At 63.3% G+C, this 56781-nt stretch carries 52 protein-coding genes and 2 pseudogenes (2 of these 54 cut by a window edge); 28 read left to right on the plus strand and 26 right to left on the minus strand.

What is annotated here, in order from left to right; genetic code table 11:
* Together AC07VH_RS06040 and AC07VH_RS06045 are read left to right on the plus strand one after the other, a co-directional pair.
* Nucleotides 1–396, plus strand: partial view of a methyl-accepting chemotaxis protein gene (locus AC07VH_RS06040; RefSeq protein ID WP_494788305.1) — the 3' portion only. 1314 nt of this gene lie to the left of the window's left edge; only the last 396 of its 1710 coding nucleotides appear in the window; its start codon lies beyond the left edge, outside the window; its stop codon occupies nt 394–396.
* Between the two features lie 236 nt (nt 397–632).
* Nucleotides 633–1763, plus strand: a complete 1131-nt coding sequence (locus tag AC07VH_RS06045) for a cytochrome-c peroxidase (RefSeq protein ID WP_494788304.1) — start codon at nt 633–635, stop codon at nt 1761–1763.
* Between the two features lie 38 nt (nt 1764–1801).
* On the opposite strand, the gene AC07VH_RS06050 is transcribed toward AC07VH_RS06045, so the two are convergent.
* Both AC07VH_RS06050 and AC07VH_RS06055 read right to left on the minus strand, forming a co-directional pair.
* On the minus strand, nt 1802–3124 hold the full coding sequence (locus AC07VH_RS06050; RefSeq protein ID WP_494788303.1) for an aminotransferase class V-fold PLP-dependent enzyme: 1323 nt from the start codon (nt 3122–3124) through the stop codon (nt 1802–1804).
* A 15-nt stretch (nt 3125–3139) separates the two neighbouring features.
* Nucleotides 3140–5551: a TonB-dependent receptor plug domain-containing protein gene (locus AC07VH_RS06055; RefSeq protein WP_494788302.1), complete on the minus strand. Its 2412-nt coding sequence runs from the start codon at nt 5549–5551 to the stop codon at nt 3140–3142.
* A 438-nt stretch (nt 5552–5989) separates the two neighbouring features.
* Here AC07VH_RS06055 and AC07VH_RS06060 point away from each other — a divergent pair, with 438 nt between their 5' ends.
* The gene (locus AC07VH_RS06060) at nt 5990–6979 is read left to right on the plus strand and encodes a hypothetical protein (RefSeq protein ID WP_230517095.1); all 990 of its coding nucleotides are present in this window, start codon (nt 5990–5992) and stop codon (nt 6977–6979) included.
* A 68-nt stretch (nt 6980–7047) separates the two neighbouring features.
* Here AC07VH_RS06060 and pmbA read toward each other — a convergent pair whose 3' ends face one another.
* Entirely contained in the window at nt 7048–8400 is a 1353-nt protein-coding gene (gene pmbA / locus AC07VH_RS06065; protein WP_494788301.1) for a metalloprotease PmbA, read from the minus strand.
* Nucleotides 8401–8492: 92 nt separating this feature from the next.
* Here pmbA and yjgA point away from each other — a divergent pair, with 92 nt between their 5' ends.
* From yjgA to AC07VH_RS06080, 3 genes are all read left to right on the plus strand, one after another.
* A complete protein-coding gene (gene yjgA, locus AC07VH_RS06070) occupies nt 8493–9092 on the plus strand; it encodes a ribosome biogenesis factor YjgA (RefSeq protein WP_131373528.1) in 600 nt (199 codons plus the stop codon).
* 75 nt (nt 9093–9167) lie between these two features.
* Nucleotides 9168–9797: a molybdopterin adenylyltransferase gene (gene mog, locus AC07VH_RS06075; protein WP_475416564.1), complete on the plus strand. Its 630-nt coding sequence runs from the start codon at nt 9168–9170 to the stop codon at nt 9795–9797.
* The gene (locus AC07VH_RS06080) at nt 9794–10462 is read left to right on the plus strand and encodes an alpha/beta hydrolase (protein ID WP_494788300.1); all 669 of its coding nucleotides are present in this window, start codon (nt 9794–9796) and stop codon (nt 10460–10462) included. The genes mog and AC07VH_RS06080 overlap by 4 nt, the downstream gene beginning before the upstream one ends.
* 56 nt (nt 10463–10518) lie before the next feature.
* Here the strand turns inward: AC07VH_RS06080 and AC07VH_RS06085 are convergent, their stop codons facing one another.
* From AC07VH_RS06085 to AC07VH_RS06105, 5 genes are all read right to left on the minus strand, one after another.
* Nucleotides 10519–12078: a S1C family serine protease gene (locus tag AC07VH_RS06085; RefSeq protein ID WP_494788299.1), complete on the minus strand. Its 1560-nt coding sequence runs from the start codon at nt 12076–12078 to the stop codon at nt 10519–10521.
* A gap of 91 nt (nt 12079–12169) precedes the next feature.
* Complete coding sequence (locus AC07VH_RS06090; protein WP_494788298.1) at nt 12170–12736, minus strand: carboxymuconolactone decarboxylase family protein; 567 nt, start codon at nt 12734–12736, stop codon at nt 12170–12172.
* Nucleotides 12736–13584: a fumarylacetoacetate hydrolase family protein gene (locus AC07VH_RS06095; RefSeq protein ID WP_494788297.1), complete on the minus strand. Its 849-nt coding sequence runs from the start codon at nt 13582–13584 to the stop codon at nt 12736–12738. Before AC07VH_RS06095 ends, AC07VH_RS06090 begins: the two co-directional genes overlap by 1 nt.
* Nucleotides 13529–14878, minus strand: coding sequence for an MFS transporter (locus AC07VH_RS06100; RefSeq protein WP_494788296.1), 1350 nt, complete (start codon nt 14876–14878; stop codon nt 13529–13531). Before AC07VH_RS06100 ends, AC07VH_RS06095 begins: the two co-directional genes overlap by 56 nt.
* Nucleotides 14879–14880: 2 nt before the next feature.
* Nucleotides 14881–16245, minus strand: coding sequence for a KamA family radical SAM protein (locus tag AC07VH_RS06105; RefSeq protein ID WP_489629726.1), 1365 nt, complete (start codon nt 16243–16245; stop codon nt 14881–14883).
* A gap of 283 nt (nt 16246–16528) precedes the next feature.
* Here AC07VH_RS06105 and AC07VH_RS06110 point away from each other — a divergent pair, with 283 nt between their 5' ends.
* A complete protein-coding gene (locus AC07VH_RS06110) occupies nt 16529–16987 on the plus strand; it encodes a cache domain-containing protein (RefSeq protein WP_494788295.1) in 459 nt (152 codons plus the stop codon).
* 66 nt (nt 16988–17053) lie between these two features.
* Complete coding sequence (locus tag AC07VH_RS06115; RefSeq protein WP_475416570.1) at nt 17054–18763, plus strand: methyl-accepting chemotaxis protein; 1710 nt, start codon at nt 17054–17056, stop codon at nt 18761–18763.
* Here AC07VH_RS06115 and AC07VH_RS06120 read toward each other — a convergent pair.
* Complete coding sequence (locus AC07VH_RS06120) at nt 18760–19338, minus strand: DNA-3-methyladenine glycosylase (protein WP_475416571.1); 579 nt, start codon at nt 19336–19338, stop codon at nt 18760–18762. The genes AC07VH_RS06115 and AC07VH_RS06120 overlap by 4 nt on opposite strands.
* Nucleotides 19335–19697, minus strand: a complete 363-nt coding sequence (locus AC07VH_RS06125) for a hypothetical protein (protein ID WP_494788330.1) — start codon at nt 19695–19697, stop codon at nt 19335–19337. Before AC07VH_RS06125 ends, AC07VH_RS06120 begins: the two co-directional genes overlap by 4 nt.
* Between AC07VH_RS06125 and AC07VH_RS06130 the strand changes: the two genes are divergently transcribed.
* The gene (locus AC07VH_RS06130; protein WP_489629723.1) at nt 19630–20496 is read left to right on the plus strand and encodes an HDOD domain-containing protein; all 867 of its coding nucleotides are present in this window, start codon (nt 19630–19632) and stop codon (nt 20494–20496) included. The genes AC07VH_RS06125 and AC07VH_RS06130 overlap by 68 nt on opposite strands.
* 106 nt (nt 20497–20602) lie before the next feature.
* Nucleotides 20603–21811 carry a hypothetical protein gene (locus AC07VH_RS06135; RefSeq protein WP_494788294.1) on the plus strand — a complete coding sequence of 403 codons (1209 nt, stop codon included), beginning with the start codon at nt 20603–20605 and terminating at the stop codon, nt 21809–21811.
* 14 nt (nt 21812–21825) lie between these two features.
* Here AC07VH_RS06135 and AC07VH_RS06140 read toward each other — a convergent pair whose 3' ends face one another.
* Complete coding sequence (locus AC07VH_RS06140; RefSeq protein ID WP_494788293.1) at nt 21826–22368, minus strand: DNA-deoxyinosine glycosylase; 543 nt, start codon at nt 22366–22368, stop codon at nt 21826–21828.
* Between the two features lie 94 nt (nt 22369–22462).
* Here AC07VH_RS06140 and AC07VH_RS06145 point away from each other — a divergent pair, with 94 nt between their 5' ends.
* Complete coding sequence (locus tag AC07VH_RS06145) at nt 22463–22891, plus strand: Mpo1 family 2-hydroxy fatty acid dioxygenase (RefSeq protein WP_475416575.1); 429 nt, start codon at nt 22463–22465, stop codon at nt 22889–22891.
* Nucleotides 22892–23028: 137 nt separating this feature from the next.
* Nucleotides 23029–23478 (plus strand): outer membrane lipoprotein, encoded by a 450-nt coding sequence (locus tag AC07VH_RS06150; RefSeq protein WP_034780449.1) that lies wholly within the window; start codon nt 23029–23031, stop codon nt 23476–23478.
* A 22-nt stretch (nt 23479–23500) separates the two neighbouring features.
* Here AC07VH_RS06150 and AC07VH_RS06155 read toward each other — a convergent pair whose 3' ends face one another.
* Complete coding sequence (locus tag AC07VH_RS06155; protein ID WP_268993776.1) at nt 23501–23632, minus strand: hypothetical protein; 132 nt, start codon at nt 23630–23632, stop codon at nt 23501–23503.
* Between the two features lie 183 nt (nt 23633–23815).
* Here AC07VH_RS06155 and AC07VH_RS06160 point away from each other — a divergent pair, with 183 nt between their 5' ends.
* Together AC07VH_RS06160 and AC07VH_RS06165 are read left to right on the plus strand one after the other, a co-directional pair.
* On the plus strand, nt 23816–24760 hold the full coding sequence (locus tag AC07VH_RS06160) for a DMT family transporter (RefSeq protein ID WP_489629717.1): 945 nt from the start codon (nt 23816–23818) through the stop codon (nt 24758–24760).
* On the plus strand, nt 24757–25263 hold the full coding sequence (locus AC07VH_RS06165) for a GNAT family N-acetyltransferase (RefSeq protein ID WP_489629716.1): 507 nt from the start codon (nt 24757–24759) through the stop codon (nt 25261–25263). The genes AC07VH_RS06160 and AC07VH_RS06165 overlap by 4 nt, the downstream gene beginning before the upstream one ends.
* A gap of 230 nt (nt 25264–25493) precedes the next feature.
* Here the strand turns inward: AC07VH_RS06165 and AC07VH_RS06170 are convergent, their stop codons facing one another.
* On the minus strand, nt 25494–25787 hold the full coding sequence (locus tag AC07VH_RS06170) for a hypothetical protein (RefSeq protein ID WP_494788292.1): 294 nt from the start codon (nt 25785–25787) through the stop codon (nt 25494–25496).
* A 59-nt stretch (nt 25788–25846) separates the two neighbouring features.
* Between AC07VH_RS06170 and AC07VH_RS06175 the strand changes: the two genes are divergently transcribed.
* Nucleotides 25847–26026, plus strand: a complete 180-nt coding sequence (locus AC07VH_RS06175) for a hypothetical protein (protein WP_034746290.1) — start codon at nt 25847–25849, stop codon at nt 26024–26026.
* An 11-nt stretch (nt 26027–26037) separates the two neighbouring features.
* Here AC07VH_RS06175 and AC07VH_RS06180 read toward each other — a convergent pair whose 3' ends face one another.
* The 9 genes from AC07VH_RS06180 to AC07VH_RS06220 all read right to left on the minus strand — a co-directional run bounded on the left by AC07VH_RS06180 (nt 26038) and on the right by AC07VH_RS06220 (nt 37332).
* The gene (locus AC07VH_RS06180; RefSeq protein WP_494788327.1) at nt 26038–27483 is read right to left on the minus strand and encodes a glycine betaine ABC transporter substrate-binding protein; all 1446 of its coding nucleotides are present in this window, start codon (nt 27481–27483) and stop codon (nt 26038–26040) included.
* An 81-nt stretch (nt 27484–27564) separates the two neighbouring features.
* Complete coding sequence (gene hutI, locus AC07VH_RS06185) at nt 27565–28791, minus strand: imidazolonepropionase (protein WP_494788291.1); 1227 nt, start codon at nt 28789–28791, stop codon at nt 27565–27567.
* 12 nt (nt 28792–28803) lie between these two features.
* On the minus strand, nt 28804–29379 hold the full coding sequence (locus AC07VH_RS06190) for a HutD/Ves family protein (RefSeq protein ID WP_494788290.1): 576 nt from the start codon (nt 29377–29379) through the stop codon (nt 28804–28806).
* On the minus strand, nt 29379–30767 hold the full coding sequence (locus tag AC07VH_RS06195; protein ID WP_494788289.1) for a formimidoylglutamate deiminase: 1389 nt from the start codon (nt 30765–30767) through the stop codon (nt 29379–29381). The genes AC07VH_RS06190 and AC07VH_RS06195 overlap by 1 nt, the downstream gene beginning before the upstream one ends.
* Nucleotides 30752–31555: an N-formylglutamate deformylase gene (hutG, locus tag AC07VH_RS06200; RefSeq protein ID WP_494788288.1), complete on the minus strand. Its 804-nt coding sequence runs from the start codon at nt 31553–31555 to the stop codon at nt 30752–30754. The genes AC07VH_RS06195 and hutG overlap by 16 nt, the downstream gene beginning before the upstream one ends.
* A gap of 20 nt (nt 31556–31575) precedes the next feature.
* Nucleotides 31576–33135 (minus strand): histidine ammonia-lyase, encoded by a 1560-nt coding sequence (gene hutH, locus AC07VH_RS06205; RefSeq protein WP_494788287.1) that lies wholly within the window; start codon nt 33133–33135, stop codon nt 31576–31578.
* A 19-nt stretch (nt 33136–33154) separates the two neighbouring features.
* Nucleotides 33155–34858: a urocanate hydratase gene (gene hutU / locus AC07VH_RS06210; RefSeq protein WP_494788286.1), complete on the minus strand. Its 1704-nt coding sequence runs from the start codon at nt 34856–34858 to the stop codon at nt 33155–33157.
* Nucleotides 34859–34964: 106 nt separating this feature from the next.
* A complete protein-coding gene (locus AC07VH_RS06215; protein ID WP_494788285.1) occupies nt 34965–36638 on the minus strand; it encodes an amidohydrolase in 1674 nt (557 codons plus the stop codon).
* A gap of 67 nt (nt 36639–36705) precedes the next feature.
* Nucleotides 36706–37332, minus strand: a complete 627-nt coding sequence (locus AC07VH_RS06220) for a GNAT family N-acetyltransferase (RefSeq protein WP_494788284.1) — start codon at nt 37330–37332, stop codon at nt 36706–36708.
* Nucleotides 37333–37457: 125 nt separating this feature from the next.
* Here AC07VH_RS06220 and AC07VH_RS06225 point away from each other — a divergent pair, with 125 nt between their 5' ends.
* The 3 genes from AC07VH_RS06225 to AC07VH_RS06235 are packed head-to-tail and all read left to right on the plus strand — an operon-like array spanning nt 37458 to nt 39439.
* Nucleotides 37458–38525 carry a hypothetical protein gene (locus AC07VH_RS06225; protein WP_494788283.1) on the plus strand — a complete coding sequence of 356 codons (1068 nt, stop codon included), beginning with the start codon at nt 37458–37460 and terminating at the stop codon, nt 38523–38525.
* On the plus strand, nt 38467–38979 hold the full coding sequence (locus tag AC07VH_RS06230; RefSeq protein WP_494788282.1) for a hypothetical protein: 513 nt from the start codon (nt 38467–38469) through the stop codon (nt 38977–38979). The genes AC07VH_RS06225 and AC07VH_RS06230 overlap by 59 nt, the downstream gene beginning before the upstream one ends.
* Nucleotides 38980–38992: 13 nt before the next feature.
* Nucleotides 38993–39439, plus strand: coding sequence for a hypothetical protein (locus AC07VH_RS06235; RefSeq protein ID WP_494788281.1), 447 nt, complete (start codon nt 38993–38995; stop codon nt 39437–39439).
* Nucleotides 39440–39538: 99 nt separating this feature from the next.
* On the opposite strand, the gene AC07VH_RS06240 is transcribed toward AC07VH_RS06235, so the two are convergent.
* The 3 genes from AC07VH_RS06240 to ada all read right to left on the minus strand — a co-directional run bounded on the left by AC07VH_RS06240 (nt 39539) and on the right by ada (nt 43031).
* Nucleotides 39539–41215, minus strand: a complete 1677-nt coding sequence (locus AC07VH_RS06240) for a mechanosensitive ion channel family protein (protein ID WP_494788280.1) — start codon at nt 41213–41215, stop codon at nt 39539–39541.
* A gap of 74 nt (nt 41216–41289) precedes the next feature.
* Nucleotides 41290–41979 carry a 2OG-Fe(II) oxygenase gene (locus tag AC07VH_RS06245; RefSeq protein ID WP_494788279.1) on the minus strand — a complete coding sequence of 230 codons (690 nt, stop codon included), beginning with the start codon at nt 41977–41979 and terminating at the stop codon, nt 41290–41292.
* Nucleotides 41976–43031: a bifunctional DNA-binding transcriptional regulator/O6-methylguanine-DNA methyltransferase Ada gene (gene ada / locus AC07VH_RS06250; RefSeq protein ID WP_489629705.1), complete on the minus strand. Its 1056-nt coding sequence runs from the start codon at nt 43029–43031 to the stop codon at nt 41976–41978. Before ada ends, AC07VH_RS06245 begins: the two co-directional genes overlap by 4 nt.
* Nucleotides 43032–43212: 181 nt before the next feature.
* Here ada and hutC point away from each other — a divergent pair, with 181 nt between their 5' ends.
* The 9 genes and pseudogenes from hutC to AC07VH_RS06295 form a co-directional block, all read left to right on the plus strand.
* The gene (hutC, locus tag AC07VH_RS06255; protein WP_494788278.1) at nt 43213–43932 is read left to right on the plus strand and encodes a histidine utilization transcriptional repressor HutC; all 720 of its coding nucleotides are present in this window, start codon (nt 43213–43215) and stop codon (nt 43930–43932) included.
* Nucleotides 43933–44395: 463 nt separating this feature from the next.
* The gene (locus AC07VH_RS06260; RefSeq protein ID WP_494788277.1) at nt 44396–47734 is read left to right on the plus strand and encodes a PAS domain S-box protein; all 3339 of its coding nucleotides are present in this window, start codon (nt 44396–44398) and stop codon (nt 47732–47734) included.
* A gap of 73 nt (nt 47735–47807) precedes the next feature.
* A complete protein-coding gene (locus AC07VH_RS06265; protein ID WP_489629703.1) occupies nt 47808–48266 on the plus strand; it encodes a response regulator in 459 nt (152 codons plus the stop codon).
* A gap of 314 nt (nt 48267–48580) precedes the next feature.
* Nucleotides 48581–48907 carry a thioredoxin TrxA gene (trxA, locus tag AC07VH_RS06270; RefSeq protein ID WP_489630756.1) on the plus strand — a complete coding sequence of 109 codons (327 nt, stop codon included), beginning with the start codon at nt 48581–48583 and terminating at the stop codon, nt 48905–48907.
* A gap of 155 nt (nt 48908–49062) precedes the next feature.
* Entirely contained in the window at nt 49063–50325 is a 1263-nt protein-coding gene (gene rho / locus AC07VH_RS06275; protein ID WP_010401543.1) for a transcription termination factor Rho, read from the plus strand.
* A 305-nt stretch (nt 50326–50630) separates the two neighbouring features.
* The gene (locus AC07VH_RS06280) at nt 50631–50900 is read left to right on the plus strand and encodes a type B 50S ribosomal protein L31 (protein ID WP_034746247.1); all 270 of its coding nucleotides are present in this window, start codon (nt 50631–50633) and stop codon (nt 50898–50900) included.
* Nucleotides 50901–51054: 154 nt separating this feature from the next.
* Complete coding sequence (locus tag AC07VH_RS06285; RefSeq protein ID WP_494788276.1) at nt 51055–52779, plus strand: ArnT family glycosyltransferase; 1725 nt, start codon at nt 51055–51057, stop codon at nt 52777–52779.
* Nucleotides 52780–52977: 198 nt separating this feature from the next.
* Nucleotides 52978–53790 (plus strand): annotated as a pseudogene (locus AC07VH_RS06290) (choice-of-anchor A family protein); the annotation flags it as partial.
* Between the two features lie 48 nt (nt 53791–53838).
* A pseudogene (locus tag AC07VH_RS06295) lies at nt 53839–53958 on the plus strand (PEP-CTERM sorting domain-containing protein); the annotation flags it as partial.
* A 76-nt stretch (nt 53959–54034) separates the two neighbouring features.
* Here the strand turns inward: AC07VH_RS06295 and AC07VH_RS06300 are convergent.
* On the minus strand, nt 54035–55714 hold the full coding sequence (locus AC07VH_RS06300; RefSeq protein ID WP_494788275.1) for an AMP-binding protein: 1680 nt from the start codon (nt 55712–55714) through the stop codon (nt 54035–54037).
* A 133-nt stretch (nt 55715–55847) separates the two neighbouring features.
* On the opposite strand from AC07VH_RS06300, the gene AC07VH_RS06305 reads away from it, so the two are divergent.
* Nucleotides 55848–56781, plus strand: the 5' portion of a protein-coding gene (locus AC07VH_RS06305; protein ID WP_494788274.1) for a DNA polymerase II. Its footprint extends 1430 nt past the window's final position; only the first 934 of its 2364 coding nucleotides appear in the window; its start codon is at nt 55848–55850; its stop codon lies beyond the right edge, outside the window.

Here is a 56781-nt window from a genome sequence, read left to right on the forward strand (position 1 = left end):
GAGATCGTCAGCAGCGTGCGACGCGTTACGGACATCATGGCCGAGATCACGTCCGCCAGCAACGAGCAGGAAGCAGGGATCGAACAGATCAACCAGGCCATCACGGAAATGGATGCCGTGACCCAGCAAAATGCCGCGCTCGTGGAAGAAGCAGCCGCCGCGTCCGAAGCGCTGCAGGAGCAAGCGGGCATCCTGGCCGAGGCCGTCAGCGTGTTCAAGCTCGACGGCACGCAGGCGCTGCCAGCCGCCGCGCCAGCAGCGCGGCCGGCGCCAAAGCCAGCGCCACAGGCCGCAGCCGCCAGGGCGGTCCCGCCCCGTCTCGTCGCCAACGCTCCCGCCAGCCGCAAGAGCGCCGCGCCCGCCATGGCGGCGGAAGGCGAGTGGGAACAATACTGACCTCACCGGGCAGCAGCCAGCCGCCCGTGCCGCCGTCCAGCGCGGCGGGAGCGGCGCGCCGCCATGGCGCAGCGCAGCATCGCTAATCGTTGCCACGCCGGCCATTGCTGCCTATACTGGGCGCAGCATTGTTCGTCCCTTCCCTTGCCGATAAGCTCCTACCTATGACCATCAAAGACCAGCCACGCGCTGCGGCGCGATTTTCACCGACCCGATTTGCACACGTGTGCATATTCTTGTTTGCTGGCTTGTACGGCATGCCAGGCACGGCGGCCGAACTCAGCCCCGCCGCACAGCTGGGGCGGCGCATCTTCCACGATGCCAGCCTGTCCGCCTCGGGCAAGCAGTCGTGTGCCAGTTGCCATGACCCGGCCCACGCTTACGCACCCGGCAACCAGCTGGCCGTGCAACTGGGGGGCGCCGATGGCCAGGCGCACGGTTACCGCGCCACGCCATCGCTGCGCTACCTGGAACACAATCCGCCCTTCCGCTTGGATGAGGAAGGCGCGCCCAACGGCGGCATCAACTGGGACGGCCGCGCCGCCAGCCTGGCGGAACAGGCGGAACGGCCTTTCCTGGCAGCGCACGAAATGGCCAATGCCAGCACGGATGAAGTGGTGGAACGGCTGCGCAATGGCAGTTACGCGCAAGCATTTCGGCACGTCTTTGGCGCCGCCATCTTTACGCAACCGCAACAGGCATTCCGCCGCATCACGTATGCCTTGCAGCAATTCCAGCAGGAAGAGCCGGACTTCCACCGCTACGATTCCAAATATGACCTCTACCTGGCCAACAAGGTTCCGCTGGAGCTGGCGGAATTGCGTGGCCTGGCCCTGTTCAACGATGAACGCAAGGGCAATTGCGCCGCTTGCCACCCCAGCGTGCGGGGCGAACATGGCGCGCCGCCCTTGTTTACAGACTTCAGTTTCGACAATCTGGGCGTGCCGCGCAATACGCGCATTCCCGCCACGGCCGACCCCGCGTATTTCGACCTGGGCTTGTGCGGCCCGGACCGCACGGACCTGGCAACAAAAACCGAGCTATGCGGCGCCTTCAAGGTGCCCAGCCTGCGCAATGTGGCCACGCGCCAGGTGTTTTTCCATAACGGCGTGTTCGACAACCTGACGGATGCCCTGCGTTTCTACGTGCGGCGCGATACGCATCCGCAAGAATGGTATCCGCGCGACAAGCGGGGAAAAGTGCAGAAATTCAATGACGTACCGGCCAGGTACCGCGCCAACGTCAACGTCAGCGAAGCGCCGTTCGACCGCAGGCGCGGCATGGCGCCCGCACTGACGGCGGGCGAGATCGAGGATATGGTGAAGTTTTTAGCCACCTTGACGGATGGCTATCAAGTCCTGCAGTAAGACATGGGGGGTTCCAGCGCCGGAACGCCCCCTGGCAACTAGCCGCGCGCCACCTTGCGCAGGGCATTGACCAGCCGGTCCAGATGCGACTCGGGCGTAAAGATGCCCGGCGTGACGCGCACGCACGCGCCGCTGGCCAGACCGTCGCGCGGCACGGCAAAGATGCCGTGTTCCTGCACCAGCTTTTTCGACAGGGCATAACTGTCTGCCGCGCTGCTCCTGCCTTTTAAGCGGAACGAAGCGATGGCACTCGTCAGGCGCGGGTCGCTCGATGCCAGCACCTCGATGCCGTCGATGCCGCGCGCCGCCTCCACCCAGCGGTTGCGCAGCAATCGCAGCCGCGCCTGCTTGTTGGCCACGCCGATCTGCGCATGCAAGTCCAGCGCCGCCGGCAAGCTCAGGTAGGCGGCGAAATTGAGCGTGCCCGTGTGCACGCGGGTGCGGATATCGTCGCCCGCCTTTTCTCCCAGGTAGGGGTCGATATCGGCCACCCGGCCCCGCTTGATGTAGGCGGCCCCCACGCCGACGGGCGCGCCTATCCATTTGTGCAGGTTGATACCGGCAAAGTCCGCCTGCAGGTCGGGGATCGTCATGTCCAGCTGGCCAAAGCCGTGCGCCGTGTCGACGATCACATCGATGCCGCGCGCGCGCGCCAGGCGGCTGATCTCGGCCACGGGCAAGACCATGCCGTTACGGTGATTGACATGCGTGAGCAGCATCAATTTCAGCTTCGGCTGACGTTCCATGGCGGCAACATAGGCAGCAACAACATTGTCATACGTAAATGGTTCCGGGATCGCAATGGACACCACCTGGGTGCCGCGCCGCTGCTGCAGCCAGCGCGTGACGGTGATCATATTGTCGTAATCGATGTCCGCGTACAGCACCGCATCACCCGGCTGCAAGCGGTTGTAGCCGGCGATCAGGACTTGCAGCGCTTCCGTGGCGCCCCGTGTCAGCACGATTTCATCGACACCCACGCCGAGCGCCCTGGCCGCCGCCGCGCGGGCCGCCTCGAAGTCGGCGGGAAAACGCATGCGCGCATACCAGGCGTTGTCGCGGTTGACCATGGCCAGTTGCTGCTCGTAATGACGCAGCACGGGCCTGGCCATCGAGCCCCAGTAGGCGTTGTCGAGTTGCACGATAGCATCGGTGGTGTCGTACTGCGCGGCCACGGCTTGCCAGTAAGCCTGGTTGCTGGCCAGCGCTTCCGGCGTGGTGCCGGCCGGTACTGCTGGCAATGGCGGCAAGGCAGGAGGCAAGGCGGCGGACGCCGCCGCAGCCGATCCTGCGCCCGCCGTCAAGGGCAGCGCCGCCGCCAGCGAACCGGCGCGCAACAAGGCGCGGCGTTGTGGATTCATATTCACATTACCCCCTTAGAACGTCACTTTGTACTCGACGTACAGCTTGCGCCCGTCCGTGTCGTACGGCGCATTGCGCGAATAGATCAGACCGCGGCTGGCCTGGAAGGTTGCCTCATCGGGATATTTGTCCATTACGTTGTCGATACCCACGCGCACGGATTGCTTGTCGCTGATCTTGTAGCTGGCCGCCAGGTCGAGAAATTGCATGGCGCCAAAGCGCTGGAAGATATCGCCCGTGGCGTTGCCGGAATTGTCCGTCCACGCGCCGTAATAGCGTACGCGTGCCAGGGCACTCCAGTTGCCCAGGTCATAGTTGCCGCTGATGGTGGCTTTCTGGCGCGGCAGGCGCTCTTCGAACACCTGGCGCTGGGCTGCATTGGTCACCAGGCTGGACTTGCCGCCGTCGACCTTGGTGGTGTTGTAGTTGTAGGCCAGGGTCAGGTTCAGCTTGCCGTCGCCGATACGGCTCAGGTGGCTGGCCACGATATCGATGCCGCGCGTGGTGGTGTCGAAGTCGTTCGTGAAATAGCTGACGGAGGTGTAGCGCAGCGGGTTGGCCACGCCAGCGGGCACGGCAAACGCGGCGGACGTGCTGAAGCGGTCGCTGACCTTGATGTCATACACGTCGACGGAACCGGAAAAACCGGCCGGCGTCTTCCAGGTAAAACCCAGCGACAGGTTCTTCGATTTCTCCGGCTTCAGCGCCTGCGCACCGAGCAGGATGGCCAGCGGGTCGCTATTGGCCAGGCGGCCACTGGTAAACAACAGCAGGGTCTTGGTGTCGAGGCCCTGGTTGGTGCTGTTGGTGTTCGACTGGCCCGGCGTTGGCGCGCGGAAACCCGTCGAGTAGGAACCACGCAGGGCCAGACCTTCGCTCAAGGCGTAGCGGGCCGACAGCTTGCCGTTGACGGTGCTGCCGAATTCCGAGAAATGTTCGTAGCGGGCCGCGCCGCCCAGGCTCAGGGCCTTGCTGACGGGCACTTCCACGTCCAGGTAGGCCGCATAGCTGTCCTGGCCCCAGCTGCCCGACTGGCGGCCGCTGAAACCGGGTGCGCCGTTGGCATTCGCATCCAGGCCGATGGCCGCGCCCGGCCCTACCGTCCAGGACGCTACATCGCCCGCCTTCACGCCGTACGTTTCATTGCGCGCTTCCGCGCCAAACGCGATATTGACGGGTTGCGGCAACGATGCCATGGGCAGTTCATAGTTGAAGTTGGCGTTGAGAATCTTTTCCGCCTGCGATAACTGGCCCAGGTAGAACGACGTCGGGCTGGCCGGCCCCATCGAGGCGTTGATGGAATTGGCCAGCTTGTAATCGATGCGGTTGCGGCCATAGGAAGCGCTCACATCCCAGCCCAAGCGGTCGTTGAAGTGACCGCGCACACCGGCCACCAGCTGCACATCATCCTGCTCGTTCGAATAGCTGGGGCTGAAACCGAGCGGATATACACTGCGCAAGTCCCAGCCGGGGAACAGGCTGCTGGTCTTATACGCGCCCGTGCTGGTATCGGGATTTCTCCAATTAAAATCCGAGGTACCGTCGCTGCGGCTGAACAGGCCGAAACCGTACAGTTCCGCCGTGTCGGACAGGGCCATGCCGGCATTGAAGCCGAGGCGCTTGCTGTCGAGTTCAGGCTGGCCCCAGCGCTGCACGGGGTTGGGCACCTTCAGTTCCGGATGCGCTTGCTGGAAAGCAATGGCGTCGGCCCGCTGGCGCGTGCGCGAAGTGGGGTCGGACTTGGCCAGGGCGCCAAAAATCGTCGCCTTGCCCGTCTCGCCAAAGGCAAAGCCCGTCTTCAGGTTGAGCTCATTGCCCTTGCCGTCGCCTTCCGAGTATTGCGAATGGTGCACGGAGATTTCCGTGCCGACCGTGTCTTCGAGAATGATGTTGATCACACCCGCGATCGCGTCGGAGCCGTACTGGGCCGAAGCGCCGTCGCGCAGCACCTCGATGCGCTTGATGGCGGACACGGGAATCTGCGCCAGGTCCGGCGCCTGCGCACCGCGCGCACCCAGCAGGGCGCTGCGGTGGAAACGCTTGCCATTGACCAGCACCAGGGTCTGGTCCGGCGACAGGCCGCGCAAGGTAGCCGGGCGCACGAAGACTTGCCCATCGGCCATCGGCAAGCGCTGCACCACATACGAGGGAACCAATTGCGCCAGGACATCATTCAAGTCCGACGATTCGACGGCGCCGATATCGCTGCGGTTGAATACATCGACGGGCGCCATGGTGTCGAACTGGGTTCGGTTGCTGCCGCGCGTGCCGGTGACGATCACGGCTTGCGGTGCATCAAGGGTATCGCTGGCAGCAACGGGCGCGGCGGGCGCATCGCCATGGGCATGCGCCTGGCTGGCGAAGACAGCGCTCATGGCGCACAACAGGGCCGCCGCGCGGGCGATGCGGGTACGGGAACAGGTCATGGGGAGGGTTCACTATGCAGGTTGGATCAACAACGACGCGTCACAGCAAGACTCGTATCTTGCATGAAATATCACGAAGTTCGGCTTACTTACATTAAAAGCATCTAAATTACGCAGATAACGTCAGATGGCGCCATCATACGAAGCGAATATTTCCGCCGTATGACGCGCTGATCACTATTGGAGGAGCGAGACCTGCACGCTGGCCGACACGCAGCACATGCACGTATTGCGCCGGCCGCCGGCATCATTCATCCAGCACGGCTTTTCTCGCCAGGCAGCCATGTTTTGATTCGAGCGTAAGAAAAACATGGCGCCGGCAATGAAAGGGCAAATGGGGGACCATCGATACAATTCGATAGATTTCCTACAATCAACACTCCCTATAATGCGGCGGCGCAACGACACGCATTCTTGTCGCTATATTAGGTTGTAAAGATGAAGAAACAGAGCATATTGTGCGCGATCGTCAGCTTGCTCGCCGCTTGCGGAGGCGGCGGAGGCGGTGGCGGGAATGGCAGCAGTCCGGATCCTAAACCGGTGGTTCCACCGACACCGGTGCTGGCATCCATCAATGCCGCTGATGCATTGAATAAATTCCTGGGAAGCGACCTGACCATCTCGAATCTGGCATCCAACGATGGCAGCCTGGGGACGGCGACCTTAATCGTGAGCCAGGAATCTGGACAGTCTGCGCCATTCATTACCAATGGAGTATCGCAACAAGCAACATCCGTCAAAGTCATTTCACTGCTACGTAGCAATGCCAGTGGCAAGCTGCAATACCGAAATAGTTGGAAATTGCATCTGGATACGAATATGCAACCCATCGGCATGGCGATCGGGTATGCCGATGCCGGCTACAAGGCATGCATGTCCGTCACAGGCCGTAATGTGTTGCCCACCCTCAGCAATTCATCCGGAACGTATTTTTCGGGTGTGCAAACGTCGACTTATGTCCAAGGCTTCAAATCGGGCAAATACGCGAATTACTGCGACCCAAGCGGCACGACGACCAGCAACGTGGAATGGTCGATTGCAGCAGGTTCGCCAAGTCCATATTTCTGCCTAACAATGCCTGATAGCCTGTACACGGCCAAAACGAGAATGTGCATTCCAGTCGATGCGGCTGGTACGCAGAACAATTCCGTGTGGATTCGACTCTTCAACCCGGATGGCAGTTCCGCTATCGATTACAAGAACACGGCCCTGAATAAGCCACTGGAACAGCCGGCCACCGCCGTCGATGCCAACAACTATTGGTATGGCGCCGTCTGGCGTCCTCAGGACGGCTATATCTACCAGCGCTACCAGGATACCAAATTTGCATCTGAGCAAGCATGCAGGGACCAGACGACGATCAACTGGAAAGCGACCTGGGACGCCTCGAATATTTCTTGGACATGCGTCAACGTCAAATCAACGTAAGAAGGTAATGCGGTACCACCCCAGCCAACCGGCAGCTATGCCGCAGGCTGGGGTGGTACCGGGCAGATTTAACCGCCGGCCACCACCATGCTCTCGATGAGGATGGAACCCGTCTCTTTGGTGCCGCGGCGCAGGGTGTCGGCGCCCACGGCGACGATGTGGCGCAGCATGTCCTTCATGTTGCCGGCAATCGTGATTTCTTCCACCGGATACTGGATCACGCCGTTTTCCACCCAGAAACCGGAGGCGCCGCGCGAATAGTCGCCCGTCACGTAATTGGTTCCTTGCCCCATCAGCTCCGTCACCAGCAAGCCCGTGCCCAGCTTTTTCAGCATGGCGCTGAAATCGTCGCTGGCGGCCGTCAGGCTCGAGGTCAGGTACAGATTGTGCGAGCCGCCCGCATTGCCCGTCGTCTGCATGCCCAGCTTGCGGGCCGTATAGGTCGACAGGAAATAGCCTTGCACCACGCCATCCTTGACGACGTCGCGGCTGACAGTCTTGACGCCTTCTTCGTCGAACGGCGCGGAACCGACGCCGCCGATCACGTGCGGGTCTTCGAAGATCTGCACGTGCGACGGCAGCACTTGCGTGCCCAGGGAATCGTTCAGGAAAGTGGATTTGCGGTACAGGGCGCCGCCCGAGGTCGCTTGCACATAGGTACCGAGCAAACCGGCCGCCAGCGGCGCCTCGAACAGCACGGGACAGGTGCGCGTGCCCAGCTTGCGCGCGTTCAGGCGCGACAGGGCGCGCTCGGCGGCGTAGCGGCCGATGGCTTCCGGGCTCGACATCTTGGCGGCGTCGCGCACGGACGAATACCAGTCGTCGCGCTGCATCTTGGCGCCCCTGCCGGCGATGGGCGCCACGGACAGCGTATGGCGTGAAAACGGGTAGCCGCCGATGAAGCCACGCGAATTGGCGGACACAAAGTGCGATTGCTGCACGTGCACGCTGGCGCCCTCGCTGTTCGTGATGCGCGGATCGACGGCAAACGCGGCCGCCTCGGCCCGCTGGGCCAGTGCGACGGCTTCCTCGGCGGAAATGAGCCACGGATAAAACAGCTGCAAATCGCGGGGAGACATTTCCAGCATGTCGGCGTCGGCCAGCCCCGCGCAATCGTCCTCGGCCGTGAAGCGGGCGATGTTGTAGGCGGCGTCCACCGTGGCGCGCAGGGCGGACGGCGAAAAGTCGGAGGTGCTGGCATTGCCGCGTTTCTTGCCGACAAACACGGTCACGCCCATGCCCTTGTCCTTGTTTTGCTCGATCGTCTCGATCTTGCCTTTTCGTACAGAAACGGACAGGCCGCCGCCTTCGCTGACCTCGACGGCAGCGTCGGTGCCGCCCGCTTCCCGCACAAAAGACAACACATCACGGGCCAGTTGCTGCAATTGCTCTTGACTATGGGTAAATACGGAGTCGTTCATGCGCTGTTTTCTTCGGAAAGCCGCTAAAAAGGTTATCATAGCAGTCGTTTACAGTTTACAGGTGCGGCCTACGCGGCCAATCCCGCCTTATCATGCCAAATCCAAACCGGGGAGCTTGCGGCTTCCAATCCACCGAATTCGAACAGGAATATGAACGTCCATCGAAATCGGAACTCAAGCGCCAGATGACCGTCCTGCAAAAGCTGGGCGAAGAACTCGTCAATGAGGCACGTGACCGCGTCAAGCGCGTCCCGATGCCGGAAGACGTGCGCGACGCCATTCTCGAATGCCAGCAAATCAAGGATCACGAAGGCCGCCGCCGCCAGCTGCAATACGTGGGCAAGAAAATGCGCACCCTGGATGAAGAAGAAGTTGCCGCCATCCAACGCACCATCGATAGCTGGAAAGGCTTGTCGAAAGCCGACACGGCCAATATGCACGCGATGGAACGCCGCCGCGACAAGCTGTTGACGGATGACAAGGCGCTGACCGTCTTGCTGTCGGAAAACCCGGAACTGGACGTGCAACACCTGCGCACCCTGATCCGCAATGCCCGCAAGGAGCAAGCCGAGAACAAGCCGCCGAAAGCCTACCGCGAAATCTTCCAGATCTTGAAAGAGATCGCCAAGAAGAACAACAGCGGCAAGAAAGATGCCGATGAAGATGGCGTCGAGCCAGAAGAAGACGAATAAGCAACTGGGTCTGACCCCGAAAGTAGCTAAAAACCGGGATCAGCCCGGTTTTTTTACGACATAGACAGGTGCCCCATGACCACGATAGAAGACGAATTGATTATCGGCCTCGTGTCGATCTCGGACCGCGCCAGCGGCGGCGTGTATGAAGACCTGGGCATCCCGGCCCTGGAAAGCTGGCTGTCCGCCGCCATCCGCACGCCGTTCCGCCTGGAAAAACGCCTGATCCCGGACGAGCGCTCGCAAATTGAAAACACCCTGATCGACATGGTCGACCTGAACCACTGCCATCTGATCCTGACGACGGGCGGCACGGGTCCCGCACGGCGCGACGTCACGCCGGACGCCACGCTCAGCGTGGGCACCAAGGAAATGCCCGGTTTCGGCGAACAGATGCGCCAGATCAGTCTGCAATTCGTGCCGACGGCGATCCTGTCGCGCCAGGTGGCCGTGATCCGCGAGACACCCGAGCGCGCTTGCCTGATCATGAACTTGCCGGGCCAGCCGAAAGCCATCAAGGAAACCCTGGAGGGCTTGAAGGATGTTGATGGAAATCAATTGGTGAACGGCATCTTTGCCGCCGTGCCGTATTGTATCGATCTCATCGGCGGTCCCTACATGGAAACCGACCCGGCCATCTGCAAGGCCTTCCGTCCCAAATCGGCGCTGCGTCCGGCGCAACCTTTACCTGAGGAAAATACATGAGCACCTTGCTGGAAACCATAGAACTCGACAGCGCACCGAACCCCACCGTTTCCATCATCTGGATGCACGGCCTGGGCGCCGACGGCAACGACTTCGTGCCCTTGGTCAAAGAGCTCGATTTGCGCGGCTGCCCCGCCATCCGCTTCATTTTCCCCAGCGCCGGCACCATGCCCGTCACCATCAACAACGGTTATGTGATGCGCGCCTGGTACGACATCCTCGTGAACGACCTCGTGCGCCGCGAAGATGAGGCCGGCTTGCGCGCCTCGCAGGCGCAGATCGAAGCGCTGATCGCGCGCGAAAAGGCGCGCGGCATTCCCGCCAGCCGCATCATCCTGGCCGGCTTCTCGCAAGGCTGCGCCATGACCTTGCAGACGGGCTTGCGCCACGCGGAACCGCTGGCCGGCCTGATGTGCCTGTCCGGCTATCTGCCCCTGGCCGACAAGACGGCTCTTGAACGCACGCCGGCAAGCCTGCAGACGCCGGTCTTCATGGCGCACGGCACGGCCGACCCCGTGGTGCCGATCGGCCGCGCGCAGCAGTCGCGCGACTTGCTCACCGGCATGGGTTACAAGGTGGAATGGCACGAGTACATGATGCAGCACTCGCTGTGCCAGGAAGAGATCGACGCCATCGGCGCGTGGCTGAAAAAAGTATTGGCTTAAAATAAAACAGGCGCGGTGTGCGCCACACCTGTTGTCAAACGGAACGCCGGGAACGATCAGTTCGCCGGCGTTTTTGCATTCCAGATTTTCAGCATGTCGGGCGACGCTTCCGAGCGGATGCCGTTGTCCGTCAGCACCGATTCCGTCGCGGCCAGCATCTCCTTGCGGGGCACGACGACCATTTCCGCATCGCGCTGCTGGAAGCGGAACGTCAGCAATTCATCGGTCTGGTCGCGCAGCAAGGCCACCAGGTGCGCCAGGCTGCGCACGCGCACGCCATTGACGGAATCGACGACCGAGAAGAAACGGGTGCTGTAGCCATTCATCAGCTTGTGCGGGAAGAACGGCGCGGCGATCACCACCAGCTCTTCGCGCTCGCTGTCGGGCGCATCGCCGCGCCGCGTGGCCAGCGGATTGCCGGCAAACGCCATGCCGCCCAGCATTGCCGGGTTGCCATTCGGCGCCGCCATGAATTCCGTGGTGGCGCGCGAAAACACCATCGGGCCGAAGATGAAATACGACGGATAACTGCCCTGCAGACCGCTGATGAGCATCGGGTGCGCCGCCGAGACGGGCACCTTGATTTTCAGGGGCGCACCCTGGCGCACCACCGTCAATGGCAATTGCCCGTCTTTCGCCAACTGCTGCACCCGGTACTGGAAGCGCACGCGGCTGTTGGCATTCAGCTTGACCATGCCCTGGTTATCGACCGGAAAATCGCCGATGTGCGTGATGACATCCCACTCCTTGAGCGGATAGGCGGCATCCTTGCTGGCCGGCGTCATCACGACGGCGCCCTCGACACCCTTGGCCAGTTTCAAATACGTGCGCAGCGCGGGATTTTCCAGCGTTTGCGTCACATCGCGCATGGCCGGCTTGCCCTTGGGCGCGCCGCCTTCCTGGTCGCGCAGGAACAGCTCGATTTCCTCGTTGGGGATGATGTAGCCGATGTTTTGCGCATTGAGCATGCCGGCAAAGGCCAGGCCGATCATCTTGTCACCGGCAATCACGGGGCCGCCGCTATTGCCCGGGTTGATGGCCGCATCGATCTGGATGCGCAGGCCGGAGACGGGGAAACTGTAACGCACGAATTCGATGCGCGAGACGATGCCCTTGGTGATCGACAGCGAGGTGCCGCCCGTCGGATAGCCATACGCCAGCACGGCATCGCGCACGTCCGGCAAGACGTTCGCGCGCGGCACCGCCTTGTGGCTGGCGAAAAAACTGTCGTCGTCGATCTTCAGCAAGGCCAGGTCCATGCCGCGCGAGATGGCCAGCACGGTCGCCGGTATCTTGTCGCCGGCGCCATTCGCCTGGATCTGCACCTGGCTGGCATAGCCGACCACGTGCGCATTGGTGAGGATGCGGCGGCCTTCGATGACGACGCCGGAGCCCGTCACTTCCTGCGGCGCGGCCTTGCTCCAGGGTTTATACGGGTCCGGCCCGCGCAGGGTGGAAAACACCTTGACGACGGAATTTTCCAGTGCAGAAGCGCTGGCGTTCGCCGTAGCGGCGGTCTCGGCGGCAAGCGCGCGCAGCGTCATCAAGGGGGAAAAAGAAAGGGCCAGCGCCAGGAAGGCGCGGCCCATCAGGGTGATGCACGGACGAGTTTTCATTGAGCTTTTTGGCAATGGAAGGGAAGCAAAATTATATATTGAATAATTGCAACTTCATTACACTTTGTCCATCTTTGCCCGAAGAACTATTCTAATCGGGCAAAGGCGTGACGCCCAAGGCCGGCACGGCCGTCTGCGCGCCATTCATCACCATGGCCAGGAAGGTGTAATAGCCATTGATGCCCATCAAGTCCACCACGCCGTGCTCGCCGAACAGCGCCAGCGTCCGTGCATACGTGGCATCGCTGACGCGCTTGTTCTGCTGCAGCTCGATGCAGAAGTCATGCACGGCTTGCTCGTCTTCCTTCAGGGCAAGCGGTATGCGCCGCGCGGCGATGGCGTCCACGGCCGCTTGCGCGATACCGTTCTGCACGGCCAGCGGCGCGTGGATGGCCCACTCGACTTGCTGGTCCCACTGGCGCGCCGTCACCAGGATCGCCAGCTCCGACAGGCGCGTGCCGATGGCGCTGCGGTAGCGCAAATACTCTCCCATGCGCTGCGCCGTTTCCATCAGCTCGGGACTGCGGATCAGCGGCACGAAGGGGCCGTACAGGGCCCCGCGCGGGCCGTCGATGATGGCTTGCGCGGCAGCGCGCTGCTGCGGGTCCAGCCGGTCCAGCGGCAGCGCGGGCAAACGGTCGATATTGCTACCGGCCATCAGGCCGTCCAGGCGACGACGTCCTGCTGCTGCTCGCCCAGGCCGGCGATGCCCAGACGCAGGCTGTCGCCTTTTTTGAGGAAGCGCTGCGGCTTGCGGCCCTGGCCCACGCCCGGCGGCGTGCCCGTGGCGATGACGTCGCCCGGTTCCAGGGTCATGAATTGCGACAGGTAGCTGATGATCTGCGCGACAGTAAAAATCATGGTTTGCGTATTGCCCGTCTGCATGCGCTTGCCGTTGACTTCCAGGTACAGGTCCAGATCCTGCTCATCGATGACTTCATCGCGCGTCACCAGCCACGGGCCGACAGGACCGAAGGTGTCGCAGCCCTTGCCTTTATCCCACTGGCCGCCCCGTTCCAGCTGGAACGAGCGCTCGGAAATGTCGTTGACGACGCAGTAACCGGCCACGTATTTCAGCGCGTCTTCTTCGCTCACGTATTGCGCGCGCGTGCCGATGATCACGCCCAGCTCCACTTCCCAGTCCGTCTTTTTCGAGCCTTTCGGCAGCACGACATTGTCGTCCGGGCCGTTCAGGCAAGTGATTGCCTTCATGAAGACGATCGGCTCGGCCGGGATCGGCATGCCCGATTCGGCCGCGTGGTCCGCGTAGTTCAGGCCGATGCCGATGAACTTGCCGACCTTGGCCAGCGGCACGCCGAAGCGCGGGTTGCCGCGCACGAGGGGCAAGGTCTTTTCGTCGAGCTTGGCCAGCTTGCGCAGGGCCTTGTCGGACAGTTGTGCGCCGTCAATATCGGCAATCACGCCGGACAGGTCGCGCAGTTTGCCTTCTTCATCGATCAGGCCCGGTTTTTCCTTGCCTGGACGTCCATAACGAACGAGTTTCATAGTCTTCCTTGGAGTTGATCATTGCCGCTGTGCAGGCTGGCATTTTACCGGATGGCCCGGCACGCCTGTAGCGGTTGATGAAAAACATCGCAAGTCCCGGCAGTTGCAAGGCCGCCAGCACGCCAAACGCCACCTGATACGCCTGCGGCGGGTACTGCTGCAAGCTGTTCAGGGGCCAGCAGCCGAGGATCAGGCCAAAGCCCGCCTGCACCAGGAAGGCGCCCGTAAAAATGAGCAGATTCAAACAGGTGGCCGCCCTGCCCGTCAAGCTGGCCGGCATGCTTTGCGCGACGATCGCGTATTCGAGGCCCGTCACCGTGCCCAGCAAGGTAAACAGCACGGACAGCAAAGGCAGGCCGGGCACGACATTGCAGGCCATCGCCACTTGCACGGCGACAAACAGGACGATGCCGGCGGCCGCCACCTGCATGGGTGCGATACCGCGCCGCCCTGCCCATTCCGTCAGCATGCCCATGCCGATGGCGCCGAAGATGACGGCCGCCATGCCCAGGTACAGCAGATACGCCACGCTGTCATCGGACAAGCCGCCCACGTCGGCCAGCCAGCGCCCCACCCACAAGCCCTGCACGCCAAAGAACACCGTGTGCGGCAGCAGGATCAGCGCGATGGTGCGGCGAAAGCCGGGATCGCGGTACACGCTCCAGACGCTGACCTTGCTCGCCTTGTGCATGCCTGCGGCACGCGCGGGCATGGCCGGCGACAGCAGGCGGATCAGCAAGCCGATGGCCAGCGCCGCCAGCGCCAGGCCCAGGAACACGCCGCGCCAGTCCGTGTAATGCAGGGCCAGCTTGACGGGCATGGTGGCCGTGGCCGCGCCCAGGCCGCCCACGGCGATCAGGTAACCGTGCACGGACGGCAGGCGCGCCGGCGCGATGGCGCACGAGATCGCTTTCACGGCGGCCATGAAACAGCCGCCCAGCCCCGCCCCCATCAGGGCACGCGCCCACATCAGCTCGGCAAAGCTGTGGCCCCGGCTGAACAGCCACACGCCCAGGGCCGCCAGCGCCAGCAGCCACAGTTGCACCGTGCGGGGGCCGTAGCGGTCGAGCGCCATGCCGACTGGTAATTGCACCAGCGCAAAGGCGAGGAAAAAGGCGCTGGTCAGCAGGCCCAGCTGCGCTGGCGTCAGGGCGATGGCGTCCAGCAATTCCGCCGTCAGCACGGCATTCACGCCGCGCAGCAGGCACGACAGGTAATGCCCAAGCGCAAACGGCAGGAATACGAGACAAAACACGGCCAGACCGGAGCGGGCAGGCGCACCGGCGGCAGGCATGCTCAGGCAGCCTGCGCCAGGCGGATGATTTTATGCGGCAACTGCGGCACAGGGTCATCCATCTCGAAGAAGAATTTATCGTGGCCAAAAGCAGGCTTCAAATCGTCCATCCACGTCGCTTCCGCATCGAACTTCGCATAAAACGGCCGGCGCACCCAGTCCGGGTTGCGCGCCTGCAAAAATTGCAGGGCAAACAGTTTTTCGCCATTGATGGTGACGACGCCGTCGATGACGATCTTGCCGGGAAAGGCGCTCATGGACGGTCCCCGCACCGTGCGCGACAGGCCCGACACCATCTGGTAGGCAGCCTGGAAAATCTCGTGCGCCTTCGCCAGCGGCAACTCGAAATAGCCGCGCGGGCCCGTGTCGCGTTCGACAAACAGGTAATACGGAATCGCTCCCAGGCGCGTACCCGTCTGCCACAGCTCGGCCCAGCTTGCCGGATCTTCGTTGATATGGCGGATCAGCGGCCCCTGCATGCGCAAGGTGGCGCCCGTGGACACGATGCGTTTCACGGCTTGCTGCGCGATGTCCTGGCGCAGCTCGACGGCATGGCTGTAATGGCCCATCACGGCCAGGTTCTTGCCCGCCTTGACGATGCGCTCAAACAGGCGCATCAAGTCATCCGCGTCGCGGTCCGAGACAAAGCGCTGCGGCCAATACGCCACCGCCTTGGTGCCGATGCGGATGTTCTGGATATGTTCCAGGCCCGGCGCCAGCAGCGGCTCCAGGTAGGCGGCCAGTTGCCGCGTGTTCATGATCATCGGATCGCCGCCCGTGATCAGCACGTCCGTCACTTCCGGATGCAGTTTCAGGTAGGCGGCCAGCTCATGCGACTCGCGCGCATCGAACTTCATGTCGTCCATGCCGACGAACTGGGGCCAGCGAAAACAGAAAGTGCAATACGCGTGGCAGGTCTGGCCCGCGCTGGGAAAAAACAGCACCGTTTGCGCATACTTATGCTGCAGGCCGCGCACGGGCGCATCGTTGACCCTCGGCACGTTATGCGTCATTTGTCCGGCAGGATGGGGATTCATTCCCAGGCGCAAGCCATGCACATAGGCGTCGATGGCCGCCTTGTCGCGCCGCACCAGCACCAGGTCGCGCAGGTGCGCATACTGCTCTGGCGGCAGCATGTCGCGGTGGGGAAAGACGAGGCGGTAGATGGGATCGTCAGGGATATTGTTCCAGTCGATCAACTGATCGAGCACATATTCATTGGTGCGAAACGGCAAGACGTGCGAGACCACTTGCACGGCTTCGCGCTGCTCTTCCGGCAGCCATTCCCACTGCCGCGCCTGTTGAATGGTTTGCCGCGTATATGGCTTGAACTTGGGTGAAAACGGCTCGGTAATGAGTGCGGACACGATCGGCTCCTTGCCTGTAAATAGCGACAACTTTCATGAAGTCGGCCGTATAGCGGCCAATTTCAGCCTCTTCCTCCCCCATGCCAGTCCACCTCGGCATGCTATGAAAGTCATCATAGTTCTTGCCACTCGGAATTAAATTGCTACATATCAACAAGCCTCTCGATACGTTGCACGCTGCCTACAAGCAACACCTTAGTTTGTTCCATCGCAATTTGACGGCACCGTCGGCGACGTAAATTACGACCTGGCAACACATCCCTCGATATCACAAGGAGCTTTCATGAAACGCATATTCACGGGTAGCCTGCTGTGCCTGGCATTTGCAGGCGGCAGCGTCAACGCCGCGCTCGAACCAACGGAGAAAGACGCCATCGCCATGGCCGAACGGGGCGCCGCCTTCATGAAGGCGCATGGCAAGGAAGAAATGATGAAGAAAATCACGGCGAAAGATCCCGACTTCGTGCAGGGTTCGCTGTATGTGGACATGCGCGACATCAAGACCGGCATCGTGCTGGCCCACCCCATCAATCCTTCCATCGTGGGCAAGGACTTGACGGATGTGCCGGATGCGAACGGCAAGAAATATCGGCGTGAAATCATCGAGCTGGCGCAAAAGCAGGGCAAGGGCTGGGTCGATTATCAGTACAAGAATCCCACCAGCGGCAAGATCGAGCCGAAGACCACGTACATTCTGCGCGTCAACGATGTGGTGCTGGAAGCGGGCATCTACAAAAAATAGGGCAGGGGCGGCGCGCGCGCGCAGCGCGCCGCCTGCGCGTTGAACAGCCATAGCCAGGAGTCAAGCATGCTCAATCAATTACGCATCGGACCAAAATTGTTGCTGGCGCCCACCCTGGTCTTGCTGCTGCTGATACTCAGCTCGACCGGCGCCTGGTATGGCATGGTACGGCAAAATGCCTCGCTGGAAAACATGGTGCTGGTACGCATCGCGCATTTGAAAGCGGCCGCCGACGTCGTCGGCGACGCCAAGCATGTGCATGGCAATATGTACCAGTTGCTGTCGTGGACGAATGGCAGCTTCGCCAAGGCTCGCCTCGATGCGCTAGAGCAACAGATCAAGGCGCGCCACGCAGCCATCGGCGCCCAGCTGGCCACCTTGCGTTCCACGGCCACGGGCGCCGAGCGCACCCTGGTCGATGCGGCCATCGCGGCCCTGGCCGGCTATCGCAAGGCCGTGCTGGAAACCATGGAAATGGCGCAGATGGACCAGTCGATCGCCACCAATTCCATGCTCAAGGCGGAAACCCAATTCGTCCAGTTCAATACGCAGCTGGCGCAGCTGTCGGCCCTGGAAACAAAGCTCAGCAGCCAGGCCCATGCGACGGCCAGCGCCGAGTTCCGTAGCCTGGGCTGGAGCCTGCTGCTGACCGTCCTGCTGTCCATCCTCGTCTCCATCGTGGTGACCATGCTGGTACGCCGCGCCATGCTGGTGGAAATCCGCGGCATTGCCGACGCCGTGCAAGACCTGGCGGCAGGCAAGCTGATGGCCGGCGCCCCCAAGCCGGGCAATGACGAAATCGCCGCCACCTCGCGCGTGCTGGACCAGACCATCGCCCACCTGAACCAGACCTTGCGCACCATCATGGGCGCCGTGCAATCGATCGACACGGCCTCGCGCGAAATAGCCACCGGCAATCTGGACTTGTCGGCGCGCACGGAAATGCAAGCCAGTTCGCTGGAAGAAACGTCGAGCGCCATGGAAACCTTGACGGAAGCCGTCAACAACAATGCGGACAACGCCCAGCTGGCCTGCGAGCTGGCGGGGCAAGCGTCCACCCTGGCCGTGCAAGGGGGCACGTCGATGCAGCAGGCGGTGGCGACGATGGCGACGATACGGGCCAATTCGCGCCAGATCGTGGATATTATCGGCGTGATCGACGGTATTTCCTTCCAAACCAATATCCTTGCGCTGAACGCCGCGGTGGAGGCGGCGCGCGCGGGCGAACAAGGCCGCGGCTTTGCCGTCGTGGCGTCGGAAGTGCGCACCCTGGCGCAGCGCTCGGCGCAGGCGGCCAAGGAAATCAAGACCCTGATCGCCACCTCCGTCACCACCATCGACGGCGGCAGCGTGGCCGTGCAGCAGGCGGGCGACAGCATGGGCGCCATCGTGGCCTCGGTGCAGCAAGTCAACGAGATCATCCAGCGCGTGAAAGAGGCCAGCGCCGAGCAGGCGTCGGGCATCACGGAAGTGAACCTGGCCGTGGCGCAGATGGATGACGTCACGCAGCAAAACGCGGCCCTGGTGGAGCAGGCGGCAGCGGCGGCGGCCAGCCTGCAGGACCAGGCCGTCAAACTGTCGGCGGCGGTCAGCGTGTTCACCCTGGATCCAGCCGCGCCGGCCACGCCCGCCGGCGCCGAAGACGACGCCTTTCAAGACCCCGCCAGGATGCCCGCCCGGGAACGGCGCGCGCTGCACAGTCCGCTGCGCGGCATGCCCGGCATGCGTGGCGCCAAGGATGCGCCCCCGCGCCGGCGCGGGCAGGAAGGTAACTAGATGACGGGCGCGCGCATCGGTTTGCTCAGATAAGCGGAGCCGGCCAGCACGAAACGCCACGGCGTCTCCATCGCCCTGGAAATGCCGATGCGCGGTCCCGCCTGTACAGCAACCTCGTCCTCGCGCGCCAGCAGCATGAAGGGCGGCGCATCGAGCGCCAGCCGGTTCTGCAGATGGCTCACACCGAGCGCCTGGCACACCTTGCCCGGTCCCGAGCACAGCAGCCGCGCATCCTCGACGCCGCGCCGTTCGCGCATGGCATCGAGTCCCACGAGCGGTTCGATGGCGCGGATCAGCACGCCCGCGCCATGCCCCGCTTCGCGGCACACAAAGTTCAGGCACCAGTGGATGCCGTACGAGCGGTAGACATAGGCGTGCGCGGGCGGGCCGAACATGGCCGCATTGCGCGGCGTCATGCCGCCATACGTGTGCGAAGCCGGGTCCAGCCGGTCATACGCTTCCGTTTCCACGATGCGCCCGCCCACGCCGTCGACCAGCACGGTCACGCCGATCAGCTGGCGCGCCACGCTGCTGGAATCGTCCGCAAAGTCGATACCCGCGAGGATTTTTTTCATCCGGCAATTGTACCGCCGCGCTGTCCGCCGCACGCCTCACCCCCGCCTTGAAAACAAATAAAACTTAAGCTTTTTATCACGGATATCGGGATGGGCAGCGTCGTAAAATGACGAAAATGGCGGCCGGACCAGGCCAAAACGGGGATTTTTGCGACAATATATTGCAGATATGAACTATTGCCATGCATAAACAGCGATAATCGTCGGGCACTGCGCCAGACGCTCATGAGGCGGGCAGCGGCAGCGCGCGACAGAATAAGCACCGGACACAAAAATGATGATGAAAGCGTGATGATGAGAGCGGCAGCGCAAAAGCAGGTAGTGCAGGAAGATCCGGTTGACGCCTTGATGCGTTCCATCCGTATCCCGCCGCGTCCCAGCCTGCTGGTCGACCTGCAGCGCGAACTGGCGGAAGACGACCCGTCGCCGCGCCGCATCGCGCGCATCATCGCCGACGACGTCGGCATGTCGGGCGCCCTGCTGAAACTGGCGAATTCACCGTTCTATGGCGCCGCGCGCAAGGCCAAATCCGTCGAGCAAGGCATCAACTTTCTCGGTATCAACCAGTGCAGCGCCATGATGACGGGCTTGCTGGCGCGCCAGGCGCTGGAGGCGGAAGGCGTGGAACTGACCAATTTCTGGGATGTGTCGGCCAAGCGCGCGCGCGCCCTGGTATTTACCTCGCGCAAGCTGCGCATCGCCCCGCCCGACATCGCGCATACCTTCGGCCTGTTCTGCGACATCGGCGTGCCCCTGTTGATGAACCGCTTCCCCGACTATGTCAAGACGTACGCGGCGGCGGCCAACGATGCGCACAATTGTTTTACGACACTGGAAGACGCGCGCCACCAGACCAACCATGCGGCCATCGGCTGCTTGCTGGCGCGCAACTGGGGCCTGTCCTCCGACGTCTCCTGGGCGATTTTGCACCACCACGACTACACGGTGCTGGCCGACCCGTCCACGGACGACGCCATCCGCTCGCTCGTCGCCCTGTCGCTGCTGGCCGAAAAGGGCATTCAGCGCTACCATGGCAACAGTACTTCGCTCGAGTGGGACAAGGGCGGCGAACTTGCTTGCCAGCATCTTGGCCTGTCGCAGGAAGAAGCCGCCGACCTGCTCGACGAGCTGCACGAGATGTTCGATACCGACCATTGAGGTATCAGGCGGCCGCGTCCGCCTGTATGATCCGTCCCGGCGCCTGGCAGAGTCCTGGCGCCCGTTTCCGTTTGCCTGACCCGTATTTCTTAACCTCTTGATCGCCATGCCCAAAAATAAGCGCCCTGTCCCCCGTAAATCCGCCAACACGCCCGAAGACAAGGACGAGTCCGTCACACGCATGCTGTGCACGATGGCGCTGAACCTGGCGGAGCAGGAAGACAGCGAATCGCAGGGCACGGTGCTGGCCGAGCAAGCCGTCGAGTTCGGCCGCCTGATCCGTAAGGCCCTGAATCAAAAGAAGGATGAAATCCTGTACGACGCCATCGAGCGTGCCAAGTACGAGGACGTGGGCGCCTACCAGTACCTGCGCAGCCATATCGAGGAAGCGGCTGCCGTTTCCGTGATCCGCCGCGAGAATGCCCCGGCCATGGAAATCAACGCCTTCGTCGTGCCCCTGCTGGTGCAAAGCACGGGCGGCCTGCGGGAAGCGGACAGTTTCCAGGACCAGGACGCGTTCGAAGCGCTGGTGAAGAGTTTCCAGCAGGCGCAACTGGAAAGCGCCAAGGCCAAGGTGGTCCTGATGAGCCATGCCTACGACCTCAACGAGATCGACCGCATCACCTACAGCCACCTGCACGACATGGTGCGCGATGCCTATTCGTCGATGACGGACAAGAAAATCGTCGCCACGCCGGGTCTGGAAAGCAGCATCGTCGGCTGGAGCGAGACGGCTTTCGGCCCGCAGGACACGGCCGTCGAACTGCGCTTCCTGCTGGGCTTTGCCTTGAAGCGCGTGGACGACCCGTTCTATGCGGAACCGAAGGATGAAGCGGCGCTCGACGCCTGGTTCGATGCGCGCATGGCCCGCTACCAGCAGTGGACGACGGAAGTGGGCGACCTGGTGAAACGCTGCCTGGCGCCGGCCGGCAGTACCCTGGAAGTGAGTTTTCTGTACCAGGATCTGTTCCACGGTGGCAAGGAACAAGGCATGAGCGAGTATGCGATGCTGCAGATGATGTCCGGCATCAATCATGCACTGGCGGAAAACAAGGTGGACGCGGGCGACGTCTCGGTGGTCGTCGGCCCGGCCGATGAGCATGGCGAAATGCTGCTGCGCGTCAACGTCAGCACGGCGGGCGGCCAGTTGCTGCACAGCGCAGACAAGCCGCTGGACCTGGCCGCCGACCTGCAGGACGAAGTCGACGACATCTGCGACGCGCTGGCCACCATCGGCGTCACCAACTTGTCCGTGGCGCTGAAATTCGATGCCAAGGGACAACCACTGGAAGCGCAGCCGTACGCGCCGGCGTAAGGCCGGCGACACGATCAGCGCGCGGCCGGCTCCGGCTGGTCACGCAGCGACAGCCACGCCTGCAGTTTCTGCGCATACGCCAAGGTATAGGCGGGGCTGCTCGACGGCAAGCTGACGATGCGGTAACGCTGCGCATGGTCGCCCAGCACCTTGATGCCCAGCTTGGCGGCCGTGCCGCCGTTGAAGGCGATCGTCTGCAACTGCGGCAGGCTGGCGGCCAACGCCACCAGGTCGTTATCGTCGCGGAAGCGGATATTGCTGTCCAGGCTGCCCGTGCGCTGCGCCTGCGCCACCACGTCCCACAAGCCCACGCCATGCGCCAGCACGCTGGCCAGACGCTCTTCATAGGGCAGGCTCTTCAACTCCACGCCCAGCACTTCGCCCAACAGCATCCAGAACCTGTTTTGCGGGTGCGCATAGTACTGGCTGTGCGCCAGCGATTTTTCGCCAGGCAGGCTGCCCAGTATCAATAAGCGCGTGCCGGCGTCGACGACGGGATCGAAACAGCGCTTGCGCGCATCGGCAGCAGGGTCCGGCAAGAGGGCTGGGCGATTCAAATGAGAGGTCCGGAAGGCAAGATGGAGGGCCATTTTACCCGGCCACGCGACGGTGTAGAATTCCCGCACCACCTTCCCGCACAAGAGACCGCCCATGCGCACCATCGACACCCTGCTGGCCCAGTATGGCGAAAGCCACCGCAACCACGTCAATGAATGGGTGCACATCGTGTGCGTGCCACTGATCGTTTTCAGCCTGCTGGGGCTGCTGTGGAGCGTGCATCCCAGCGTGGCGCTGCTCGGCAGTATTCTGGCCTTATACTATTACTACAAGCTGTCGCGCCCGTTTGCTGCGGGCATGCTGGCAATGCTGGCCGCCATGCTGGGCCTGCTGCTGCTCATGCCGCCGCTGACCATCCTGCCCGTGTCGCTGGCGCTGTTCGTGCTGGCCTGGATAGGCCAGTTCATCGGCCACCAGATCGAAGGCAAGAAACCGTCGTTTCTCGACGATGTGCGCTTTTTGCTGGTGGGTCCGCTGTTCGTGCTGGGATTTTTGTACCGGCGCCTGCGGCTGGCGTATTGAGCGGCAAGCGGTTACGCGGGACCGGTAACAGATTTTTACTATTCGCAACTAGTTATCTGCGACAAGTGTCCTTATGATAAGTCATCATCTGCCGGTCGACGCAATCGGCAACCAACTTTTGTCCAAGGGAGTCCTACATGAAAGCACCAATTATTGCAGTGGCATTACTCGCCACCCTGGCCGGCTGTGCCGTACAACCGAACTCGGCGAATGTGTACAACGCGCGCCAGGCGCAGAACGAACAGTCGGTTCGCATGGGCACGGTTGAATCCGTCCGCCAGGTAACCATCGACAAGGGCGAAACGGGCACGGGCGTGCTGGCTGGCGCGGCGCTGGGCGGCGTGGCCGGCTCGACCGTCGGAGGCGGCAAGGGCGCCATCGCGGCCAGCATCCTCGGCGCGGTCGCCGGCGGCATGGCCGGCAAGAGCATCGAAGCGAACGCCTCGAACAAACCTGGCCTGGAAATCACCGTGCGCCTGGACAATGGCGACATGCGCGCCATCGTGCAGGACGCGGACGAGCTGTTCCGTCCGGGCGAGCGCGTGCGCCTGCTGTCGGATGGCCGCAAGACCCGCGTCACCCACTGATCTGCTTGCCGGCGCACGGGCTTCAACCAAAGGCGCCGGCAGCCATCAGCAAGGCCGAGGGCGACATGCCCTCGTGCAGCCAGATGGCCATCAAGGTTGCCACGACAACATACACAAGCACGCTCCATACTTTGATCTGCAGTGAGGCTGGCATGGCGGTTCCCCTTCAAAGATGCAATTTGGAAAATATTTACTTGATATTAAAGTAAATATTTTCATAAATTCAACATTCTCCAGAAGCACTGCGCTGGCTCAATGCCGGAGTGTCTGCTGACGGCTCATCGGGCAAGCTCGACCAAGACTCGCCATCCCCGCGCGATGCCCGTATACTTGCGCGATGTCCTCTCCTCTCCTGTTCATCATTGCCTGCCTGATCTGGGGCTCCACCTTCTGGGCCATCACCTTGCAACTGGGCGACGTCGCCCCCGCCGTTTCCGTGGTCTACCGCTTCGGCCTGGCGTCCGCCACCCTGTTCGCCTGGTGCGCGCTGCGCGGCGACCGCCTGCGCCTGCCCTGGCGCGCGCAAAAATGGATGCTGCTGCAGGGCCTGGCCTCGTTTGCCCTCAGCTATGTGTGTACTTACAGCTCGGAACAATACCTGGTGTCGGCCCTCGTCAGCGTGCTGTTCGCGTTGATGGTGTTCTGGACGCCCTTGCTCAACCGCATCGCCTTCGGCACGCCGATCACCTGGAGCACCTGTTGCGCGGCGTTCGTCGCCATCTGCGGCATCGTGCTGCTGTTTTACCAGTCCATCGGCGCGGCGCTGCACGATATGCTCGGCGGCGGCAATGGCCATTTTCTGCTCGGCTTCATGCTGGCCCTGGTGGCCACCGTGTCGAGCACGGTGGGCAATGCCCTCGTCATGAAAGTGCGCGAACAGTCCGGCAACGTGATGCTGACGATGGCGTGGACCATGCTGTGGGGTACCTTGATGGTCGCCGCCTGGGCCATCGCCACGGGCCAGTCCTGGCAATTGCCTACGCGCACGAGTTACTGGATGGGATTGCTGTATCTGGCCCTCTTCGGCTCGGTGATCGCCTTCAGCGCGTATTTCACTTTAATCGCGCGCATCGGCACGCAAAAGACCGTGTATATCGGCGTCGTCACGCCCGTCATTTCCGTGCTGCTGTCGGTGCAGTTCGAACATTACCGGCCCGCCCCCATCGAATGGGTAGGCATGGTGCTATGCCTGTCCAGCGTGGCCTGGGCCCTGACGTCGGGCGCGCGCAAGACGAGTAGCATTGCTTCCCTTTCCACCACTCCCTCAACAAAGGCAACATGAGCACCTCTTCCTCCCTCGCCATCCGTCCCGCGACCGCATCCGACGTGGGCGCCATCTTCGGCATGATCCACGAACTGGCCGTGTTTGAAAAACTCGAACACATGATGATCGCCAAGGAATCCATGCTGCACGACAGCCTGTTCGGCACACACCCCGCGTGCGAGGCGCTGGTGGGCGAGGAAGACGGCACGGTCGTAACCTTCGCCCTGTTCTTCCACAATTTTTCCACCTTCCTGTGCCGCAAGGGGCTGTACCTGGAAGACCTGTATGTGAAGCAATCGGTGCGCGGCAAGGGCTATGGCAAGCAGATGCTCGTGGCGCTGGCGCAACTGGCCGTCGAACGCGATTGCGGCCGCTTCGAATGGTCGGTGCTGGACTGGAATGACAACGCGATCAACTTCTACCAGGGCATGGGCGCGGACGTGATGCCGGACTGGCGCATCTGCCGCGTGGCTGGCGATGCCTTGACGCAATTGTCGGCGGGCACGCCAAAAGCGGCCTGATTGGAATTGTAGCGAGGGCACTGACAATGCAAGTTCCCAAAAAAATCCCCGCGGGCTAGCGGCACCGCGGGGTGAACCCATTGTCAAGTGGGAGGGGGAGAATGCAATCAACGGTTATCAATATAAACGCTACGACTGGTCACCGCGCCGACCTTTACATTTGCTTACCGGGCCTTACATTTGACTTAAATCCGCCAGGCAGGTGCCAGGTGTCGCTTGGATGACACTGATTATTTCCGTGGTTCAATCAATGTGCCGTGCAAGCCGATATGTTGTTGCGTAACGCCACTGCCACCCTGCGCATTTTTATAGATTTGGTACACTGTCAGGCAGGCAATGCAGCCAGCAACCACGGCAAAAATGACCATGCGACGCTCCTTGAGTATGCTTGATGGGATCAGGGCTCGCGGCTGATGACGTCCAGGCGAGCAGGGAAGATTCAGTGTGGCATCTTCGACGTTGGGGGCATTGCGCAATGTCAAACGCGCCAATGTGACGGGGTCAAGGCGTTTGATATGACGCAACGTGGCGGCATTCCGCTCACACAAAATGAACGCATCATTCCGCAACTGGGAGCCACATCATGAATGTCTCTGCCAAACCGCTCGTCATGAAAATCTACCGCGCCTACCTGCGTTCCCGCCTGGAACGCTACACGCGCGACTTGCAAGCCATCGCCGAACAGCGCGAGAACGACTTCCAGGCCGAACGCATCCTGCACCAGGCCGTCGTCTCGGTGCGCTCCAAACTGCACTCGCTGTAACCGTGATGCCGTCAGTGCTGCCGGCCGGCAACGGCCCAGCGCTCCACCAGCTCGAACAGGCCTTGCGTCAGCAGGGCCAGCACGGCTGCGGGGATCGCGCCGGCCAGCAGCATGTCGTTGTCGTTCAGGGCCAGGCCGATGGTGATGCGTTCGCCGTAGCCGCCCGCGCCGATGAAGGCGGCGATGGTGGCCGTGCCCACGCTCATCACGGCCGCCGTTTTCACGCCCGCCAGCATGACGGGCAAGGCCAGCGGCAAGTCCACGTGCAACAGGCGGTCGCGCCGGCTCAGGCCCAGCGCCAGCGCCGCCATGCGCAAGCCTTGCGGCACCTGCAAGATGCCCGTGCACGTATTGCGCACGATGGGCAGCAAGGCATACACGAATAGCGCCACCAGCGCCGGCGCCAATCCGATCATGCCCAGCACGGGTATCAATATCGCCAGCAGGGCCAGCGACGGCACCGTCTGCAGCACGCCGACGAAGGCCAGCACCGCTTGCCGCAGCGGCGCCGAAAACGCCGCCAGCACGCCCAGCGGAATGCCGATCAGGCAGGCCAGGGCCACCGACAGCAGCACCAGGGTCAGGTGCTGGCGCGTCAGGGTCCACAGATCGTCGCCGAGGATTTTATCGAGCAGGCCGCTGCGCGCGGCGGCCGGTTTGTTTGCCCGCGTGCCGGACGCCAGCCACTGCCGCGCCACGCCGGCAAAGCTCTTGCCGTCGATTTCCACGGCTGCATTCATGGCGATCATGTCGCCCTCGCTGATGCGCCCCTGCAGCCCCTGCAAGGCTTGCCAGGCGGCGGGAAAGCGCCGCGGCACGTCGAGCCGGTACAGCAGCATGGCATCGTAGCGGGGAAAGTACTGCTGCGTGTCGGCCAGCACGCGCAAGCCGTACTGGCGGATCTTCGCGTCCGTCGAATAGATGTCGATCACGTCCACCTGGCGCTGCGCCAGCGCTTCATACGCAATGCCGTGATCGAGTCCGCGCGGGCGCTGCGGCAAGCCATAGCGCGCGGCCAGGCCCGGCCAGCCATCGACCCTGCCGATGAATTCATGCGACAGGCCGAATTTCAAGGCCGGGTGCTGCGCCAGCTGCGCCAGGCTGGCGATGGATTGTTCATCGCCGCGCATGGCCAGCGCATACGTATTGTTAAAGCCCAGCGGCACGGCCACGCCCAGCCCCAGCGCGGCCAGCTCGCGCCGCATCTGATCCAGATCAATCTGTTTGCCGTGCTTGAGGATTTCGCTGGCGATGGTGCCCATGTACTCGGCATACACGTCGATGCTGCCCGCCTGCAGCGCGGCCAGCACGATGGCCGTGTTGCCCAGTCCCTGGCGGTGTTCGGCCTTCACGTGCGGCGCGGCACTTTGCTGGATGATCTCTCCGAGGATGTACGATTCCGTGAAACGCTTCGAACCCACCTTCAGGGTGCCGCCGTCCATGGCAAGGGAGGACATGGGCGCGGCGGCGAAGACAAGTAACAACAGCAAGTAAAACGGCAAATAAGCAGCACGCACGCGGCGCTCCAGGGCGGATGATCAATCCGGCAAGCTTACCACCGGCGTGCGCCAGACACCGCCATGCACCACGCCCGCGCACGGGTTCAGGCCCAGCGCATATGCCAGGTCGGCCGGGCGCGCGATGCGCCACAGGGCGAAATCGGCGCGCTTGCCCACCGCCAGGCTGCCCGTTTCCTGCTGCAGGCCCAGCGCGCGCGCCGCGTGGCACGTGGCACCGGCCAGCGCTTCCTGCGGCGTCAGCCGCCACAGGGTGCACGCCATGTTCATCGCCAGCAGCAATGACGTCATGGGCGAGGTGCCCGGGTTGCAATCGGTGGATACGGCCATCGGCACGCCCGCCGCGCGCAAGGCCGCGACAGGCGGCGGCTGCGTCTCGCGCAAAAAGTAATATGCGCCCGGCAGCAGCACGGCCACCGTGCCGTGTTTTGCCATGGCGGCGACGCCCTCCTGCGACAGGAATTCCAAATGGTCGGCCGACAGGCCGCCGTAGCGGGCCACCAGCGCCGCGCCGCCCAGGTCCGACAGCTGCTCCGCATGCAGTTTTACAGGTAAACCCAGGCCTTGCGCCGCGTCAAACATGCGCTGCGTTTGCGCCGGCGTAAAGCCGATGCGCTCGCAGAACGCGTCGACGGCGTCAACCAGGCCATCGCCGGCCAGCCGGGGCAGCATCTGCGCGCACAGCAGGTCGATATAAGAGTCGGCCTGGCCCGCGTATTCGGGCGGCAGCGCGTGCGCGCCGAGGAAGGTGGTGCGCACGGTGACCGGCAGCTCTTGACCGATGCGGCGTGCCACGCGCAGCATCTTCGCCTCGCTGTCCGCCGTCAGGCCATAACCGGACTTGATTTCCAGCGTGGTCACGCCCTCGGCCAGCAGCGCCAGCACGCGGGGCAGGCTTTGCCGCAGCAATTCGTCGTCGCTGGCCGCACGCGTGGCGCGCACGGTGGACATGATGCCGCCGCCAGCGCGGCTGATGTCTTCATAGCTGGCGCCATTCAGGCGCGCCTCGAATTCGTCGCTGCGGTTGCCCGCGTGGACGATGTGCGTATGGCAGTCGATCAGGCCGGGCGTCAGCCAGCAGCCCTGGCCGTCAATCAGCACCGCACCGCTGGCCGGCAGCTCGTCGCCGGGGCCGAACCAGGCGATGCGGCCATCCTTGACGGCGATGGCCGCGTCCAGCAGTTCGCCATAGCCGTGTTCCATGGTGGCCAGGTGGACGTTGTGGATGACCATGTCCCAGTCTTGCATCGCTTTTCTCTCCTAGATGAACAGGTCGACGCGGAACACGGCCGTGCGCTGCAAGGCGTCGAGACGCCATTCCTGCGCATCGTCGGCGTCCAGCAGCAGCGCGTCATGGCGGGCCAGCGCAAACTGCTGGTCGCTTGCGCGCGCCAGCACGTGGCCTTCGCCGGCGACGAACAGCAAGGTGGCCGCGCTGCGCCGTACCAGCTTGCCCGGCGCCGTGATTTTTTCCAGCTGGTGGCGGCAGCGGTCGCGCCGCGTCATCACATTGAAATCCGTCGTCGGCCCCTTGACTTGCGCCCCCACGGCCGCCTCGCCGGGAAACCACAGCATCGGCTGCGCCGCGCTCAAAACCACCTTGCGCGTGCCGTCGAGCGTCAGCTGCACGCTGTCCCCATCGACCAGCATCAGGCTGCGGTCGATGCCGGGAAAGCTGGAAAACGGCCCGCTGGCCGTGATCGTCGCCAGGCTGATACGCCAGTCAAAATCGTCGAAACCGGCGTCCGGGGGAGAAATGGCGATTTCCATGGTGCTGCCGCCGCCGTTTTTCCACGGCGCGGCGCGCAGGTATTCCTGTGGGATGAAGGTCGCCATCAGAGCGCCCTCAGTTGCGCCAGGGTGCGCTTGTAGGCGGTGGCGATGGCATCCTGCGCCACGTGGCGTCCATCGCGCACCTGCCACTGGCCGCCGCACAGCACGTCGCGCACCAGCTTGTCGTTGCCGCAGAAGATAAAACTGCCAAGCACATCGGCGATGGGCATGCCGCTCAGGTTCACGTGCGCGTCGTCGAGCACCAGCACATCGGCGCGGCAACCCGGCGCCAGGACGCCCAGCTTGCGTCCGGCCGCCTGCGCGCCGCCCCGCAAGGCCGCCTGCCACAGATAGTCGCCCACATGCCGCTGCTCCGGCGTGGCGGCCACGTTGCGCTGCTGTCGCTGCAAGCGCTGGCCGTATTCGAGCCAGCGCAATTCTTCCACCGGCGACTGCGACACATGGCTGTCGCTGCCGACGCCGAAGCGCCCGCCGGCGGCGATGAATTCGGTCAGCGGAAACAGGCCGTCGCCCAGGTTCGCTTCCGTCGTCGGACACAGGCCCGCCACGGCGCCGCTGGCGGCCATCCGCGCCACCTCGTCGGGCTGCACGTGCGTGGCGTGCACGAGGCACCAGCGCGCATCGACGTCGATCTGGTCGTACAAATACTGCACCGGGCGCCGGCCACTGTAGTCCAGGCACTGGCGCACCTCGCCCTGCTGTTCGGCGATATGGATGTGGATAGGGCGGCCCGCGGGCAGCGCTTGCGCCACTTCGCGGATCTGCGCCACACCGGCGGCGCGCAGCGAATGGGGCGCAAAGCCCACTTCCACCTGCCCGCCGCGCTGCGGCGCCAGCGCCTCGACGATGCGCAAGACATCGTCCGCACCCGTGCGGAAGCGCGCCTGCTCGGGTTTGAGGGGCTGCTCGCCGAAGCCCGCATGGCTGTACAGCACGGGCAGCATGGTCATGCCGATGCCGCTGATGCGCGCCGCCGCCAGCACCCGCTCGGCCGTTTCGGCGGGACGCGCATACAGGGCGCCAGCCGCATCGCGCTGCAGGTAGTGGAATTCGCAGACGGACGTGTAGCCATGGCGCAGGCATTCGGCAAACAGCTGCGCGGCGATGGTCTCCATCTGTTCCGGCGTGATGTGGCGGGCGAAGCGGTACATCAAGTCGCGCCAGGTCCAGAAGCTGTCCGCGACATGATTAACCTCGTCGCCTGCAACCTCCGTCATGCCACCCAGCGCCCGCTGGAAGGCATGCGAATGCAGGTTGACCATGCCGGGCAAGACATATTCGGCCACTTCCGCGCCGGGCGGCGGCGTGGCGCCCTCCTCGACGTGGGTCAAGTCGCCGGCCGCGTCCCATTCCAGCAGCACGTCGCGGCGCCAGCCCTGCGGCAGCAGCGCGTGGCGCGCGAACAGACAGGTACTCAATGCGCCACCCATGCCACGGCCGCTTCCATCATCTGGCGCAGCAGCGGCTGCACCCGGGCCGCCAGGTCGGGCCGGTAGCCGAAAGGCGCCGATTCGTCCATGCCAGGTTCATTCATGTACAGGCACTGGCACATCTCCAGCTGGATCGCATGCACGCGCTTGTCCGCCTGGCCGTAATGGCGCGTGATATGTCCGCCCTTGAAGCGGCCGTTGAGCGCCACGGTAAACTGTTCCTGCGCGCGCGCGATATCCACCACGGCGGACGTCAGGCCCGCATCGCAGCTGGCGCCATCGGCCGTGCCGAAGTTCAGGTCGGGCAGCTTGCCGTCGAAGAAGCGCGGCACATGCGAGGCGATGGAATGGGCATCCCACAGCACCACGGCGCCATGCACGCGCAGCAGGCGGTCCAGTTCCGCGCGCAGCTGCGCATGATACGGTGCCCAGTAGCGCTGCAATCGGCGCTGCACGTCGGCCGCATCGGGTTCGCGGCCGGCCAGGTACAGCGGCTCGCGGTGAAAGGTATCGTTGGGCAGCAAGCCCGTCGTATCCTGGCCCGGGTACAGGTTCGTGTCTTCCCGCGGGCGGTTCAGGTCGATGGTGTAGCGCGACCAGCGCGCCGACAGCACGGACGCATCCATCTCCTGCAAAAAGCCGTACAGCTCGCGCAGATGCCAGTCCGTGTCGGCCTTGACCAAGGCCTGCGGCGTCATGCGCGCGGCGATATCGTCCGGTATGTCGGTGCCCACGTGGGGCATCGACACGAGCAGCGGGATGCTGCCTTCGTTGAAGCGAAAATCCATGCCTGTCTCCTTGCTCCCGCTTAAGCGTACAGCGGGGCGAACAAATTCTTGCAGGTGCTGCTCAATTCACCCTGCAGCACCATCTGCTTGGCAGCCTCGATGTCGGGCGCGAAGAAACGGTCGGCGTCGAAGAACGGCACCTTCTGGCGCAGCTGGTGGTGCACGTGTTCCAGGTGCGGCGAGGTTTTCAGCGGGCGGTGGAAATCGATGCCCTGCGCGGCGGCCAGCAGCTCGATGCCGACGATGACGGCCGTGTTGTGCGCCATGTCGTCCAGGCGGCGCCCGGCGAACGTGGCCATGCTCACGTGGTCTTCCTGGTTGGCAGAAGTCGGCAGGCTGTCGACGCTGGCCGGATGGGCCAGCGACTTGTTTTCCGACGCCAGCGCGGCGGCCGTCACGTGGGCGATCATGAAGCCGGAATTGACGCCCGGGTCGCGCACGAGGAAGGGCGGCAAGCCGGACAGCGTGGCGTCGATCAGCAGCGCGATGCGGCGCTCGGCCAGCGCGCCGATCTCGGCGATCGCCAGCGCCAGCGTGTCGGCGGCAAACGCCACCGGCTCGGCATGGAAGTTCCCGCCCGAGACGATCTCCGCCTGCCCGTTGGGACCATCCTGGAAAATCAGCGGATTATCCGTGACGGCATTGGCTTCGATCAGCAGGGTGCGGCCCACGTTGCCGATCAAATCCAGGCAGGCGCCCATGACTTGCGGCTGGCAGCGCAGGCTGTACGGGTCCTGCACGCGCTCGTCGCCTTCCAGGTGCGAAGCGCGGATGGCGCTGTTGGCCACCAGCTGGCGGTACATCTGCGCGGCCAGTATCTGCCCCGGCTGCCCCCGCACGGCGTGCACGCGCGCGTCGAACGGCGCATCGCTGCCCTTGGCCGCGTCGAGCGACAGCGCGCCCGTGACCATGGCCGCTTCCAGCAGGCGCTCGGCCATGAACAGGCCATGCAGCGCCAGCGCGTTCGACACCTGCGTGCCATTGATCAGGGCCAGGCCCTCTTTCGCCGCCAGCACGACGGGGGCGATGCCCGCCTGCGCCAGCGCCTCGGGGGCCGGCATCAATTCGCCGTTGACGCGCACGTCGCCCACGCCCAGCATGGCCAGGGTCATGTGCGACAGGGGCGCCAGGTCGCCCGAGGCGCCGACGGAGCCCTTGGCGGGAATGGCCGGCATGATGCCCGCGTTGTACAGGGCGATCAGAGTGTCGACGATCAGCGGACGCACGCCGGAAAAACCGCGCGCCAGGCTGCCGATCTTCATCAGCATGATCAGGCGCACGACGGCGTCCGACAGCAGCTCTCCCGTGCCGACGGAATGCGACAGGATCAGGTTGCGCTGCAATTGCTCCAGCTTTTCATCGGGGATGCGCGTCTTGGCGAGCAGGCCGAAACCCGTGTTGATGCCGTAGGCCGCATCGCCCTTGGCGACGATGGCTTGCACGGCGGCGGCCGACGCCTCGATGACGGGATAGGCCTCGGCGGCGAGGATCAGTTTGGCGGGTGCGGCCCAGACGGCGCGCAGGTCGCCCAGGGTCATCGCGCCCGGCTTCAGGGTCCAACTTTTGGCATGCTGTGTCATAGTCATTCGCATCAAGGTCTCAAGGAAGCATTGGAAGAATCAGGCCGTTGCGCTTGGCGCAGGCGGCCGCGGTTTCGTAGCCGGCATCGGCATGGCGCATGACGCCCGAGCCGCTGTCGTTGACCAGCACCCGGGCCAGGCGTTTCGCCGCCCCTTCCGTGCCATCGGCCACGATGACCATGCCCGCATGCTGAGAATACCCCATTCCCACGCCGCCGCCATGGTGCAGCGAGACCCAGGTGGCGCCGCCGGCCGTGTTCAGCATGGCGTTCAGCAGCGGCCAGTCGGAGACGGCGTCCGTGCCGTCCTTCATGCTTTCCGTCTCGCGGTTCGGGCTGGCGACGGAACCCGTGTCCAGGTGGTCGCGGCCGATGACGATGGGCGCCTTCAGTTCGCCCGTGCGCACCATCTCGTTGAAGGCCAGGCCGGCGATGTGGCGCTCGCCCAGTCCCAGCCAGCAGATGCGCGCCGGCAGGCCCTGGAAGGCGATGCGCTCGCGCGCCATGTCCAGCCAGTGGTGCACTTGCTTGTGGTGCGGGAACAGCTCCTTGATCTTCGCATCCGTTTTATAGATGTCTTCCGGGTCGCCCGACAGGGCCACCCAGCGGAACGGCCCCCGCCCTTCGCAGAACTGCGGGCGGATGTAGGCGGGCACGAAGCCGGGGAAGTCGAAGGCGTTCTGCACGCCCTGGTCGAACGCCACCTGGCGGATGTTGTTGCCATAGTCGACCGTATGCACGCCCATGGCGTGGAAATCGAGCATGGCCTGCACGTGGGCGGCGCAGGAATCGGCGGCGGCCACCGTCAGGCGCGCGTGGCGCTGCGGGTCCTGCTGCGCCGCCTTCCAGTCCGACACGCTCCAGCCGCGCGGCAGGTAGCCGTTGACCAGGTCGTGCGCGGACGTCTGGTCCGTCACCAGGTCCGGCACCAGGCCGCCCGCCTTGGCGCGGCGCACCAGTTCCGGCAGCACTTCGGCCGCGTTGCCCAGGAGGCCAATCGAGATGGCTTCCTTGCGTTCGGTGTGGTATTTCACCAGTTCCAGGGCTTCATCCAGGCTGGCCGCCTGCTTGTCCAGGTAGCGCGTGCGCAAACGGAAATCGATGCTGCTTTGCTGGCATTCGATGTTGAGCGAGACGGCGCCCGCCATGGTGGCGGCCAGCGGCTGCGCGCCGCCCATGCCGCCCAGGCCCGCCGTCAAGATCCAGCGCCCGCCCCAGTCGCCGCCGAAATGCTGGCGGCCCGCCTCGGCGAAGGTTTCATACGTGCCCTGCACGATGCCCTGCGTGCCGATGTAGATCCAGCTGCCGGCCGTCATCTGGCCGTACATGAACAGGCCCTGGCGATCGAGTTCGTTGAAGTGTTCCCAGTGCGCCCATTTCGGCACCAGATTGGAGTTGGCGATCAGCACGCGCGGCGCATCCGCGTGGGTCTGGAATACGCCCACCGGCTTGCCGGACTGGATCAGGAGAGTCTGGTCGTCTTCCAGTTCGCGCAGCGAGGCGAGGATCTGGTCGAAACAGGCCCAGTTGCGCGCCGCGCGGCCGATGCCGCCGTAGACGACCAGGTGCTGCGGATTTTCCGCCACTTCCGGGTCCAGGTTGTTTTGCAACATGCGGTAGGCCGCCTCGGCCTGCCAACTCTTGCAAGCCATGACCGTGCCGCGCGGCGCGCGGATGGTACGGCTGGCATCAAAGCGTGGATCGGTGTCCATTGTGCTGTTCATGCTGTCTCCTCGTAGGGTGCGAGCGGACATGCGTGGTCCGCTCTGGTACTCCCAGCATAGGTTGTCTATACAACCAAGTCAACAGGTTTTTGCAGCTGTCAAATCCTTACTTTTTCTCGAACACGCGCTTGCCCGCCACCCACGTCTGCAGCACCTGCGTCTTGCCGATGGCGGCTGGTGACACCTTGAACAGGTCCTGGTCGACGACGATGAAATCCGCCCATTTACCCGCTTCCAGGGTGCCGATGACCTTTTCCTGGTGCGCCGCCCAAGCCGCGTCGAGGGTAAAGCAGCGCAGCGCTTGCGTCACCGTCATGGCTTGCTGCGGATACCAGCCGCCGGCCGGAAACCCCTCGCTGTTTTGCCGCGTGACGGCCGCGTGGATGCCCTCGAACGGGTTCGGCGACTCGATAGGAAAGTCGGAGCCGCAGGCGATGCGCGAACCCTGCTTGAGGAAGGTGCGCCACGCATACGCACCCTTGATGCGCTCGTGGCCCACGCGCTGCTCCGCCATGTTCTGGTCGGACGTCGCGTGCGTGGGCTGCATCGACGGCACGATGCCCAGCGACTTGAAGCGGGGGATGTCGGACAACTGCACCACCTGCGCGTGCTCCATGCGGTGGCGCAGGCCCGCGCTATGGTATTGCGCGGTCAAGGCCTGGTAGCCGTCGAGGATTTGATGGTTGCCCGCGTCGCCGATGGCGTGCACGTTCACCTGGTAGCCGGCGCGCATGGCTTTTTCCATCTTCGCGCGCATGGCGTCATCTTTGAAGAACAGCAGGCCGCGGGTAGAAGGATCGTCGCTGTACGGCGCCAGCAGGGCCGCGCCGCGGCTGCCCAGGGCGCCGTCGGACAGCAGTTTGACGGCGCGCAAGGCGTACATGTCGCGCGCATAGCTTTTTAATGGGCCGCTTTTCGACAGCACGTCGAAGTCTTCGGTGGTATCGGCAATCATGCCGTAGACGCGCACCGTCAGCTTGCCGTGGTCCGCATAGTCGCGGAACAGCCGGTCCTGCATCTGGCCGATGCCCGCATCGTGCACGCTGGTCAGGCCCGCCTGTGACAGCTGCGCCAGCGCGCCATCGAGGGCGGCGCGGTTTTCCACGTCGCCTGGCTTGGGCAGCACGGCATCCATCAAGTCCATGGCATTGTCGACCAGCACGCCGGTTGCATTGCCGTCCGCATCGCGGACTATCTTGCCGCCGGCCGGATCTTGCGTGGCGCGCGTGATGCCGGCCAGCGCCAGCGCGCGGCTGTTGGCCCAGCCCGCGTGGCCATCGACCCGGCGCAGCCACACGGGCCGTGCGCTTTCCGCCGCATCGAGCTCTGCGGCCGTGGGAAAGCGCCCCAGCTTCCAGATTTCCTGGTTCCAGCCGCTGCCGACGATCCAGCCGCGCTCGGGATGCGCGCGGGCGAAGTCGCCCACGGCCTGCACGGCGGCCGGCAGCGACGACGAACCGTACAGCATCACGCCGCTGGCGATCGTCCCCAGGCCGAACACGTGGCCATGCGCGTCGATCAGCCCTGGCAGCACGGTCTTGCCCTGCACGTCAACGTGCAGGGCACCCTTGGCCGCCTTGCGCTTCACCTGCGCGGCGCTGCCGACGGCGAGCAGCTTGCCAGCGTCGTCAAACGCCAGCGCCGTGAAGCGGACTACCCTGCCATGCGCGTCGAGCGTGTAGCCATTCGCATTATCGATGACGGTATCGGCGTGAGCGTGGCCGAGGGCGCCCAGGCAGGCGAGAACGAGCAGGGTGCGGCGCAGTGGCAGGGTCGGCATTTCCATCTCCAGGTCTTTTAATAAATGAGTGAAAAGACGAGTGTATAGAAATTGGCAAAATGGTCAATCAGGCAGCGTGCGGCGGCCTTACCATCAGCCAGTAATCGCAGCCCGTGACGGCTTCCGCGTAACGCCCCGCCACCACGAAGCCCAGGCGGGCATAAAACGGCAGGCTGCGCTCATTGTAGGTCTCCAGGAAGCACGCGGCGCCCGCCGCATCGACGGCCGCCAGTCCCGGCGCCAGCACGGATGCGCCCAATCCCCTGCCCTGTGCGTCCGGGTGGATGCCGGCGATCGACAGATACCACGCCTCCTGCAGACCATGCGGCGCCAGCGCGTGCTCCATGTTCTCGACAATGGCCGTGAAATGCGCGTAGCCCTGCTCTCCCAGCAGCACGCGCAAGGCGTCCTCGCGCTGCGCGTAGGCGGCCTGGCGCTGGGCCGCCGGCGCATCCGTCGTCCAGATGACGGCGCCATTGCCCGCCTCATTGCACCCATCGCCAGCCAGGTCGACGCGCCCCGCCTGCCAGCCCTCGGCCAGCGCCAGCGCGAAGTAGGCTTCCAGCATGGCCAGCCGCGCCGCTTCATCGTCGCCGCAGGCCACCGTGACGGCGCGGTAGAACGGGTCGCCGATCAGGGCGGCGGCCAGGCAGCGGGCGGCTTGCGATGCTTCAGTATGGGGTGCGCTGGACATGGTTCTCTTTCTGTTCGTTGTATCTTGCGACGCCCGGCATCTTAACGCAAGCGCCCAAGCCTTGCGCCCAGTCAATACCTCCCCGCCGCCGCTGGCCTACGCTGGCGTTTTATCGCGGAGGTCCCATGGCCAGGCACCATGTCATCAGCACCACCGCGTGCGACGTGTTCTTCAAGCTCGTGGCCCACCAAAAGAAAAGCCTGGGCGCGCGCTTCGACAGCATGATCGTCACCTTCAGCGCCGACGGCCGACCCGTGCTGGGCGCGACCCTGCGCAACGCGACAAGCGGCTGCGAACTGCACCGCCTGGCCGGCCAGCCCGACGAATGCTGGTGCTGCGGCTACGACGAACAGTTGGAATTCGTCTCGCAAAACAAGGTGCCGCTGGCGCACGCCGATTACCGGCTCACCTTGAGCAACGGCGAAACGTGGACGGGGACGACGGATGCGAAGGGGCGCACGGGGCGCGTGGCCAGCAAGCGGGAAGAGCAAATCACGACGGTGGAATTTTTCCCACAAGAAGACAGCCTTCCCTGCTGCTCTGCTGCACCAGACCCAGTGGCTTCGACGGCGATCATAGTGGAGCTACAAGACGTAAAAACGACCGACAAGGATATCGATACATCAGTAAAACAGGTAAAAATCGATAGCATGGCTCGCCCGCTTACCCAGGGTGAAATAGACATGGCATGGATGATTTTCGAGGATGCCGTCGACTATAGCAAAGTCAAAATTCACAAGAGGCCTTATCTATGGCTGTTCCAACCAAAAAACACTGCCATGACACCCAATGGGGAAATGTACTTTCATGAGTCGAGATTTCTGGACGATTTTTCTAGTGCAGATAACACCGAGCGTCATTGGTTCATTCATGAAATGGTCCATGTTTGGCAATATCAACTCAAATATCCGGTCGCAATGCGTGGAGCATTCAGAATAGGACTGGACTACAAGTACGTATTGTCATCCAAAAGAAAGTTGGCCGACTACAACATGGAGGCACAAGGAGACTTGGTAGCCGACTACTACGCGTTGAAATACTTAAAGGATTCCTCCGCAATGCGCCAGGAAAAATATGCCAATGACCAAGCACTTTATGAACAGGTACTCATTGATTTTTTCACCGACAGAAAAAGTGAAAAGAATTTACCTGGCGGCAACATCGAGCGCACTCCTCTCGTCGATATACCTTGATGCGGGTGCAACATCACGCATCGCCGATGCTGAAATCAGTTCAGTGAATGGCACCCCCTGCTTCACAATCTCGCAGACGGAAGAAAAACGTAACGGTCAGCCACTTCTGGGAGCACTCAGTATTTCAGACCTGTCAGTAAAACCCGCTACAAAAGTGTGGAGCTTTGTGATGAGCGGAGGAGGAAAAGTTCCACTTTCATCAAAAATCTGTCTTCTCTATGGCGACATTCCACAGGGCGCAAATGGTATGCCAGCCCCTGAACTGCAAACAGGACGGGTTTACAGCATCTTCTTGAATGGGCGCCCAGATGATCCTTCCGACCCGACTTATGGCTATAGAGGGAAATTCTGTATCGTTGCCACGTCCACTGGTGAACGAAAAATCATCGCCATTGGCAGCGACACGCCAGCGTGGAAACAGGATAGTTGCCCGGAGCATTCGCTCATCAGATAGTGCAAGGATCGCCATGCCATATCGTCACACACTGTTATTCCTGCTTGCCGCCTTGACGAGCATCAATGCCTCGGCGTGGTCGCGCATGGGCACAGCCGCCGTCATGACTGAGGCGGGCCTTCCCTGCTTCAAGATTGCCAGCGAAGAGGAACGCTCAAGGGGACCAGTCAGCCTGAAGATGCTGACGATCAGCACACCTGGGCCGAATGGCTGGAAAGATGTATGGACGGTCATGTTTCCCAATGCCTCGTTTGGCGATCCCAGCTATCGTCTGCCAAACAAGGGATGCGTGCGCTATGGCAAGGCACCCGAGGGGGCCGAGAGCAGCGCTGCCGCGCCGCTGCTTGCGGGAAAAGTGTATGGCGTATCCTTCCTGGGAAGGCCGCCATCCGCGTCCGATCCCACTTCGCGCTACTCCGCAGATTTCTGCCTGCTCGCGGCACCCGCCGGGGGTTTCTAGGTAATTCAGCTGACAAATGGCAAGAATACCTGCGCTCCCGAGGAAAAACCAAGATAGCGCGTGCCATTGCATCCGTCACGCACAGACCACGCCTCGCGTTCAAGACTTGGGCGGAACCACCTCAATCGATTCTTCCCCCCGCTTTGCCGGCGCCCTGAACCATTCACCGGGCGGCACCACGTGCGACTCCTTCGGGTCGTCGATGTAGTGCGGCGAGGTGATCTGCACGTCGAATTCGTTGAAGACGTCGATGATGTTCTGGTGCAAGCGGTTCAGCACTTCGGCACGTTGGCGGGGGACTTCGGCGCTGGCGTAGGCCACCAGGCGGTATTGCACGTAGTAATCCTGCAGGGCCAGCTGCATCACGTACGGTTTCGGCGTGGTCGACAGTTCCGTCGTGCGCGACGCGGCCAGTTCCAGCATGGCGTGCACTTGCCGCCAGGGCGTGGCGTAGCCGATGGTGACGGTGGAGTCGAGCACGAAGCCCCCGCCGGGCTGGGCGCGCGAATAATTCTTGGTCGTTTGCGACATCACCCACGCGTTCGGCAAGGCCACCTCTTCGCCCAGGCCCGTGCGCAGGCGCGTCTCGAACATGCCCAACTCGACCACCGTGCCCTCGCTGTCGCCCACGCGCACATATTCGCCCTTGCGCAGGGCGCGCGTGTACATCAGGATCAGCCCGCTGGCGCCCTGGCCGACGATGCTCGACGCGCCGATCGACACCATCAGGCCCACCAGCACGGACAGCCCCTGGAAGGCGGCCGTGTGCGAACCGGGCAAATACGGGTACGCCATGGCCAGCGCGAACAGCCAGATCACCACGCTGGCGATGCGGCGCGTGGGCAGGGCCGTGTCCTTGTCGAGCCAGCCGATCTGCAATTCGCCGCTTTCCACGCGCTTGAACAGCGAGGCGGCCGTGGCGGCGATCAACCGCGCGATGGCGAAGATCACGCACACCAGCACCAGCCCCGGCAAGGCGCCGATGATGGCGTGGAAGACGTCGGCCGCCACGTCGAACAGATAGCCGCTCAGGCTTTCACCCCACGAGCGCGTGTAAGGCAAGCGGCCCAGCACGAAGGCGGCCCACAGATAGGTGGCCATCAGGCGCAAGCCCCACAGCACGGCGCTCAGCAATTGATAGGCGAAGGCGATGTAGTGTTCGGCGTCGAGCACGCGCACATTCTTCAGGCGCACGTCGCGCAAGCGCGAGGCCAGCAGGATGCCGCTGCGGCGCTTGGCCCAGCGGTACAAGCGTGTCAAGCCCATCCACACCAGCCAGAAAACGAGGGTGGCGGCCGCGCACACGGCGGCGGCGATCGCCAGGTAGCGCCAGCTGCCCTGTTCGCGATAGTCAAACACGGCCTTGCTCAATTCGCCGGCGGCCGTTTTCGCCACGCTTTCCGTCGTGTCACCGGCCAGCAGGTTCACGTCGCCGGGCACGACGACGAACAGCTGCACGCCGTCGAGCAGCACTTGCGTACCCTCGGGAATCATGCGCGTGCTTGCCTGCAAGGGGCCGTTTTTCGCCAGCACGCCTTCCAGGCGGCGCTGCGCGCCGATGGCCCGTTCATCGGGCGGATAGCCGGCCAGCGCGGCGCGGAAGACGAACACCTTGCGGTTGGCGAACATCAATGGCGCCGTCTTGACGGCCGTGGCATGCGCCGGCGCCATGACGCTGGCAGTCTCCGTAACGAGCGATGGCGCAGCGTCCTGCGCATGGGCCACGGGGAAGAGGAAGATCGTCAACAGGCACAACAGGCGGAGCAACGCGGACATGGCAAAAGTGAAAAGTGACAGGGAGTAGCCATCATGCCATGTAATTGCGGAAACTCAAGCGCCGCACCTAGCGTTCAGCTCGCATCATGAAAAATGATGCCCAGGGTGTGGCGCAAGCCCGAGCGCAGGCGCGACACGCCATGGCGCATGTTGACGCGGTAACTGCCGCGCGTGCCATTCACGGGGCGCAGCGCCACGGGAAAGATCACGGCGTCGCCCTGCGCCAGCGGCACGACCTCCAAGCGCGACTGCATGCGCGGGCGCTGCTCCGTCAGCACGAACTCGCCGCCCGTGAAATCGTCTTGCGGACGGGACAGCAGCACGGCCACTTGCAGCGGAAACACGTGCTCGCCATACAGGTCCTGGTGCAGGCAGTTGTAATCGCCCTCGCGGTAGCGCAAGAGCAAGGGCGTGGGCCGCGTCTGCCCCGCCGCATGGCAGCGCGCGAGGAAATCCGCGTGGCTGGTGGGAAAGCGCGCTGCCAGGCCCATGCTGGCGTGCCAGCGGTTGGCGATCGCTGCCAGCGGCCCGTACAACTGTTCGCGCAAGGCGGCCACCACGTCCGGCAGCGGATGCGCCCAATACTGGTACTCGCCCTGGCCGAAACCGTGGCGCTGCATTACCACACGGCTGCGAAAGCGCGACGCATCGTCATACTGCGCCGCCAGCGCCCCGCACTGCGCGGGATTGAGCAAGCTCGGCGCGACGGCGCAGCCGTATTGATTCAGCTCATCCTCGATCTGGCGCCAGTCCAGCGCCCTCACCGCTCGCCCTCGCGTTCCAGCAGCGCCTGCTTGCGCTCCACGCCCCAGCGGTAGCCGGACAGCGCGCCATCGTTGCGCACGACCCGGTGGCAGGGGATGGCGACGGCCAGCGCGTTCGCAGCGCAGGCGCCCGCCACGGCCCGCGCCCCGTTCGGTGCGCCGATGCGCCGCGCCAGCTCGGCATAGCTGACCGTGCTGCCGGCGGGAATCTCGCGCAAGGCTTGCCACACGCGCTGCTGGAACACGGTGCCGCGCACGTCGAGCGGCAAGTCCAGGCCGATCGCCGGCGCCTCGACCAGTCCCACCACCTGCGCCACCGTCCGTTCATAGTCAGGCTCGGCGCCGCGCAGCTCGGCTTGCGGGAAACGGTCCTGCAAGTCGCGCAGCAGCACTTCCGGGTCGTCGTCGATCAGAATGGCGCAGATGCCCTTCTCCGTGCTGGCCACGAGGATGGCGCCCAGCGAGCAGGCGCCGATGGCGAAGCGGATCACGGCGCCGCTGCCGCCGGCGCGGAATGCGCCCGGCGTCATGCCCAGCAAGCCGGGCGTGGCGGCATACAGGCGGCCGCTGGAATTGAAACCGGCCGCATACAACGTTTCCGTGACGTTCGCCGCGCCCTGCAAGCCGGCCTTCAGGCGCTCGCCGCGCCGCGCCGCCGCGTACGCTTTCGGCGTGATGCCCGTGTGCGCCTTGAAGACGCGGTGGAAGTGAAAGCGGCTCATGCCGGCGGCGCCGGCAAGGCTCTCCAGATCGGGCAGCTCGTCGCTGGCGTCGATCAGCCGGCAGATGTCGGCCACGATGGCCGCCTGGCGCTGGGCCAGCGGCGGCAAGTTCGGCTTGCAGCGCAGGCAGGGGCGAAAACCGGCCGCCTCCGCCTGCTCGCACGTGGCGTGGAAGGCCACGTTGCGGCGCAAGGCGGGACGCGCCGCGCAGGATGGCCGGCAATACACGCCCGTCGTGCGCACCGAGTAATAAAAGACGCCGTCGGCGTCGGGCGCGCGCCGCTGCAGGGCATCCCAGCGTTCATCATCAGTCAGGTAAGCGTGTTCCATGGCGAACTCCGTGCAGGTCAATAGTAAGTCACCAGCATAGCCAGCGCCCGCGCGCGCCACACTCCGGCGCTTGCTTTTGAATTCAAAAAAAGGCTGGCGGCGCCTGCCTTGCTCGGTGCTAAAATCGGCCATCGCGCCTCCAGCCGGCGGCGCGTCCTGCCCGCGCCCCGGAGAAACCGCATTGGACGACCAGAATACACAAGAAAATACGCCCATTTTCCAGCGCATCAAGGATTTTCTGCTGGCCGGCATCGCCGCCGGACGCTGGAAGGAAGGCGATGTGATTCCCTCCGAGCAAGCCCTGGTGAAGCAGTTCGGCGTCTCGCGCATGACGGTCAACCGCGCCGTGCGCGAGCTGACCAGCGAACAGGTGCTGACGCGGCGCCAGGGATCGGGCACCTATGTGGCACAGCAAAAATATCAGGCAACTTTGTTGGAAATCAAGAGTATCGCCGATGAAGTGCGCGCGCGCGGGCATATCCACCGCAGCAGCCTGCAATTGCTGGAGCGTACCAAGGCCTCGGATTTGCTGGCCAAGCAATTCGGCCTGCCGCCGGAACACCCGCTGTTTCATTCGCTGATCGTGCATTTTGAAAACGGCGTGCCGATCCAGGTGGAAGACCGCTGGGTCAATCCCGAGTGCGCGCCCGACTACATGACGCAGGATTTTTCCAGCATCACGCCGAACGAATACCTGATGGCCGCCGCCCCCCTGCAAGGCGCCACCTACAGCATCGAGGCGCTGTCGGCGCCGCGCGACATCGCCGAAATGCTGGCCATCGACACGAAACAGGCGTGCCTGGTGCTGCGCCGCCAGACGCGCTCGGGCGGCAAGATCGCCTCGCTCGCCACCATGTGGCATCCCGGACACCGCTATCAGTTTGCGGGCAGTTTCACCTGAGAACACCTGGAAAAACCTACTGCGCGTCGCGCTTTGCGGCCTGTGATGCTCACCGGCTCGGCGCCCCCGTGCCCAAGCACGGTTGCGCTTCTTGGCCACAAGGGGGCGCCGAGCCTCGCTGCCGCTCGCTACGGTTTTATCAGGTGTTCTACAGATCGCTGATTCCGTAGCACGATTTCGCGCCGACTTTCTCTCAGATTCTCACCAAATCGCGAAAAAAACGGCCATTCCGGGACAAAAAAAATCCCGTTTTGGCCGTTTCTGAACTTAAATACTCCGAGTAAATATTCGATGCTATAGTTGCCGCCAGAAAGCGCCGCAGGCGTTTATTTGAGCGCGCATCATGCACTGCCAGCCCAGTCCAATCACGCCCCAGAAAGGGATGCATTTGTCGTATTGCAGCCACACGAGTTTCAGCGCACCACGCCGACGGCGCCCTGCGCTGCGCCGGCTCGCGCGTACGATGCTGGCGGCAGGCCTGGCAGTCTCGCTGCCGGTACAGGCGGCGGCACACGGCATGGCGCCGACACTGCTGTGGCCGTATGCTGCCGCCAGCGCCACCGCCCTGGCGGGAGTGGCTTGCTGGCAAGCCTGGCGGCTGCGGAAACAGTTGCGCCGCCTGCTGCTGCCCGCGCAGGCCCTGGCCGAACAGGATGCCGTGCACGCCTTGCGCGGCGCGGCCTTGGCTGGCTGGACCTGGCGGCGCCAGTCCGACCGGCTGCTGTTCGCCCCCCAGTACCAGGACGTGCTGGGCGACAAGGGCGCCAGGCTCGACCATGCACTGGCCGACTGGCTGGCCGAGGTGCACCGCGACGACCGCGCACGTCTGAGCCTGGCCTTTCGCCAGCATCTGGATGGGCAGGCGCCCGGCACCTTCAATTGCGAATTCCGTTTGCGCCACAGCGACGGCCACTGGCGCTGGCTGCTGGCGCGCGGCGCCGTGCTGACACGCGCCTCGGACGGCGCCGCTACGCAGGCCAGCGGCATCGTCTGCGATATCAGCGAGCGCAAGCAGGACGAGCAATCGCGCATGCGCTCGATGCTGGAAGCGGCGCCCGAAGCCATGCTGGTGGCCGACGTCGAGGGCAAGGTGCATTACGCCAACCAGATCGGCGCGCGCTGCTTCGGCTATCCTCTCGCCGAATTGACGGGCATGTCGCTGGAGCAATTGGTACCGGAAAGCACGGCCAGCCAGTCCGTCGGCGACCCGCAAGCGCGGCACAGCCTGCCAGGCCGGGTGATGATGGCGCGCCGCCGCGACGGCACGCACTTCCCGGCCAAGGTCAGCCTGTCGCCGCTGCGCATGGCCGGGCAAGTGTTTTCCATCGTCTCGCTGCGCGACATGACGCAGCGGCAACGCGCCGAGGAAGCCCTGCACGCCAGTTCGGAACGCTACCGCCTGATCGTGCAGACGGCCGCCGAAGGCATCTGGATGACGGATGCGGACGGCAAGACCACCTTCGTCAACCCGAAGATGGCGCACATGCTGGGCTACACGGTGCAGGAAATGCTGGGCCGCCCCTTGCTCGACTTCATGGACCGCGACAGCCAGCTGCTGATGCAGCGCCGCCTGGCCAGCCACGGCAGTGCCGCCAGCCAGCCGGACCAGGTCGATTTCCGCTTCTTCCGCAAGGATCAGTCCAGCCTGTGGGGCTTGCTGTCAAGCACCAGCATCCAGTCGGACAATGGCGAGCCGGGCGGCACCCTGGCGATGATCACCGACATCACGGAACGGCGCCAGGCGTCGATCGCCCTGTCGAACTCGAGCCAGCGCATGGCGTCCGTGTTCGGCGCCGTGACGAATGGCCTGGTGGTGCAGGACAGCCACGGCCACATTCTGGAAAGCAACGCCGCCGCCGAGCGCATGCTGGCGGCCAGTCCGGCCGGCAACAGCCTGTGGCAAGCCATCCGCGAAGACGGCTCCGCCTTCGACCAGCGCAGCCATCCCGTGCACATCACCCTGTCGACGGGCGAGGCCATGCGCGACGTGCTGATGGGCGTGCAGCAGCCCGACGGCAGCCTGTCGTGGCTGTCCGTAAATACCGAGGCCATCCGCGATGAATACGGCAAGGTGGGCATGGTGGTGGCCAGCCTGACGGACATCACGTATCACAAGCGCAGCGAGAGCGCCTTGCGCGAACTCAACGAACATCTGGAAGAGCGCGTGGCGCAGCGCACGGAGCAGCTGGACCAGGCCAAGCAGGTGGCCGAAGAGGCGAGCCTGGCGAAGGGACAATTCCTGGCCAACATGAGCCATGAAATCCGCACGCCCATGAATGGCGTGATCGGCATGGCCTATCTGGCCCTGAAAACGGACCTGGAACCGCGCCAGCGCGATTACCTGGAAAAGATCCGCTTTGCCGGAGAACACTTGCTGGGCATCATCGACGATATCCTCGACATCTCGAAGATCGAGGCGGGCAAGCTGGAAATCGAGCGCGTCAACTTCAGTTTCGACCACGTGGTGCAGACGCTGATGACGGTGGTGGCGCCGCGCGCCGCCGGCAAAAACCTGGAGCTGCTGTTCGAGATCGACCCGCAGTTGCCGGCCGTGCTCGTGGGCGACCCGCTGCGCCTGGGGCAGGTGCTGATCAACTACGCCAATAACGCCATCAAGTTCAGCGAACAGGGCAGCATTACCGTGAAAGTGCGCAAGGTGGTGGCGGACGCCAGGCACTGCCTGGTGCGCTTCGAAGTCTGCGACCACGGCATCGGCCTGTCGCAGGATGAAATGAGCAAGCTGTTCCAGTCCTTCCAGCAGGCCGATACCTCCACCACGCGCGAATATGGCGGCACGGGCCTGGGCCTGGCCATCTGCAAGCAGCTGGCCCAGCTGATGGGCGGCGATGTGGGCGTCGACAGCCGTCCCGGCGCCGGCAGCACCTTCTGGTTCACGGCCAACCTGGGCATTTCCGACCAGGCGGCGCCGGCCATGCTCGACAGCATGGTGCAGACGGCGGCCGCCATGCGCGCCAGCGCCGACGCGGCCCTGGTGATGCGCACGCTCAAGCATGCGCGCATCCTGCTGGTGGAAGACAACACGTTTAATCAACAGGTGGCGCTGGAATTGCTGGAGGAGGCGGGCGCCTCCGTCTGCCTGGCCAACAATGGCGAGGAGGCGCTCGACCTGCTGCGCCAGACCCAGTTCGACTGCGTGCTGATGGACGTGCAGATGCCGCTGATGGATGGCTTGCAGGCGACGCGCCACATCCGCGCCGACCCGCAGCTGGCGCACCTGCGCGTGCTGGCCATGACGGCCACGGCCACCAGCGAAGACCGCGTGCGCTGCCTGGACGCGGGCATGGACGATTTCATTTCCAAGCCCATCCAGCCGGCCATGATGTACCAGACCATCGCCAGCTGGCTGCCGGCGCGCGAGACGCCGCCGCCACCGGCGCGCGGCCGCGCCGCGCCCGCCTTCAAGACCACGCTGGCGGGCGACCCGCAGGTGATCGACCTGTCGATCCTCGCCAAGCTGCTGGGCTACAACCCGGAAAAGGTGCGCAAATTCGCCTTCAAGTTTCTGCAGACGACGCAGGATGGCTTTGGCGACATCGATGCGGCCCTGGCGCGCGGCGACGTGCACCAGGTGCGGGAACTGGGGCACCGCATCAAGTCGTCGGCGCGCACCGTGGGCGCCCTGGGGCTGGCCGAGCTGTGCCACAACCTGGAAACCCTGGCGCCGGGCGAACCGGCCGACGAGGCGGAGCGGGCGCAGCGCATCGTTGCGCGCCTGTGGCCCCTGCTGGAACAGATTACCGAACAAATCATGAATAACACCAGCTTTGCCAATGACGATTAGCTACCGCCAAATTCCGTTAAGGCAAGGTATCGGCATCGACAGCGATGCAGCATATCAATAGAAAGACAGGACGATGAATACTGTATCAAACCAAGCTATCCGGGAACACAATGAAGCGGGCCTGGCGCCGTTGCGCGTGCTGCTGCTGGACGACGACGTGTTCATGCTCGACGTGCTCAGCGACATGCTCGAGCAGATGGGTCCGTTCGACATCCGCTGCGAGTCGCACAGCGAACAGGCGCTGGCCACCCTGAAGCAGCACCAGCCCGACCTGCTGATCTGCGACCTGTCCATGCCCGACATCGATGGCATCGAATTTTTGCGCATGGCGGCCGAAAACGGCTTCCGCGGCGGCGTGGTTCTGCTGTCGGGCCTGCATTCGGCCGTGCGCCTGGCGGCCGAACGCCTGGCCATGGCCAATGGCCTGCATATATTAGGCACCTTCCGCAAGCCGATGGAAAGCGCGGAATTGCAGCTCATGGTGAACTTGCAGCTGCAGCACACGGCGCGCCTGGCCAGCGCGCAAGGCTGATCGCGCAGCCAGGCCGGCAGGGCGGACACGGCGCCGCAGGCCAGCAGGCATGTGGCTTTGCCGCCCTGGCGGCGCGCGCGCGAGCGATATGCTGGCGATATGCCTCAAGTTTTTCTGCAATAATCGCCACGCTTTGAAAAAATGGGTTATTATTTCAGCCATCCCCGCCTGCATACCTCTGGTCGCACCTTCCAAGAACATTGAATTTGTGCCCATTGCCCCCATCTTCTAACTGCATTCCAGGAAGCATGGATGGCGAACCAGCGTATGGTGAATTCCAGGCATTATTGATCCCACCCTCATTTGAGGAAAATATGAGCGAAAATATCAAACACATTAGCGATGCATCTTTTGAAGCAGACGTCCTGCGATCCGAGTTGCCAGTACTGGTCGACTTCTGGGCAGAATGGTGCGGTCCCTGCAAGGCCATCGCGCCGATCCTGGAAGAAGTGGCCAAGGAATACGCCGGCCGCATCGTGATCGCCAAGATGGACGTGGACGCCAACCAGGCGGTACCTGCCAAGTTCGGCATCCGCGGCATCCCGACCCTGATCCTGTTCAAGGATGGTGTTGCAGCTGCTCAAAAAGTGGGCGCCATGGCCAAGGGCCAGTTGACCGCTTTCGTCGACAGCAACATTTAATGTATGATGGGCAGCGCTGCGCCCGCAGCGCCGCCTGACTGGATAGACCGGGAAGCGGCTTTGCCTCATTCGTGCACAGCCTTCCCCAATAATTAATCAACGCCACGCAGTCCCCTCCCCTACCTTTACATCCCGTCTCGGGACACTCAACACATATGCATTTATCCGAACTAAAGGCCCTACACGTATCCGCCCTGCTTGAGATGGCGATCGGTCTTGACATTGACAACGCAGCCCGCTTGCGCAAACAGGAGCTGATGTTCGCTATCCTGAAAAAACGCGCCAAGTCCGGCGAACAGATTTTTGGCGACGGCGCCCTGGAAGTGCTGCCTGACGGCTTCGGCTTCCTGCGCTCGCCTGACGCCAGCTACATGGCGTCCACCGACGACATTTACATCTCCCCTTCGCAAATCCGCCGCTTCAATCTGCACACCGGCGATTCGATCGAAGGCGAGGTACGGACCCCGAAAGATGGCGAACGCTATTTCGCACTGGTCAAAGTCGACAAGGTCAACGGCGAATCGCCGGAAGCCTCGAAGCACCGCATCCTGTTTGAAAACCTGACGCCGCTGCACCCGAACGAGCCGCTGCGCCTGGAACGTGAAATGAATGGCCAGGAAAACATCACCGGCCGCATCATCGATCTGATCGCCCCGATCGGCAAAGGCCAGCGCGGCCTGCTGGTGGCGTCGCCGAAATCCGGCAAATCCGTGATCCTGCAGCACATCGCGCACGCGATCACGGCCAATCACCCGGATATCACCCTGATCGTGCTGCTGATCGACGAACGCCCGGAAGAAGTGACCGAAATGCAACGTTCGGTCCGCGGCGAAGTCGTCGCCTCGACCTTCGACGAGCCAGCCACGCGCCACGTGCAAGTAGCCGAGATGGTGCTGGAAAAAGCCAAGCGCCTGGTCGAAATGAAAAAAGACGTGGTCATCCTGCTCGACTCGATCACCCGCCTGGCGCGCGCCTACAACACCGTCATCCCTGCCTCGGGCAAGGTCCTGACCGGCGGTGTCGACGCGAACGCGCTGCAACGTCCAAAACGCTTCTTCGGCGCCGCGCGCAATATCGAAGAAGGCGGCTCGCTGACCATCATCGCCACGGCGCTGATCGAAACGGGTTCGCGCATGGATGACGTGATCTTTGAGGAATTCAAGGGTACCGGCAACATGGAAGTGCATCTGGAACGCCGTTTGGCCGAAAAACGCGTCTACCCGGCAATCAACCTGAACAAATCGGGTACCCGCCGCGAAGAACTGCTGATCAAGCCGAACGAGCTGCAAAAAATCTGGATCCTGCGCAAGTTGCTGTACTCGATGGACGAGATCGAGGCGATGGAGTTCATTCTCGACAAGATGAAAGCCACGAAGAACAACGCAGAGTTCTTCGACATGATGCGCCGCGGCGGTTAAATTCGCCCATCGTGTATCGTAGGTCGGATTAGGCCCGCAGGGCCGTAATCCGACCACATTGTTGGCGAAGACGGTGGTGTTGTCGGATTACACGCTTGCGCGCTAATCCGACCTACGTTGCGCCACGCCGACCACTCGCGATCATGCAAGCCGCTCATTGAGCGGCTTTTTTATTGCCGCCGACCCCAAAGCGCTATATAATCGACGGTTGCATTATTTTAAACCCTGGCAAGTGATCGGCAATCGGGTCAAGAAGCAGGACGACCGACGAAGTGCTGTTTGGCTACCAAACTAGAGAGAAGACCATGAAAGTCGATACCCATCCAGAATACCGCGAAGTTGTTTTCCACGATCTGTCGTGCGATTTCAAATTCGTTACCCGCTCGACCATCCAAACCCGCGAAAAAATCACCCACGACGGTAAAGAATACCCACTGGTGAAGATCGAGGTTTCGGCTGAATCGCACCCATTCTTCACGGGCAAGCACAAAATCGTCGATACCGCCGGTCGCGTCGAGAAGTTCCGTCAGAAGTTCGGTTCGGTTGGTTCGAAAACCGCAGTCGCAGCAGGCTGATTTTTGCCGCTTTGCGGCAAAACAGGGCAGCTTCGGCTACCAGAGAAAAGGCAGCCACGGCTGCCTTTTTTGTCTTTGGCCGCTTTACTTTATACTCGCGCATACCCGACGCCATTCGTCGCGTCTTGCCATTTTTTTCTGATACCGACTATCGATGAAGCCAGTCCGCCTTCCCGCCGCTGCCACACTCGCGCTGCCACGATGGGCCTTGTTTGCGCTCGGCCTGCTGTACATCCTGCCTGGCCTGATCGGCCGCGAACCGTGGAAGAACGATGATGCCGCCAGCTTCGGCATCATGTGGACCATGGCGCATGGCGGCCTGAACGACTGGCTGTGGCCCAACATCGCCGGCCTGTCGCTGCCCGATGAAGGCCCGCTGGCCTTCTGGCTGGGCGCCATCTTCATCAAGCTGTTCGGCTGGATCGACGGCGACGTCTTCGGCGCGCGCATGTCGACCATCGGCATCTTCGTCGTCAGCACCCTGTCCGTCTGGTACACGGCCTTCAACCTGGGCCGCCGCAACGACGCCCAGCCGCTGCGCCTGGCCTTCGGCGGCCAGCCCGAACCGGACGATTTCGGCCGCACCCTGGCCGATGCCGCCGTGCTCATCTATCTGGGCTGCCTGGGCCTGCTGCAGCACAGCCACGACATCACGGCCGAAGCGCTGTACGTGTCCCTGATGGCCTATCTGCTGTACCGCGCCGTGCGCTACATGGAAGGCCCCTCCGTGCGCAATGCGGCCCTGCTGGGTCTGGCGATGGGCGGCCTGACGCTCGCGCGCGGCTGGATCACGCCGGCGGCGCTGAGCATCGCCCTGCTGCTGTGCACCATCTTCCTGCGCCTGCCATTGCTGCGCAGCGTGCGCCACCTGGCGCTGGCCATCCTGATCGGCGCCGCGCTGACCCTGGTCTGGCTGCTGCCGGGCGAATGGCTGCGGCCGTACGGCCATTCGCCGCTGCAAGCATGGATGGAATGGAACTGCCGCCAGTTCAGCGCCCCAAGCCTGAAAAGCGTGCAGTACTTCTTGCGCGTCGGCATCTGGTTCTTCTGGCCCGCATGGCCGTTCGCCGCCTGGGCCGTGTATGCCTGGCGTCGCCAGCACCACGTGCTGCACATCGTCGTGCCGCTGACCTTTGTCGCCATGCTGGCCATCCTGGGCCTGTGCCATCCCGATCCCGACCCGAGCCAGCTGCTGCCGCTGCTGCCGCCGCTGGCCGTGATGGCCGCGTTCGGCTTGCTGACCATGAAACGGGGCGCCATCAACGCCATCGACTGGTTCTCCGTAATGGTGCTGACCATCTGCGCCCTCGCGCTGTGGCTGTTCTGGTTCGCCATCCTGACGGGCTGGCCGCCGAAACTGTCGCATAACGCCCTGAAGCTCATGCCAGGCTTCAAGCCCGAGCTGGACTTGCTGGCCTTTTTCGTCGCCGCCTGCGCCAGCGCGGGCTGGGTGGCGCTGGTGCACTGGCGCATTTCGCGCCAGCCGGCCGTGCTGTGGCGCGCCGTGGTGCTGTCGTCCGGCGGCCTGATCCTGATCTGGGTGCTGATCATGACCCTGTTCCTGCCGCCGCTGAACTACAGCAAGAGCTACGCCAGCGTGGCGCACCAGATTTCCGTCCACCTGCCGCCAGGCACTACTTGCATCAACAGCAACGTCGGCGCCGCCCAGCGCGCCTCGTTTGCCTACTACGGCCACCTGCCGTTTGCCACGGTGGGGCAGCAGCAATGCGATGTGTTCTTGTTGCAAGACAGCATCAAGGTTCCCGACAACAAGGAACAACTGCCCGAGCATCACGGCGCGGACTGGATCAAGCTGTGGGAAGGACGCCGCCCCACGGATGACGTGGAACGCTTCCGCCTGTACCAGCGCGTCAGGTAAGCGGCAAGAAACCGGGCCAGCCCCGGTTTTTTTACGTCCGCCAGAGAATTATTGCCACCAAGAAAAGTGTTGCCTTAAAATATAGTTAATTAACTAAATTGAACTAACATTGTTTTTTAGATTATAATAGCGGACTGCGCGATGGCGGTGTCTTGCTTTCCCGCCCGAATCGTCCCCCAATTCACTATGAGATTGTCCATGAAATTATTTGCTACCCGCACCTTGCCGCTCATCAGCGCCGCCCTGTTCGCCCTCTCCTTCAGCGCCACGGCCCAGGCCACCGTGGTCGACCTGGGCGTCGCCAATGGCTACTCGGCCTTTATCTTCGGCAACATCGGCAGCAACGGCTCCAGCGGCTTTACCAGCGTCGGCGGCAGCATTGCCGCTGGCGGCAATATCTACCTGGACAACTACAGCGTCGGCACGAATAAAAAACCAGGCAGCGCCGTCAATTCGGTCGTTGCTGGCGGCAACCTGAACACGGGCTGGGGCACGCTCAGCGGTTCGGCCGTGTACGGCGTCAGCAACCCCAACGCCACCCTGACGGCGCCACAGTGGTTTCCAAAAGACAACATCAGCAAAGGCAACGCCTCCACCCTGGACTTCGCGGGCGCCAAGCAGCAACTGACGACCCTGTCGGGCGACGTGGCCAAGCTGCAATCGAACGGCACCGTGATTTCCCAGTACGGCAACATGACCCTGGTGGGCAATGTCAACGCCGACGTGAACATCTTCAACATCGATGCATCGAACCTGCATAACCTGACGCTGGACCTGTCCTCGCTGAAAAGCACGGCCAGCATCATCATCAACGGCACGGCCACCAACATCACCATGAGCGGCGGCTTCGACAATTTCGCCAGTTTCGCCAACCGCACGCTGTTCAACTTCGCCAACGCCACCAGCACCAGCCTGCAGAACGTCGGCATCAATGGCAGCATCCTGGCGCCGCACAGCGCGTTCTCGGGTTCGGGCGACATGAATGGCACCCTGATCGCCAATTCGGTCAGCTCGATCAATTATGGCCACGTCGCGATGAACGGCTCCGGCTTCAACACGGTCAACGTCTCGGCCGTACCTGAGCCAGGCACCTACGCCATGCTGCTGGCCGGCCTGGGCTTGCTGGCCTTCATGCGCCGCCGCACGCCAGCGCGCGCACCGCAGGCGCAACTGGCCTAAGCTTTACGCTACATCCATAAAAAAAACACCGGGCCGCGCGAGCGTCCCGGTGTTTTTTATTGTGCTGGCGAGAAACTTAATCCGCGCTCAGCCCCAGATCCGTCGCCACCTGCTGGCGCAACAGGTATTTCTGGATCTTGCCCGTCACCGTCATGGGGAATTCCTCGACGAAGCGCACATAGCGGGGAATCTTGTAATAGGCGATCTGCCCGTCGCAAAAGGCGCGGATATCCTCGCTGGTGGCCTGCGTGCCCGGGCGCAGAATGATGCAGGCGCACAGTTCTTCGCCATACTTGGCGTCCGGCACACCCACGCATTGCACGTCGAGCACGCTCGGGTGGCGGTACAGGAATTCCTCGACTTCGCGCGGGTAGATGTTTTCGCCGCCGCGTATCACCATGTCCTTCGAGCGGCCGACGATGCTGCAAAAGCCGTAGTCGTCGATGACGGCCAGATCGCCCGTGTGCATCCAGCGCGCCGCGTCGATGGCTTCGCTGGTTTTTTCCGGGTCGCCCCAGTAGCCCTGCATCACGGAATAGCCGCGCGTAAGCAATTCGCCCTTTTCGCCGCGCGGCACGATGCGGCCTTCCGCATCGATGATTTTCACTTCCAGGTGCGGGTGGACGCGGCCAATCGACGAGACGCGCATCTCGCGCGGGTCTTCGATCGACGTCTGGAAGCTGACGGGCGACGTTTCCGTCATGCCATACGCAATCGTGATTTCCGCCATGTGCATCAATTCGATGACCCGCGTCATGACTTCCATCGGGCAAGGCGAGCCGGCCATGATGCCGGTGCGCAAGTCCGACAGATCGTATTGCTTGAAATCAGGATGGTCGAGGATGGCGATGAACATGGTCGGCACGCCATGCAAGCCCGTGCAGCGCTCGGCCTGCACGGTTTCCAGCACGGCTTTCGGATCGAAGCCTTCGCCGGGAAACACCATGGCCGCGCCGTGCGTGACGCAGGCCAGGTTGCCCAGCACCATGCCGAAGCAGTGGTACAGGGGCACGGGGATGCACAAGCGGTCCTGCTGCGTCAGGCGCATGGCTTCGCCGATGAAGAAACCGTTGTTCAGGATATTGTGGTGCGTCAAGGTGGCGCCTTTCGGCGCGCCCGTGGTGCCGGACGTGAACTGAATGTTGACGGCATCGTCAAACTGCAAGCCAGCGCTCACTTCGGCCAGATGCGCCAGGTCGGCGTCCGTGATGCCGTCCATCACCGCGTCGAAGTTGTGCATGCCCGGCGTGGCGGCCGCGCCCAGGCGGATGACGTGGCGCAATTGCGGCAGGCGCGGTGACTGCAGGGCGCCCGCGCGCGAACGGGCGATTTCCGGCACCACGTCCTGCACGATGGCCAGGTAATCGCTGGACTTGAAGCTGGGCGACAGGATCAGCGCGCTGCATTGCACCTTGTCGAGCACGTATTCGAGTTCCGAACGCCGGTAGGCGGGGTTGATGTTGACCATGATCAAGCCAGCTTTCGCCGTGGCAAACTGCGTCAGCACCCATTCGGCGCAATTCTGCGACCAGATGCCGACCCGGTCGCCCGGCTGCAAGCCCAGTTTCAACAGGCCGGCGGCCAGCTTGTGCACGCGCTGCTGGAATTCCAGATACGTCCAGCGCACGCTCTGGTGCGCCACGATCAGGGCATCGTGCTGGCCGTAGCGCTCGGCGATGCCGTCCAGGTAGGCGCCTATCGTTTCGCCGATCAACGGCGTCTCGTGGGCGCCGTGTACATAACTCATTGCTTGCATGCTGTCTCCGGGGTGTGTGGCGCGGCGCGCTCTTGTTATCGTCTTCGATGCAGAAAATTATAGCCGCAACCGTCCCCGCCCTGCGTCAGCTTGCTGTAATGTGCAGACCAGCACAGCAGATACTCACGGCACCATGACAGGCAACGCGCAGCACCCGCCCGAACAGGGCTTTATCTTGACCCGCCACTGGCGCGACACGCGCGACGGCACGGAAGTCGATTTCTGGCTGGCAACGGACGCCGGGCCCCGCCACGTGCGCCTGCCCCTGCAGACGGCCGTCGCCTTTATCCCCATGGAGCAGCAGGAACAGGCGCAACAGCTGCTGCGCGGCGAGCGGCATGCCGAGCTGCGGCCCCTGTCGCTGTGCGATTTTCACCACCGCCCCGTGCTGGGCCTGTACTGCAAGCAATACCGGCATTTGCTGAAGCTGGAAAAGCAGCTGCGCGCCCACGGCGTCGACGTGTACGAAGAGGACATCCGCCCGCCCGAGCGCTACCTGATGGAGCGCTTCATTACGGCACCCGTATCGTTCAGCGGGGATACGGCGCAGGATGTGCAGCTGAAACCGGCGCCCGGCTACCGGCCAAGCTTGAAACTGGCATCGCTCGATATCGAGACGACGGCGCATGGCGAGCTGTATTCGCTGGCCCTGGAAGGCTGCGGCCAGCGCCAGGTCTACATGCTGGGGCCGCAAAACGGCGGCGATGAGCTACTCGACTTCGACCTCGAATACTGCGACACGCGCGCGCAGATCCTCGAGCGCCTGAACACGTGGATGGAGCGGCACGACCCGGACGCCATCATCGGCTGGAACCTGGTGCAGTTCGACTTGCGCGTGCTGCGCGAACACGCCGAGCGCTACCAGGTACCGTTGAAACTGGGGCGCGGCGGCGCCGTGATGGAATGGCGCGAGCATGGCGGCAAGCAGGAACATTATTTTGCCGCCGCGGCCGGCCGCCTGATCATCGACGGCATCGAAGCGCTCCGGTCGGCGACGTGGAATTTTTCTTCGTTCAGCCTGGAAAACGTGGCACAGACCTTGCTGGGCGAAGGCAAGTCCATCGACA

This window comes from Janthinobacterium sp. GW821-FHT03C10 (genome assembly GCF_059420865.1).

Excerpts from the sequence above, each read along its gene's own strand:
- AC07VH_RS06055 (WP_494788302.1), bottom strand. The coding sequence starts at position 5,551 with ATGACCTGTTCCCGTACCCGCATCGCCCGCGCGGCGGCCCTGTTGTGC.
- AC07VH_RS06300 (WP_494788275.1), bottom strand. The coding sequence starts at position 55,714 with ATGCAAGCAATGAGTTATGTACACGGCGCCCACGAGACGCCGTTGATC.
- AC07VH_RS06240 (WP_494788280.1), bottom strand. The coding sequence starts at position 41,215 with ATGTCCGCGTTGCTCCGCCTGTTGTGCCTGTTGACGATCTTCCTCTTC.
- AC07VH_RS06160 (WP_489629717.1), top strand. The coding sequence starts at position 23,816 with ATGTCCTCTCCTCTCCTGTTCATCATTGCCTGCCTGATCTGGGGCTCC.
- rho (WP_010401543.1), top strand. The coding sequence starts at position 49,063 with ATGCATTTATCCGAACTAAAGGCCCTACACGTATCCGCCCTGCTTGAG.
- AC07VH_RS06260 (WP_494788277.1), top strand. The coding sequence starts at position 44,396 with ATGCTGGCGGCAGGCCTGGCAGTCTCGCTGCCGGTACAGGCGGCGGCA.
- AC07VH_RS06115 (WP_475416570.1), top strand. The coding sequence starts at position 17,054 with ATGCTCAATCAATTACGCATCGGACCAAAATTGTTGCTGGCGCCCACC.
- mog (WP_475416564.1), top strand. The coding sequence starts at position 9,168 with ATGACCACGATAGAAGACGAATTGATTATCGGCCTCGTGTCGATCTCG.
- AC07VH_RS06190 (WP_494788290.1), bottom strand. The coding sequence starts at position 29,379 with ATGGCGACCTTCATCCCACAGGAATACCTGCGCGCCGCGCCGTGGAAA.
- ada (WP_489629705.1), bottom strand. The coding sequence starts at position 43,031 with ATGGAACACGCTTACCTGACTGATGATGAACGCTGGGATGCCCTGCAG.
- AC07VH_RS06110 (WP_494788295.1), top strand. The coding sequence starts at position 16,529 with ATGAAACGCATATTCACGGGTAGCCTGCTGTGCCTGGCATTTGCAGGC.
- AC07VH_RS06060 (WP_230517095.1), top strand. The coding sequence starts at position 5,990 with ATGAAGAAACAGAGCATATTGTGCGCGATCGTCAGCTTGCTCGCCGCT.
- pmbA (WP_494788301.1), bottom strand. The coding sequence starts at position 8,400 with ATGAACGACTCCGTATTTACCCATAGTCAAGAGCAATTGCAGCAACTG.
- AC07VH_RS06130 (WP_489629723.1), top strand. The coding sequence starts at position 19,630 with ATGATGAGAGCGGCAGCGCAAAAGCAGGTAGTGCAGGAAGATCCGGTT.
- trxA (WP_489630756.1), top strand. The coding sequence starts at position 48,581 with ATGAGCGAAAATATCAAACACATTAGCGATGCATCTTTTGAAGCAGAC.
- AC07VH_RS06155 (WP_268993776.1), bottom strand. The coding sequence starts at position 23,632 with ATGCCAGCCTCACTGCAGATCAAAGTATGGAGCGTGCTTGTGTATGTT.
- AC07VH_RS06285 (WP_494788276.1), top strand. The coding sequence starts at position 51,055 with ATGAAGCCAGTCCGCCTTCCCGCCGCTGCCACACTCGCGCTGCCACGA.
- AC07VH_RS06095 (WP_494788297.1), bottom strand. The coding sequence starts at position 13,584 with ATGAAACTCGTTCGTTATGGACGTCCAGGCAAGGAAAAACCGGGCCTG.
- AC07VH_RS06265 (WP_489629703.1), top strand. The coding sequence starts at position 47,808 with ATGAATACTGTATCAAACCAAGCTATCCGGGAACACAATGAAGCGGGC.
- AC07VH_RS06180 (WP_494788327.1), bottom strand. The coding sequence starts at position 27,483 with ATGTCCTCCCTTGCCATGGACGGCGGCACCCTGAAGGTGGGTTCGAAG.
- hutI (WP_494788291.1), bottom strand. The coding sequence starts at position 28,791 with ATGCAAGACTGGGACATGGTCATCCACAACGTCCACCTGGCCACCATG.
- AC07VH_RS06225 (WP_494788283.1), top strand. The coding sequence starts at position 37,458 with ATGGCCAGGCACCATGTCATCAGCACCACCGCGTGCGACGTGTTCTTC.
- AC07VH_RS06195 (WP_494788289.1), bottom strand. The coding sequence starts at position 30,767 with ATGGGTGGCGCATTGAGTACCTGTCTGTTCGCGCGCCACGCGCTGCTG.
- AC07VH_RS06220 (WP_494788284.1), bottom strand. The coding sequence starts at position 37,332 with ATGTCCAGCGCACCCCATACTGAAGCATCGCAAGCCGCCCGCTGCCTG.
- AC07VH_RS06215 (WP_494788285.1), bottom strand. The coding sequence starts at position 36,638 with ATGCCGACCCTGCCACTGCGCCGCACCCTGCTCGTTCTCGCCTGCCTG.
- hutH (WP_494788287.1), bottom strand. The coding sequence starts at position 33,135 with ATGACACAGCATGCCAAAAGTTGGACCCTGAAGCCGGGCGCGATGACC.
- AC07VH_RS06085 (WP_494788299.1), bottom strand. The coding sequence starts at position 12,078 with ATGAAAACTCGTCCGTGCATCACCCTGATGGGCCGCGCCTTCCTGGCG.
- hutU (WP_494788286.1), bottom strand. The coding sequence starts at position 34,858 with ATGAACAGCACAATGGACACCGATCCACGCTTTGATGCCAGCCGTACC.
- hutG (WP_494788288.1), bottom strand. The coding sequence starts at position 31,555 with ATGGATTTTCGCTTCAACGAAGGCAGCATCCCGCTGCTCGTGTCGATG.
- yjgA (WP_131373528.1), top strand. The coding sequence starts at position 8,493 with ATGCCAAATCCAAACCGGGGAGCTTGCGGCTTCCAATCCACCGAATTC.
- AC07VH_RS06235 (WP_494788281.1), top strand. The coding sequence starts at position 38,993 with ATGCCATATCGTCACACACTGTTATTCCTGCTTGCCGCCTTGACGAGC.
- AC07VH_RS06135 (WP_494788294.1), top strand. The coding sequence starts at position 20,603 with ATGCCCAAAAATAAGCGCCCTGTCCCCCGTAAATCCGCCAACACGCCC.
- AC07VH_RS06280 (WP_034746247.1), top strand. The coding sequence starts at position 50,631 with ATGAAAGTCGATACCCATCCAGAATACCGCGAAGTTGTTTTCCACGAT.
- AC07VH_RS06100 (WP_494788296.1), bottom strand. The coding sequence starts at position 14,878 with ATGCCTGCCGCCGGTGCGCCTGCCCGCTCCGGTCTGGCCGTGTTTTGT.
- AC07VH_RS06145 (WP_475416575.1), top strand. The coding sequence starts at position 22,463 with ATGCGCACCATCGACACCCTGCTGGCCCAGTATGGCGAAAGCCACCGC.
- AC07VH_RS06080 (WP_494788300.1), top strand. The coding sequence starts at position 9,794 with ATGAGCACCTTGCTGGAAACCATAGAACTCGACAGCGCACCGAACCCC.
- AC07VH_RS06125 (WP_494788330.1), bottom strand. The coding sequence starts at position 19,697 with ATGGAACGCATCAAGGCGTCAACCGGATCTTCCTGCACTACCTGCTTT.
- AC07VH_RS06175 (WP_034746290.1), top strand. The coding sequence starts at position 25,847 with ATGAATGTCTCTGCCAAACCGCTCGTCATGAAAATCTACCGCGCCTAC.
- AC07VH_RS06050 (WP_494788303.1), bottom strand. The coding sequence starts at position 3,124 with ATGAATCCACAACGCCGCGCCTTGTTGCGCGCCGGTTCGCTGGCGGCG.
- AC07VH_RS06090 (WP_494788298.1), bottom strand. The coding sequence starts at position 12,736 with ATGGCCGGTAGCAATATCGACCGTTTGCCCGCGCTGCCGCTGGACCGG.
- AC07VH_RS06165 (WP_489629716.1), top strand. The coding sequence starts at position 24,757 with ATGAGCACCTCTTCCTCCCTCGCCATCCGTCCCGCGACCGCATCCGAC.
- AC07VH_RS06120 (WP_475416571.1), bottom strand. The coding sequence starts at position 19,338 with ATGAAAAAAATCCTCGCGGGTATCGACTTTGCGGACGATTCCAGCAGC.
- AC07VH_RS06150 (WP_034780449.1), top strand. The coding sequence starts at position 23,029 with ATGAAAGCACCAATTATTGCAGTGGCATTACTCGCCACCCTGGCCGGC.